At 68.1% G+C, this 54,773-nt stretch carries 57 protein-coding genes and 2 pseudogenes (2 of these 59 cut by a window edge); 28 read left to right on the forward strand and 31 right to left on the reverse strand.

All coding sequences use genetic code 11. From position 1 onward, the window contains the following. The 3 genes from ACFVJ3_RS07345 to ACFVJ3_RS07355 all read left to right on the forward strand — a co-directional run. Nucleotides 1-1,357 carry the 3' portion of a carboxylesterase/lipase family protein gene (locus tag ACFVJ3_RS07345; RefSeq protein ID WP_378451436.1) on the forward strand. It extends 173 nt beyond the left edge of the window, so only the last 1,357 of its 1,530 coding nucleotides appear in the window; its start codon lies beyond the left edge, outside the window; the stop codon is at nt 1,355-1,357. Next, nucleotides 1,354-2,823, forward strand: a complete 1,470-nt coding sequence (locus ACFVJ3_RS07350; protein ID WP_378451437.1) for a carboxylesterase/lipase family protein — start codon at nt 1,354-1,356, stop codon at nt 2,821-2,823. The genes ACFVJ3_RS07345 and ACFVJ3_RS07350 overlap by 4 nt, the downstream gene beginning before the upstream one ends. Before the next feature lie 98 nt (nt 2,824-2,921). Then, nucleotides 2,922-3,827 carry an SDR family oxidoreductase gene (locus ACFVJ3_RS07355; protein WP_378451438.1) on the forward strand — a complete coding sequence of 302 codons (906 nt, stop codon included), beginning with the start codon at nt 2,922-2,924 and terminating at the stop codon, nt 3,825-3,827. A 6-nt stretch (nt 3,828-3,833) separates the two neighbouring features. On the opposite strand, the gene ACFVJ3_RS07360 is transcribed toward ACFVJ3_RS07355, so the two are convergent. Then, nucleotides 3,834-4,211: a VOC family protein gene (locus ACFVJ3_RS07360; protein WP_378451439.1), complete on the reverse strand. Its 378-nt coding sequence runs from the start codon at nt 4,209-4,211 to the stop codon at nt 3,834-3,836. 145 nt (nt 4,212-4,356) lie between these two features. Between ACFVJ3_RS07360 and ACFVJ3_RS07365 the strand changes: the two genes are divergently transcribed. Beyond that, entirely contained in the window at nt 4,357-5,454 is a 1,098-nt protein-coding gene (locus ACFVJ3_RS07365; RefSeq protein ID WP_378451440.1) for a CaiB/BaiF CoA transferase family protein, read from the forward strand. A gap of 51 nt (nt 5,455-5,505) precedes the next feature. On the opposite strand, the gene ACFVJ3_RS07370 is transcribed toward ACFVJ3_RS07365, so the two are convergent. After that, on the reverse strand, nt 5,506-6,990 hold the full coding sequence (locus ACFVJ3_RS07370; RefSeq protein ID WP_378451441.1) for a PLP-dependent aminotransferase family protein: 1,485 nt from the start codon (nt 6,988-6,990) through the stop codon (nt 5,506-5,508). A 62-nt stretch (nt 6,991-7,052) separates the two neighbouring features. Here ACFVJ3_RS07370 and ACFVJ3_RS07375 point away from each other — a divergent pair, with 62 nt between their 5' ends. Beyond that, the gene (locus ACFVJ3_RS07375) at nt 7,053-7,265 is read left to right on the forward strand and encodes a hypothetical protein (protein WP_378451442.1); all 213 of its coding nucleotides are present in this window, start codon (nt 7,053-7,055) and stop codon (nt 7,263-7,265) included. On the opposite strand, the gene ACFVJ3_RS07380 is transcribed toward ACFVJ3_RS07375, so the two are convergent. Then, the gene (locus tag ACFVJ3_RS07380; RefSeq protein WP_378451443.1) at nt 7,238-8,776 is read right to left on the reverse strand and encodes an alkaline phosphatase D family protein; all 1,539 of its coding nucleotides are present in this window, start codon (nt 8,774-8,776) and stop codon (nt 7,238-7,240) included. The genes ACFVJ3_RS07375 and ACFVJ3_RS07380 overlap by 28 nt on opposite strands. Before the next feature lie 31 nt (nt 8,777-8,807). On the opposite strand from ACFVJ3_RS07380, the gene ACFVJ3_RS07385 reads away from it, so the two are divergent. Then, on the forward strand, nt 8,808-9,401 hold the full coding sequence (locus tag ACFVJ3_RS07385; protein WP_378451444.1) for a methylated-DNA--[protein]-cysteine S-methyltransferase: 594 nt from the start codon (nt 8,808-8,810) through the stop codon (nt 9,399-9,401). Here the strand turns inward: ACFVJ3_RS07385 and ACFVJ3_RS07390 are convergent. Both ACFVJ3_RS07390 and ACFVJ3_RS07395 read right to left on the reverse strand, forming a co-directional pair. Beyond that, nucleotides 9,337-9,765 carry a racemase gene (locus ACFVJ3_RS07390; protein WP_378451445.1) on the reverse strand — a complete coding sequence of 143 codons (429 nt, stop codon included), beginning with the start codon at nt 9,763-9,765 and terminating at the stop codon, nt 9,337-9,339. The two genes, ACFVJ3_RS07385 and ACFVJ3_RS07390, sit on opposite strands and share 65 nt — an antisense overlap. Nucleotides 9,766-9,850: 85 nt before the next feature. After that, complete coding sequence (locus ACFVJ3_RS07395) at nt 9,851-11,140, reverse strand: adenylosuccinate synthase (protein ID WP_005260012.1); 1,290 nt, start codon at nt 11,138-11,140, stop codon at nt 9,851-9,853. A 218-nt stretch (nt 11,141-11,358) separates the two neighbouring features. Between ACFVJ3_RS07395 and ACFVJ3_RS07400 the strand changes: the two genes are divergently transcribed. Both ACFVJ3_RS07400 and ACFVJ3_RS07405 read left to right on the forward strand, forming a co-directional pair. Then, a complete protein-coding gene (locus ACFVJ3_RS07400) occupies nt 11,359-12,012 on the forward strand; it encodes a hypothetical protein (RefSeq protein ID WP_378451529.1) in 654 nt (217 codons plus the stop codon). Next, nucleotides 12,009-12,782 carry a site-2 protease family protein gene (locus ACFVJ3_RS07405; RefSeq protein WP_378451446.1) on the forward strand — a complete coding sequence of 258 codons (774 nt, stop codon included), beginning with the start codon at nt 12,009-12,011 and terminating at the stop codon, nt 12,780-12,782. Before ACFVJ3_RS07400 ends, ACFVJ3_RS07405 begins: the two co-directional genes overlap by 4 nt. A gap of 17 nt (nt 12,783-12,799) precedes the next feature. Here the strand turns inward: ACFVJ3_RS07405 and ACFVJ3_RS07410 are convergent, their stop codons facing one another. From ACFVJ3_RS07410 to ACFVJ3_RS07425, 4 genes are read right to left on the reverse strand one after another with little or no spacing between them, the layout of a single operon-like run. Then, nucleotides 12,800-13,303 carry a winged helix-turn-helix transcriptional regulator gene (locus ACFVJ3_RS07410; RefSeq protein ID WP_378451447.1) on the reverse strand — a complete coding sequence of 168 codons (504 nt, stop codon included), beginning with the start codon at nt 13,301-13,303 and terminating at the stop codon, nt 12,800-12,802. Nucleotides 13,304-13,344: 41 nt separating this feature from the next. Then, nucleotides 13,345-13,617 carry a DUF6510 family protein gene (locus ACFVJ3_RS07415; RefSeq protein WP_378451448.1) on the reverse strand — a complete coding sequence of 91 codons (273 nt, stop codon included), beginning with the start codon at nt 13,615-13,617 and terminating at the stop codon, nt 13,345-13,347. A 19-nt stretch (nt 13,618-13,636) separates the two neighbouring features. Next, nucleotides 13,637-14,404, reverse strand: coding sequence for a ferredoxin reductase (locus tag ACFVJ3_RS07420; RefSeq protein WP_378451449.1), 768 nt, complete (start codon nt 14,402-14,404; stop codon nt 13,637-13,639). Further along, nucleotides 14,394-14,993, reverse strand: a complete 600-nt coding sequence (locus tag ACFVJ3_RS07425) for a sulfite oxidase-like oxidoreductase (RefSeq protein ID WP_378451450.1) — start codon at nt 14,991-14,993, stop codon at nt 14,394-14,396. Before ACFVJ3_RS07425 ends, ACFVJ3_RS07420 begins: the two co-directional genes overlap by 11 nt. Before the next feature lie 107 nt (nt 14,994-15,100). Here ACFVJ3_RS07425 and ACFVJ3_RS07430 point away from each other — a divergent pair, with 107 nt between their 5' ends. After that, complete coding sequence (locus ACFVJ3_RS07430) at nt 15,101-16,507, forward strand: MFS transporter (RefSeq protein WP_378451451.1); 1,407 nt, start codon at nt 15,101-15,103, stop codon at nt 16,505-16,507. Nucleotides 16,508-16,537: 30 nt separating this feature from the next. Beyond that, complete coding sequence (locus tag ACFVJ3_RS07435) at nt 16,538-17,707, forward strand: thiolase family protein (protein ID WP_378451452.1); 1,170 nt, start codon at nt 16,538-16,540, stop codon at nt 17,705-17,707. A 17-nt stretch (nt 17,708-17,724) separates the two neighbouring features. Here ACFVJ3_RS07435 and ACFVJ3_RS07440 read toward each other — a convergent pair whose 3' ends face one another. Continuing rightward, entirely contained in the window at nt 17,725-18,681 is a 957-nt protein-coding gene (locus tag ACFVJ3_RS07440; protein WP_378451453.1) for a helix-turn-helix transcriptional regulator, read from the reverse strand. Between the two features lie 63 nt (nt 18,682-18,744). Here ACFVJ3_RS07440 and ACFVJ3_RS07445 point away from each other — a divergent pair, with 63 nt between their 5' ends. After that, on the forward strand, nt 18,745-19,206 hold the full coding sequence (locus tag ACFVJ3_RS07445; RefSeq protein WP_378451454.1) for a pyridoxamine 5'-phosphate oxidase family protein: 462 nt from the start codon (nt 18,745-18,747) through the stop codon (nt 19,204-19,206). A gap of 267 nt (nt 19,207-19,473) precedes the next feature. Here ACFVJ3_RS07445 and ACFVJ3_RS07450 read toward each other — a convergent pair whose 3' ends face one another. From ACFVJ3_RS07450 to ACFVJ3_RS07460, 3 genes are all read right to left on the reverse strand, one after another. Then, on the reverse strand, nt 19,474-20,400 hold the full coding sequence (locus ACFVJ3_RS07450) for a cation diffusion facilitator family transporter (RefSeq protein ID WP_378451455.1): 927 nt from the start codon (nt 20,398-20,400) through the stop codon (nt 19,474-19,476). Between the two features lie 72 nt (nt 20,401-20,472). After that, nucleotides 20,473-21,540, reverse strand: coding sequence for an aromatic acid exporter family protein (locus ACFVJ3_RS07455; protein ID WP_378451456.1), 1,068 nt, complete (start codon nt 21,538-21,540; stop codon nt 20,473-20,475). Between the two features lie 64 nt (nt 21,541-21,604). After that, the gene (locus ACFVJ3_RS07460) at nt 21,605-22,021 is read right to left on the reverse strand and encodes a DUF3151 domain-containing protein (RefSeq protein ID WP_378451457.1); all 417 of its coding nucleotides are present in this window, start codon (nt 22,019-22,021) and stop codon (nt 21,605-21,607) included. Nucleotides 22,022-22,159: 138 nt separating this feature from the next. On the opposite strand from ACFVJ3_RS07460, the gene ACFVJ3_RS07465 reads away from it, so the two are divergent. Further along, nucleotides 22,160-23,290 (forward strand): transcriptional regulator, encoded by a 1,131-nt coding sequence (locus tag ACFVJ3_RS07465; protein ID WP_378451458.1) that lies wholly within the window; start codon nt 22,160-22,162, stop codon nt 23,288-23,290. 59 nt (nt 23,291-23,349) lie between these two features. Here ACFVJ3_RS07465 and fbaA read toward each other — a convergent pair whose 3' ends face one another. Next, nucleotides 23,350-24,384, reverse strand: a complete 1,035-nt coding sequence (gene fbaA / locus ACFVJ3_RS07470) for a class II fructose-bisphosphate aldolase (protein ID WP_378451459.1) — start codon at nt 24,382-24,384, stop codon at nt 23,350-23,352. 204 nt (nt 24,385-24,588) lie between these two features. Here fbaA and ACFVJ3_RS07475 point away from each other — a divergent pair, with 204 nt between their 5' ends. Together ACFVJ3_RS07475 and ACFVJ3_RS07480 are read left to right on the forward strand one after the other, a co-directional pair. Then, the gene (locus ACFVJ3_RS07475) at nt 24,589-25,320 is read left to right on the forward strand and encodes a VTT domain-containing protein (RefSeq protein ID WP_378451460.1); all 732 of its coding nucleotides are present in this window, start codon (nt 24,589-24,591) and stop codon (nt 25,318-25,320) included. Between the two features lie 25 nt (nt 25,321-25,345). After that, on the forward strand, nt 25,346-26,011 hold the full coding sequence (locus ACFVJ3_RS07480) for a DedA family protein (protein WP_378451461.1): 666 nt from the start codon (nt 25,346-25,348) through the stop codon (nt 26,009-26,011). 1 nt (nt 26,012) lies between these two features. On the opposite strand, the pseudogene ACFVJ3_RS07485 reads toward ACFVJ3_RS07480, so the two are convergent. The 5 genes and pseudogenes from ACFVJ3_RS07485 to ACFVJ3_RS07505 form a co-directional block, all read right to left on the reverse strand. Continuing rightward, nucleotides 26,013-26,147: pseudogene (locus ACFVJ3_RS07485) on the reverse strand (GTP-binding protein); the annotation flags it as partial. 64 nt (nt 26,148-26,211) lie between these two features. Then, nucleotides 26,212-27,567, reverse strand: coding sequence for an LLM class flavin-dependent oxidoreductase (locus tag ACFVJ3_RS07490; protein WP_378451462.1), 1,356 nt, complete (start codon nt 27,565-27,567; stop codon nt 26,212-26,214). A 69-nt stretch (nt 27,568-27,636) separates the two neighbouring features. Continuing rightward, nucleotides 27,637-28,755, reverse strand: coding sequence for a glycoside hydrolase family 76 protein (locus ACFVJ3_RS07495; protein ID WP_378451463.1), 1,119 nt, complete (start codon nt 28,753-28,755; stop codon nt 27,637-27,639). A 34-nt stretch (nt 28,756-28,789) separates the two neighbouring features. Continuing rightward, nucleotides 28,790-29,476 carry a TrmH family RNA methyltransferase gene (locus ACFVJ3_RS07500; RefSeq protein ID WP_378451464.1) on the reverse strand — a complete coding sequence of 229 codons (687 nt, stop codon included), beginning with the start codon at nt 29,474-29,476 and terminating at the stop codon, nt 28,790-28,792. Nucleotides 29,477-29,480: 4 nt separating this feature from the next. Continuing rightward, entirely contained in the window at nt 29,481-30,080 is a 600-nt protein-coding gene (locus ACFVJ3_RS07505) for a hypothetical protein (protein ID WP_378451465.1), read from the reverse strand. A gap of 114 nt (nt 30,081-30,194) precedes the next feature. Here ACFVJ3_RS07505 and ACFVJ3_RS07510 point away from each other — a divergent pair, with 114 nt between their 5' ends. Continuing rightward, nucleotides 30,195-30,641 (forward strand): hypothetical protein, encoded by a 447-nt coding sequence (locus tag ACFVJ3_RS07510; protein WP_378451466.1) that lies wholly within the window; start codon nt 30,195-30,197, stop codon nt 30,639-30,641. Here ACFVJ3_RS07510 and ACFVJ3_RS07515 read toward each other — a convergent pair. Then, nucleotides 30,625-31,353, reverse strand: a complete 729-nt coding sequence (locus tag ACFVJ3_RS07515; protein ID WP_378451467.1) for a lysoplasmalogenase family protein — start codon at nt 31,351-31,353, stop codon at nt 30,625-30,627. The genes ACFVJ3_RS07510 and ACFVJ3_RS07515 overlap by 17 nt on opposite strands. A gap of 102 nt (nt 31,354-31,455) precedes the next feature. Between ACFVJ3_RS07515 and ACFVJ3_RS07520 the strand changes: the two genes are divergently transcribed. Beyond that, nucleotides 31,456-32,097 carry a ScbR family autoregulator-binding transcription factor gene (locus ACFVJ3_RS07520; RefSeq protein ID WP_378451468.1) on the forward strand — a complete coding sequence of 214 codons (642 nt, stop codon included), beginning with the start codon at nt 31,456-31,458 and terminating at the stop codon, nt 32,095-32,097. Nucleotides 32,098-32,102: 5 nt separating this feature from the next. Here the strand turns inward: ACFVJ3_RS07520 and ACFVJ3_RS07525 are convergent, their stop codons facing one another. Continuing rightward, nucleotides 32,103-32,396: a hypothetical protein gene (locus tag ACFVJ3_RS07525; protein WP_378451469.1), complete on the reverse strand. Its 294-nt coding sequence runs from the start codon at nt 32,394-32,396 to the stop codon at nt 32,103-32,105. Nucleotides 32,397-32,630: 234 nt separating this feature from the next. Here ACFVJ3_RS07525 and ACFVJ3_RS07530 point away from each other — a divergent pair, with 234 nt between their 5' ends. Continuing rightward, a complete protein-coding gene (locus ACFVJ3_RS07530; protein WP_378451470.1) occupies nt 32,631-33,899 on the forward strand; it encodes a benzoate/H(+) symporter BenE family transporter in 1,269 nt (422 codons plus the stop codon). 4 nt (nt 33,900-33,903) lie between these two features. Here ACFVJ3_RS07530 and ACFVJ3_RS07535 read toward each other — a convergent pair whose 3' ends face one another. Beyond that, a complete protein-coding gene (locus tag ACFVJ3_RS07535) occupies nt 33,904-34,401 on the reverse strand; it encodes a DUF1992 domain-containing protein (protein WP_378451471.1) in 498 nt (165 codons plus the stop codon). Nucleotides 34,402-34,554: 153 nt separating this feature from the next. Here ACFVJ3_RS07535 and ACFVJ3_RS07540 point away from each other — a divergent pair. From ACFVJ3_RS07540 to ACFVJ3_RS07555, 4 genes and pseudogenes are all read left to right on the forward strand, one after another. Beyond that, nucleotides 34,555-34,773: pseudogene (locus ACFVJ3_RS07540) on the forward strand (NAD(P)-binding protein); the annotation flags it as partial. 148 nt (nt 34,774-34,921) lie between these two features. Next, nucleotides 34,922-35,377, forward strand: coding sequence for an SRPBCC family protein (locus ACFVJ3_RS07545; protein ID WP_378451472.1), 456 nt, complete (start codon nt 34,922-34,924; stop codon nt 35,375-35,377). An 84-nt stretch (nt 35,378-35,461) separates the two neighbouring features. Then, nucleotides 35,462-35,902, forward strand: a complete 441-nt coding sequence (locus ACFVJ3_RS07550) for a MarR family winged helix-turn-helix transcriptional regulator (RefSeq protein ID WP_378451473.1) — start codon at nt 35,462-35,464, stop codon at nt 35,900-35,902. Nucleotides 35,903-35,936: 34 nt separating this feature from the next. Beyond that, complete coding sequence (locus tag ACFVJ3_RS07555; protein ID WP_378451474.1) at nt 35,937-37,205, forward strand: MFS transporter; 1,269 nt, start codon at nt 35,937-35,939, stop codon at nt 37,203-37,205. 59 nt (nt 37,206-37,264) lie between these two features. On the opposite strand, the gene pyrE is transcribed toward ACFVJ3_RS07555, so the two are convergent. The 6 genes from pyrE to ACFVJ3_RS07585 all read right to left on the reverse strand — a co-directional run bounded on the left by pyrE (nt 37,265) and on the right by ACFVJ3_RS07585 (nt 44,247). Further along, the gene (gene pyrE, locus ACFVJ3_RS07560; protein ID WP_378451475.1) at nt 37,265-37,795 is read right to left on the reverse strand and encodes an orotate phosphoribosyltransferase; all 531 of its coding nucleotides are present in this window, start codon (nt 37,793-37,795) and stop codon (nt 37,265-37,267) included. A gap of 20 nt (nt 37,796-37,815) precedes the next feature. Beyond that, complete coding sequence (locus tag ACFVJ3_RS07565) at nt 37,816-38,610, reverse strand: SDR family NAD(P)-dependent oxidoreductase (RefSeq protein ID WP_378451476.1); 795 nt, start codon at nt 38,608-38,610, stop codon at nt 37,816-37,818. A gap of 67 nt (nt 38,611-38,677) precedes the next feature. Continuing rightward, nucleotides 38,678-39,346, reverse strand: coding sequence for a hypothetical protein (locus ACFVJ3_RS07570; RefSeq protein ID WP_378451530.1), 669 nt, complete (start codon nt 39,344-39,346; stop codon nt 38,678-38,680). Nucleotides 39,347-39,440: 94 nt separating this feature from the next. Then, on the reverse strand, nt 39,441-40,349 hold the full coding sequence (locus ACFVJ3_RS07575) for a DUF5666 domain-containing protein (protein WP_378451477.1): 909 nt from the start codon (nt 40,347-40,349) through the stop codon (nt 39,441-39,443). A 143-nt stretch (nt 40,350-40,492) separates the two neighbouring features. After that, nucleotides 40,493-43,045, reverse strand: coding sequence for an ATP-dependent chaperone ClpB (gene clpB, locus ACFVJ3_RS07580; protein ID WP_378451478.1), 2,553 nt, complete (start codon nt 43,043-43,045; stop codon nt 40,493-40,495). Between the two features lie 167 nt (nt 43,046-43,212). Further along, nucleotides 43,213-44,247, reverse strand: coding sequence for an alpha/beta hydrolase (locus ACFVJ3_RS07585; protein ID WP_378451479.1), 1,035 nt, complete (start codon nt 44,245-44,247; stop codon nt 43,213-43,215). A gap of 190 nt (nt 44,248-44,437) precedes the next feature. Here ACFVJ3_RS07585 and ACFVJ3_RS07590 point away from each other — a divergent pair, with 190 nt between their 5' ends. Both ACFVJ3_RS07590 and ACFVJ3_RS07595 read left to right on the forward strand, forming a co-directional pair. After that, nucleotides 44,438-45,658: a globin domain-containing protein gene (locus ACFVJ3_RS07590; protein WP_378451531.1), complete on the forward strand. Its 1,221-nt coding sequence runs from the start codon at nt 44,438-44,440 to the stop codon at nt 45,656-45,658. 60 nt (nt 45,659-45,718) lie between these two features. Beyond that, on the forward strand, nt 45,719-46,471 hold the full coding sequence (locus ACFVJ3_RS07595) for an FAD-binding oxidoreductase (protein ID WP_378451480.1): 753 nt from the start codon (nt 45,719-45,721) through the stop codon (nt 46,469-46,471). A gap of 10 nt (nt 46,472-46,481) precedes the next feature. Here ACFVJ3_RS07595 and ACFVJ3_RS07600 read toward each other — a convergent pair whose 3' ends face one another. Next, entirely contained in the window at nt 46,482-47,648 is a 1,167-nt protein-coding gene (locus ACFVJ3_RS07600) for an FAD-binding oxidoreductase (RefSeq protein ID WP_378451481.1), read from the reverse strand. Nucleotides 47,649-47,759: 111 nt separating this feature from the next. Beyond that, nucleotides 47,760-49,337 (reverse strand): AMP-binding protein, encoded by a 1,578-nt coding sequence (locus ACFVJ3_RS07605; RefSeq protein ID WP_378451482.1) that lies wholly within the window; start codon nt 49,335-49,337, stop codon nt 47,760-47,762. A 175-nt stretch (nt 49,338-49,512) separates the two neighbouring features. Here ACFVJ3_RS07605 and ACFVJ3_RS07610 point away from each other — a divergent pair, with 175 nt between their 5' ends. From ACFVJ3_RS07610 to ACFVJ3_RS07630, 5 genes are all read left to right on the forward strand, one after another. Further along, nucleotides 49,513-50,007 (forward strand): CinA family protein, encoded by a 495-nt coding sequence (locus tag ACFVJ3_RS07610; protein WP_378451483.1) that lies wholly within the window; start codon nt 49,513-49,515, stop codon nt 50,005-50,007. A gap of 58 nt (nt 50,008-50,065) precedes the next feature. Then, nucleotides 50,066-50,473, forward strand: coding sequence for a ChaB family protein (locus tag ACFVJ3_RS07615; protein ID WP_164062077.1), 408 nt, complete (start codon nt 50,066-50,068; stop codon nt 50,471-50,473). Then, the gene (locus ACFVJ3_RS07620) at nt 50,470-51,651 is read left to right on the forward strand and encodes a zinc-dependent alcohol dehydrogenase (RefSeq protein ID WP_378451484.1); all 1,182 of its coding nucleotides are present in this window, start codon (nt 50,470-50,472) and stop codon (nt 51,649-51,651) included. Before ACFVJ3_RS07615 ends, ACFVJ3_RS07620 begins: the two co-directional genes overlap by 4 nt. After that, nucleotides 51,651-53,129, forward strand: coding sequence for an FAD-dependent oxidoreductase (locus ACFVJ3_RS07625; RefSeq protein WP_378451485.1), 1,479 nt, complete (start codon nt 51,651-51,653; stop codon nt 53,127-53,129). The genes ACFVJ3_RS07620 and ACFVJ3_RS07625 overlap by 1 nt, the downstream gene beginning before the upstream one ends. A gap of 65 nt (nt 53,130-53,194) precedes the next feature. Further along, nucleotides 53,195-53,758 (forward strand): type 1 glutamine amidotransferase domain-containing protein, encoded by a 564-nt coding sequence (locus ACFVJ3_RS07630; RefSeq protein WP_378451486.1) that lies wholly within the window; start codon nt 53,195-53,197, stop codon nt 53,756-53,758. 15 nt (nt 53,759-53,773) lie between these two features. Here the strand turns inward: ACFVJ3_RS07630 and ACFVJ3_RS07635 are convergent, their stop codons facing one another. Further along, nucleotides 53,774-54,773, reverse strand: partial view of a sensor histidine kinase gene (locus tag ACFVJ3_RS07635; protein WP_378451487.1) — the 3' portion only. Its footprint extends 185 nt past the window's final position; only the last 1,000 of its 1,185 coding nucleotides appear in the window; the start codon falls outside the window, past its right edge; it ends in the stop codon at nt 53,774-53,776.

The raw sequence follows: 54,773 nt of genomic DNA on the forward strand, positions 1-54,773 counted from the left end.
CGATGCCACCGAATTCGGCGACGCCGCCGTGCAGCACAAGAAGTTCACCGCACTCCGGCCGGGCAGGTATCAGCCGAATAGCGAGAACTGCCTGACGCTCAACGTGCTGGCCACGCCCGGCACGTCCGGGGCGCGCCCGGTGATGGTGTTCATCCACGGCGGCGCGTACACGCTGGGCATGTCGGCCACCGCGCTCTACGGCGGCCAGTCGCTGGTCCGCCGCGGCGACATCGTGTACGTGTCGATCAACTACCGCCTCGGATCGCTCGGATACCTCGACTTCACCCAATTCTCCACCCCCGAAAGACCTTTCGACTCCAACCTCGGACTCCGCGACCAGGTGGCCGCACTCGAATGGGTGCAACGCAACATCGCCGAATTCGGCGGCGACCCCGACAACGTCACCGTCTTCGGCGAATCCGCAGGCGCCAACGCCGTCACCACACTCATGACCACCCCCGCCGCGAAAGGACTTTTCACACGGGCGATCTCGGAGAGTTCGGCCCCCGGTCTCGTCACCACCGCCGACCGGGCCGCCCAATGGGCATCCGACTACGTGACGCTGCTCGGGGCCGAACCGGACACTGCCGCAGAGGCGCTCGCCTCGTCACCTGTCGGCGCACTGGGCCGGGCCGGAAATCGTCTCGGCGCGAAGGTGCTGTCGGAGACGCCGGGACTGCACCCGTTCGGACCCGTGATCGACGGCGACTTCCTGCCGAAGCCGCCGCTCGACGCGTTCGCCGACGGCTCGGCACACCGGGTTCCGCTGATCATCGGCACCAACGCCCGCGAGGGCACCCTGTTCCCGAAACTCCTGGACGCGCTGCCGACCGACCCCGACCGGATCGGGCGGATGTTCGCGCTCACCGACCCCGGCGCCGAGGCCCGCGTCACCGCCGCGTATCCCGGCTACCCGGCGCCGGACGCGGCCGTCGACCTGGGCGGCGATCTGACGTTCTGGAAGCCGTCGATCGAACTGGCCGAGGCCCACTCCGCGTTCGCCCCCACCTTCAGCTACCGTTTCGACTTCGCTCCGCGCGCCATGAAATGGCTCGGACTGGACGCCACGCACGGGTTCGAGCTGTTCGCGGTGTTCGACATCGCAGACACCCTGATCGGCCGTGGCCTCACCCTGCCGGGCGGTCGTCGCGGGCTCAAGGATGTGACGGACACCGTGCAGCGGCACTGGCTGCACTTCGCTTCGCAGGGAACACCGTTGGCGTCGTGGCCGAAGTACGACACCGACAGGAGGGCAACACTCGTGTTCGACACCGTCACCACCGTCCAGGACGATCCGCGCGGGGAGCGCAGGCTGGCCTGGGAGGGGTACCGGGGCTATCACGGGCAGGGCCTGTGAGCGCTCTCGAGGTCCACACCGATGCCGGCGCCGTCGGAGGGCGCCGGATCGACGACGACCTGGCTGCCTGGCGGGGTATCCCCTACGCCGCTCCCCCGGTCGGGCCGCTGCGGTTGCGGGCCCCACAACCGGTCGAACCGTGGTCGGGGGTCCGGCGGGCCTTCCACTTCGGGTCCCCCGCACCGCAGGGTGATGGGACCGACGAGGACTGTCTCACCCTGAACGTGCTCGCACCCGGGGTCACATTCGGAGCGCCGCGACCCGTGATGGTGTTCATCCACGGCGGCGCCTACTCCGGCGGGTCCTCGTCCTCGTCGCTCTACAGCGGTGAGTCGCTGGTCCGCCGCGGCGACATCGTGTACGTGTCGATCAACTACCGCCTCGGATCACTCGGATACCTCGACTTCACCCAATTCTCCACCCCCAAACGGCCTTTCGACTCCAACCTCGGACTCCGCGACCAGGTGGCCGCACTCGACTGGGTGCAACGCAACATCGCCGAATTCGGCGGCGACCCCGACAACGTCACCGTCTTCGGCGAATCCGCAGGCGCCAACGCCGTCACCACACTGATGACGACCCCCGCCGCGAAAGGCCTGTTCGCGCGAGCCATCGCGGAGAGCCCTCCGGTCGCATCCGCGTACCACCCCGAGCGGGCGGCGCGGTGGTCGCGCGAATTCCTCGAGATCGCGGGGGTTCCGCTCTCCGAGGCCGCGACGTGGCTCGAGACCGCCGACCCGGCCGAGTTCGTCGACGCGGGGACGACACTGGCGCACCGGGGCGCCGACGAGGAACCGGGAACCCGCGCGTTCGCGCCCGTCGTCGACGGCTTCTTCCTTCCCACGCATCCGCTCGACTGTTTCGCTTCCGGCTCTGGCCACCCTGTTCCGCTGATCATCGGCACGAACCGCCACGAGGGCAGGGTCTTTCCCCGGTTCCTGAACATCCTGCCCACCGATCCCACCCGGATCGACAAGATGTTCTCGCACGTGGACGCGTCGGTGAAGGAACGGGCCATCGCCGCCTACCCCGGTTATCCCCGTCGGCGTGCGGCCGCGGACCTCGGCGGCGACGTGACGTTCTGGGAACCGTCCGTCCTGTGCGCGCAGGGCCACACGACCGTCGCACCGACCTACAGCTACCGGTACGACTTCGCACCCCGGCTACTCCACGTCCTCGGGTTGGGCGCCACCCACGCGACGGAAATGTACGCGGTGTTCGGTTTGACCGGGCCGTGGGCGCGGCTGCTCACCGCGCTCGGTGGCCGCCGCGGGTTGCGGGCCGTCACCGACACCGTCCAGTCGCACTGGCTGCATTTCGCCCGGCACGGGACCCCCGCACCCGGATGGCCCCGGTACTCGCCGGAGCGCCGGGAGACCCTCATCATCGACGATACGAGCCGGGTGGAGAACGATCCGCTCGGTGAGCGTCGACGCGCCTGGCTGGGGTACGAGCACCGGCGCTAGGCGGCGGCAGTCGCGAGCGGATTCGCGGTGCTTTCGTTCCCCGGTGCGACCCTCCCGGTTGCCCTACTCTCGTAGAGACCTGCATTCGGGAGGCGAGAATGACCGAGTCGAACGATCTCGCAGGCCGCACCATGGTGGTCACCGGTGCCACCTCGGGGCTCGGCCTGGAGACCTGCCGCCAACTCGCACGCCGCGGGGCCACCGTCGTTCTGGTCGGCCGAGACCAGGACAAGATCGACGCGGTGATCGCCGAACTGTCCGAGAGCACCGACCGCGACCGGCTGAACTCGGCGCTCGCCGACCTGTCCTCGCTCGACCGGGTCCGCAAGCTGTCCGAGGAACTGCTGCACCGGTTCCCGCGGATCGATGTGCTGGTGAACGACGCAGGCATCGACGTGGGGCATCGCCAGCTGACGGTCGACGGCATCGAAGAGATGTTCGCCGTGAACTACCTCGCGCCGTTCGTGCTGGCGACGACGCTGGCTCCGGCGATGGCGGAGGCGTCGACCGCCGACGCCGCCGGTTACCGGCACCCGGCTCGCATCGTCGACATCAGCTCGTCGGGACATCGCGGCGGGCACCTCGACTTCGACGACCTCGACGGCACGAAGGACACGTTCCACGGTCAGCGCGCATACAACAACTCCAAACTCGCCCTGACCCTGTTCTCCCGCGAATTGGCGCGGCGGTCCGATCCCGCGAGGCTGGTCGTCAATTGCGCAGACCCCGGTTTCGTCCGCGGCACCTCCCTCGGGCGGGTCCGGCCGTTCGGCTACCAGGTGGTGGGGACACTTCTGGCCCCGTTCACGGCCGAGGTCGCGAAGGCTGCAGAAACGGTGGTCTGGACCGCCACCGCGACGGAGAGCGGCAAGTTCACCGGCAAATACGTGAAGGGCGGCAAGGTCGTTCACCCGAGCAAGGACGCACGCGACGCCGAACTCGCCGCGCGGTTGTGGGACGCTACCGAGGCACTGCTCGCCGGCCGCGATGCGTCCCGCCCCTGAGGTCGGTCAGTTCGGATCCTCGAAGAGCGACAGCACGTTGCCGTGCGGATCCCGGAACCACGCGACGCGGATGCCGTCCGGGGCGCGCCAGGCCGCGTGCTCGTCCTGATCCATGCCCGGGTACTCGGTGAACCCGATGCCCTTGCTGCGCAGTGATTCGACGACCTTGTTCAGGTCGGGGACCTTCCACCCCAGCACCGTGTACCCGGTGTCGGCCTTCGCCTGCACCAGCGTGACTCGGAGCAGAGCCCCGTTGCAGTCGAGGGCCAACGCGAACTCGTCCCGTGAGACGCGCGTCAGCCCCAGGGTCTCCACGTAGAACATCTCCGAGACGTCCAGATCGGTGCTGGCCACGAAACTCACGAGCTCACCCTGAAGACTCATGGATCAACTGTGCCCCGCGCACCCGTGGGCAGGCAAGGGCGCGGGGTCACCCGCGGCGGTATCTCGTGACCCGGGGCACACGGCCGGGCGCCCGCAAGTTAACGTCGATTCGACAGGTTGTCTCGCACCGGAATGAGGAACTCGCGTGTCTGCTCCAGTTACAGAGAAGAAGGGCCCCCTCGCGGGCATTCGCGTCGTCGAATTCGCAGGCCTCGGACCGGGCCCGCACGCCGCCGCCCTCCTGGCCGATCTCGGCGCCGACGTGGTGTGCGTCCAGCGTCCCGGAGTGATTCCGCCGGACGGCCCGTACGACCAGATCCAGCGTGGTCGTCGCGTCGTCGAGGCCAACCTGAAGGACCCCGAGCAGGTCGAGAAGGTCCTCGGTCTGATCGAGCGCGCGGACGTCGTGATCGAGGGCTTCCGCCCCGGCGTCACCGAGCGCATGGGCCTGGGCCCCGATGTCTGCCTCGAGCGCAACGAGCGACTCGTGTACGGACGGATGACGGGCTGGGGCCAGGAGGGTCCACTGGCCAGCGCGGCCGGGCACGACATCAACTACATTTCGCTGACCGGCGTCCTGCACGCCATCGGCCGCAAGGGTGAGCGTCCCGTGCCGCCGCTGAACATGGTCGGCGACTTCGGCGGCGGTTCGATGTTCCTGATCTTCGGGATCCTGTCGGCACTGGTGGAACGCCAGACGTCCGGCAAGGGCCAGGTCGTGGATGCGGCGATGGTGGACGGCGCACTGGCCCTGTCGCACATGATGTGGGCGTTCCGCGGCCGCGGCGTCTGGTCCGACGAGCGCGGCGTCAACCTGCTCGACACCGGCGCGCCGTTCTACGACACCTACGAGACGTCCGACGGCAAGTACATGGCCGTCGGCTCGATCGAGCCGCAGTTCTACGCCCTGTTGTTGCAGGGCCTCGAACTCGACCCCGCCGAACTGCCGCAGCAGATGGACATCTCGTCGTGGCCGCAGATGAAGAAGGTCTTCGCCGAGAAGTTTCTGTCGAAGACCCGCGACGAGTGGGCGGCCATCTTCCTCGGCACCGACGCCTGCGTGTCGCCCGTGCTGACGTTCGCGGAGGCGCCGTCCAACGAGCACATCGCAGCCCGCGGGTCGCTGATCGACCTCGACGGCGTCACCCAGCACGCCCCGGCGCCGCGGTTCTCCCGCACCCCGGCCGGCGCACCCACCCCGCCCGCCCGCGAGGGCGTCGACATAGACACCGTCTGGACCTGACCCCCACGTGAGTGGCGACGCGTGTTCCGGCACGCGTCGCCACTCACGTGCTCAGACGACGAGGGACGGTTCCGCGAGCTCACGGTCGACGGCCAGCGTCGCGTACGCCGCCGCGATGCAGTCGACACCGCGACGCAGCTCGTCTGACGTCCGCGCGTACGGGAGCCGGACGAACCGCTCGAATGCGCCCTCCACCCCGAACCGCGGTCCCGCCGCCAGCAGCACCCCGAAGTTGGGGGCCGTCGCCGCCAGCGCCGTCGAGACCGGCGCGGGCATGCGCAGCCACAGCGACATCCCTCCCGAACCGATGGTCGGGATCCAGTCCGGCAGACGGTCGGCGAGAGCGTCGAGCATCGCGCTCCGCTGTTCCCGCAATTCCGCCCGGCGACGGGCGAGGACGAGTTCGTCGTCGGAGAGCAGATGCGCCGCCGCGAGCTGGTCCATCACCGGCGTGCCCAGATCGACCGCGGCCCGCGCCCCGGCGAGCCGGGTGATCAGTGCCGGATCGGCGCGAATCCAGCCGACGCGCAGCCCGCCCCAGAACGACTTTGCCGCCGACCCGATCGTCACGACCTCCGACTTCGCGGCTCCCCTGCCGTGCGCCGCGACCGGCCCCGGTGACGGCTCGTCCAGCCACAGGTCGACCATCGTCTCGTCCACCACCAGCGTCATGCGGGTATCGCGCGCGATCCGCGCCAGTTCGGCCCGCCCGGACGCGTCGAGGCACAGTCCGGTGGGGTTGTGGAAGTCCGGAATCAGGTACGCCATCCGGGCCGCGGTCTGCCGGGCGGCGCTGCGGATTCCGTCGAGATCCCAGGCACCGGACGCCCCGCCCTCCGGACGGACGGGAACCGGGACCGGACGCGCACCGACCCTGCGGATCGCCTCCAGCGCGTTCGGGTACGTGGGGTGATCGACCAGCACCCGCTCCCCCGGCGCCGTGAGCACGTTGAGGAGCAGCCGCAGCGCGTGCTGAGCACCGGAGGTGACCATGATCTGCTCGGGCGAGGTCTCCAGTCCCCGCGCCCGGTAGCGTTCGGCGATCACGTCCCGCAACGCGCCGATCCCCACCGGCTCCATGCCGTGCGTCGGCAGGAACTGCGGAAGCGATTGCAACGCATAAGCGTAGGCCTGTTCGACCGCCTCCGCGGGCGCGGCCATCGCGGCATAGCTGAGGTCGACCACCGAGTTGTCGGACCCGGGCTGGTGCGCCCGGAACATCAGTCCGTTCTGCCGTGCCCCGAGCGGCAGCGCGACGGTGCTGCGCGACCCCTGACGGCTGATGAGGTACCCCTCGTCCCGGAGCACCGAATACGACGACGTGATCGTGGTCCGGCTCAACTCCAGCATCGACGCCAGTTCGCGCTCGCTCGGCAACGCGACACCCAGCGGGATGCGGCCGTCGTGCACGAGTAGGCGGATCCCGTCGGCCAGCGCCCGGTAGGCGGGCCGCGCCGCCGACCGGCGGCCGCTGTCGTCCTGCCAGTTGCCGAGGTCCCTGGCGAGGGAGCGTGCACCGAGTACGCGAGTCATCATGCAGTCCAGTATCAACCTCTTGGCTATTCAACTCAAAGCCAGTTGTGGCGAACCTTGAATCCATGACGACACTGATCACCCTCGCGTGCATGGTTCTCCTGGCCGCAGCGGTCGCGCACTACGGCCCCAAAGAGGGAGGTAAGGGCGTGTTTCGCCTGGAGCAGTTCCGGATCGGCGCCCCGCTCGGCGGGATCTTTCCCGACCAGCCGAGCAGTCCAGAAGATCCAGACTGGCCCGCTCCGGGCGATCAGCGAGCCGGCGACGGCAGCAGCTGACTGAACAGCACCGTCCCGGCCGCGTCGAGGAGGTCCACCCGCAACTCCGACGTCTGCCCGTCGATGAACACCTCACCGAAGTGCTGGTATCCGTCGAGCGGCGACGAGTTGGGTGCGGGCGGCGCGTGCACGAACACGGCCTCGGGGCCGAACGTGGCGTCGAGGTCGTTGGGACCGAAGCCGCCCGCGTTGAGTGGACCGGAGACGAACTCCCAGAACTCGTCGAAATCCTTGTACGTGGCGAGGTCGGGCGAGTACCGGTGCGCGGCGGTGTAGTGCACGTCCGCGGTGAGCCACACCGTCCCGGTGATCCGCCCCGCCTTGATCGCCGACAGCACCTGGGCGATCTCGGATTCCCGGCCCGACGGCTGACCGGGTTCCCCGTTCGCGACGCCCTCGAACGCGGTATCCCCGTCCGGGACCACCACCCCGAGCGGGAGGTCGTTGGCGATGATCGTCCATGTCGCCGTGGACGCACCGAGTTCCCGGATCAGCCAGTCCTTCTGGGCCGCACCGAGAATCTGCCCGGCCGCACCGGTGTTGACCCCGTTCGCGTCCTTGTAGGTGCGCATGTCGAGGACGAAGATGTCGAGCAGTGGACCGTACCCGATCTTGCGGTACACGCGACCGTCGACCGCGTCGGCCGGCTCGAGCGGCAGCCACTCGTGGTATGCCTGGAATGCCCTCTGCGCCAGCACGTCCACGTTCTTCTCCGTGTATGCGTCGAGGTCGAGGACCTCGCCGGGGTACCAGTTGTTGACGGTCTCGTGGTCGTCCCACTGAACGATCTGCGCCACAGAAGAATTGAACCTGCGGTAGTTGTGATCGGTGAGGTTGTACGCGTACTGGCCGCGGTACTGGTCCAACGTCTGCGCGACCGCGCTCTTCGGCTCGCTGACCGTGTTCCGCCACACGCGTCCGTCCGGCAGCGCGACGGACTCCTTCAGCGGGCCGTCGGCGTACACGACGTCGCCCGAGTGCAGGAACAGGTGCGGGTCGCGCGCGGCCATCGTGTCGAAGATCCGCATCCCGCCGACGTCCGGATTGATTCCGTATCCCTGACCCGCCGTGTCGCCGGACCACTGCAACCGGATGTCGCCTACGGCGCTCGGAGCGGTGCGGAAGACACCCGTCACCGCCTCCGAGATGGCGCCGTCGTCACCTTCGAGAGTCACCCGGTAGTGCACCTGCTGCCCTGCGGGTAGTCCGGTCAGCCGCAGCCGTCCGGTGCCGTCCGTGTCCGGGATGAGCAGTCCCCCCTCGAATCGCGCCGGGTCGGTGAACGACTCGGTGGCCGAGGTCTCCACGATCATCGTGGCCGGACGGTCGGACCTCGCCCAGACGAGCGCACCGTCGGCTCGCACGTCCCCGGCCGCGACACCGTGCGTCAGGGTGGGTCGTTCACGGACCAGCGCCGGACCCGCGCTGCCGGAATCGGAGCACGCGGCGGCGGGGACGGCCAGCAACCCGAGTGCGGTGGAGCGGAGCAGGGTACGGCGGGACAGATACACGGAACATCTCCTCGGTCGTCGAGCCTCGAGGATGTCCAACCGCGGTCAACGGAAGGTGAACGTCAGATGTGGCAGGCATACTGGATTGGTGACCACAGGAATCGCCCTGTTCGACACGGCCCTCGGCACCTGCGCCATCGCGTGGCGGGCCGCCGGGATCGTCGGCGTGCAATTGCCCGAAGGTTCACCCGAATCCACCCGGCAGCGTCTCGAACACTGCTTCCCGGATGCGGTGGAGCACCAGCCGCCGGCGCCGGTCCAGCGGGCCGTCGACGGAATACGCGAACACCTGGGCGGCGCACTCGACGATCTGCGGTGGATCGACCTCGACTTCGAGGGAGTCCCCGAATTCGACTGCAACGTCTACGACCTCACCCGCGCCATCGACCCGGGCACCACGCTCACCTACGGCGACATCGCGGCGGAACTCGGCAAGCCCGGGGCCGCGCAGGCCGTCGGTCAGGCCCTCGGCCGCAACCCACTGCCGATCGTGATCCCGTGCCATCGCGTCCTCGCCGCCGGCGGGCAGGTCGGCGGCTTCTCCGCCGGCGGCGGCACCCTCACCAAGCGCGAACTGCTGGCCCTCGAGCACACTCCGGGTTTCGACGACCCGGTGCTGTTCTGATCAGCGCCTGCGGGTCGCCGAGTTCGCGCGCCATCGCCGCGGCCGCCGCCATCCTGTCGCCGTCGGGAACCCGGAGGGTCCGGACCACCCGTTGATCCGCCCCGGTCACCCTGGCGCATCCCAGCACGAACGCCTGCCCACCGGCGACGATCGCCCGCTCCACGGAGTGAACGAACGCGTCGACCGTCGACCTCGGGTCACCTTCGAACACCCAGACTCCGAGATCCGTCGACACCACCGCCACGCACCTGCCGGCGTCCGACGTGTCGCGCCCGAATGCCTCCAGGACGGCGGCCGCTGCGTGGAAGCTGTCGTACCACCGGCCGGCCGGTGTCCGGGTACTCGCTTCGACAGTCCTGATCATCGACTCGAATGTATCTCGGATCGCCGAATGTCGCATCGGTTCAATTCAACTGAACCGAGGTCACATTCGGCGACAATCGAGCGGACTACCGCACCACGTCGCGGCGGACGATGGTCTCGTCGCGGCCGGGGCCGACGCCGATGCAGGAGATGTACGCACCCGACAGTTCCTCGAGGCGCAGGACGTAGTTCTGCGCGTTCTTCGGGAGCTCCTCGAACGTCCGGGCGTGGGAGATGTCTTCCCACCAGCCGGGCATTTCCTCGTAGATCGGCTTCGCGTGATGAACGTCGGTCTGCGACATGGGCATCTCGTCGTACCGCACGCCGTCGACGTCGTAGCCGACGCAGATCGGGATGGTGTCGAGGCTGCTGAGCACGTCGAGCTTGGTGAGGAAGTAGTCGGTGATGCCGTTGACTCGCGTTGCGTAGCGGGCGATCACGGCGTCGAACCAACCGGTGCGACGGGCACGGCCGGTGGTGACACCCACCTCGCCGCCGGTCTTGGCGAGGTATTCGCCGTTCTGGTCGAAGAGTTCGGTCGGGAACGGGCCCGAGCCGACGCGGGTGGTGTACGCCTTGAGGATGCCCAGCACCGTCGTGATCTTGGTGGGTCCGATGCCCGAACCGACCGCTGCGCCACCGGACGTCGGGTTGGACGACGTCACGTACGGGTAGGTGCCGTGGTCGACGTCGAGGAGCGTCCCCTGCGAACCCTCCAGCAGCACCGTCTCGCCGCGCTCGAGTGCCTCGTTGAGCTGCAGGCGTGTGTCCGCGATTCGGTGCTTGAAACCGTCGGCCTGCTCGAGCACCTCGTCGACGACCTGCTGCGGGTCGAGGGCCTTGCGGTTGTAGATCTTGACGAGCACCTGGTTCTTGAACTCGAGTGCCGCCTCGACCTTCTGGGTGAGGATCTTCTCGTCCAGCACGTCCTGCACGCGGACGCCGACACGCGCGAGTTTGTCCTGGTAGCAGGGCCCGATACCGCGGCCGGTGGTGCCGATCTTCTTGGCCCCGAGGAAGCGTTCGGTGACCTTGTCGATGGCAACGTGGTACGGCATGATCAGGTGCGCATCGGCCGAGAGCAGCAGGCGGCTGGTGTCCACGCCCCGCTCGTCGAGTCCGGCGAGTTCGGTGAGCAGCACTCCCGGGTCCACCACGACACCGTTGCCGATGACGTTCGTGACGCCCGGAGTGAGGATTCCGGACGGGATCAGATGCAGAGCGAACTTGTCGCCGTTCGGAAGGACCACTGTGTGTCCGGCGTTGTTACCGCCCTGGTAGCGCACCACCCACTGCAGGCGTCCGCCCAGTAGATCGGTAGCTTTGCCCTTGCCCTCGTCGCCCCACTGGGCGCCGATCAGGACGATTGCCGGCATGACGTTGTCTCCTACGGTCGACGTACAGTCGTATCCGACTGCGTGGTCCTGCCGTTCGTAGGCAGTGGCCGGGGGAACAGTCTAGCCGAGGGCACGGAGAACAGACCCCACAGTACGGCTGGGGAGGCCATCTCGGGCGTGCCACTAGGATGATCCGAAAGGGAAGCTGCGGAAATCGCGGCGGGACATCCGGGCGAGGAGTGGCGTTGACCCCCGTAGTGCTCATTTGCGGCGACGCGCCGCTTCCCCTACCTCTGGGCTCCATTTCGACCTCGAGCGCACCTGCCGTCCCGGACAAGGACGACTTCGACGAGGTCTTCTCCAAACTTCAGGTCGTCGTGGATCCGCGTCTGATCGTGGTGGGCAGCGACGCCGCCTTCGCGGCCACCCTGACCCGGTTGATGCGCACCGAACGCCTGCACATCGAGCTCGCGTACGTCGCGGAGCATCGTTCCGACGCGACGGAGGCTTACCACTTGTCCTCCGGCGCACGCGGCGCCCGCACCGCGCTGAAGGGGACAGCCAAGCCGGTCCCCCTCATCCGCGACGACGCGGGGATCGCGCTCGTCGGGTGCGCCACCGTCACGGGTCCGGACGGGGGCCCGCTCGTCGGTGAGGCCTACGTCGACGACACCCGGTTGTTCTCGGGGACGACGGCGAGCCTGAACGTCACTCCGACCCCACGGACGCCCGGTCTGCGGGCGTCGGTCGAACCTCGCAGGCGCTGGCTGCCCCGCCGCTGGGCCGAGGGACGCGCCGTGCAGCTCGGGTCGCCCGCCGCGGCCCTCACCCGCGACGGCGTGCCCAATCCGCGCGACGTCAAGCGTTCGACGTTCTACCGCCACGATCAAGAGTGGTTGCTGGTCAGATGAACCTGCCCAGGGCGCGGACCACGGCGGTCCGTCCCAGTCCGGTATTCCTTCTGGTCGTCGCTGTCGCGGTCGCCGGCGGTGTTCTCGCGTGGCGCGCCGAACTGGAGTCGGTCCTCGGGCACGTCGGGGTGTTCCTGCTGGTGGTCGCGGGATGGGTGGTGACGCTCTGCCTGCACGAGTTCGCGCACGCGTACACGGCGTGGCGGCACGGCGACACCGACGTCGAGGTTCGCGGCTACCTCACGCTCAACCCGTTGAAGTACAGCCACCCGATGCTGTCGATCGGTCTGCCGGTGCTGTTCATCGCGCTCGGCGGGATCGGGTTGCCCGGCGGCGCCGTGTACCTGCGCACCGGACTGTTCCCGCCGAAGGTGCAGGCGCGGGTGTCGCTCGCCGGACCCGCCGTGAATCTGGTGTCCGCGATCGTGCTCCTCGCGGTGATCCGCTGGTTCGGGCTGGGCGGCGACCACCGGGTGTTCTGGACGGGACTGAGTTTTCTCGCGTTCCTGCAGGTGATGGCCACCGTGCTCAATCTCCTGCCGGTCCCCGGCCTCGACGGGTATGGCGCGCTCGAGCCGTTCCTGTCGCCCCGCACCCGCAGGTCCGTCGACCAGTTCAAGCCGTACGGACTGCTGATCCTCGTGGCGCTGCTGTTCGTGCCGTCGATCAACGTGGTGTTCTTCGACGTCATCTACCGGCTGTTCGAACTGTCCGGTGTGCCGGAGATCTACGCGCAGTACGGCAACCGTCTGATGCGCTTCTGGCTCTGACCCGTGAGTACTTGTACTCACGGGCGGGACCGGCGCGCGTCCTCTTCGGTGAAGTTGGGGGTCAGCCGCAGTTCCGCCAACGGCACCTCCCGGTCGGGACTGCGGACCTCGACGCGGACGGATTCGCCGGTCGCGTCGTCCCGCAATCCGATCGGCGGTCCGTGCTTGCCCTGGAGGTACTTGTCGCCCCACTGCATCAGCGCGAGCACGGCGGGCAGGAGGTCGCGCCCCTTCTCGGTGAGCACGTATTCGTAGCGAGTGCGCTGGCCGGGCTCCTTGTAGGGTTGCCGCTCGAACAGGCCCTCGGCCGTCAGTTCACGCAGTCGGGACGCCGCCACGGCCTCGGTGATGCCGACCCGCTTCGCGAAGTCGTCGAATCGCGTGGTGCCGTAGTAGGCCTCGCGCAGGATCAGGACGGCCGAACGCGTGCCGATCACGTCCATCGCCTTGCCGATGGAGCAGTGCGTCGCCCGCCAGGTGTCGCGATCCGCGAGAAAACCGTCCAACCGTGCCGCGTCCATACACCTCAGCATAGCTGACTTGCAGATTCCATAGTCAGCAGTTAGAGCTTCCAGGACAGGTGCGACAGGCCGCTGGCGTCGAGTTCGAGCCCACGCGGAGTCGACACCAGCCGCAGCAGCACCTCCTGACACCCCGGGCACCGCACGACGACACCGGGCGCACGCGTATAGACGTGCACGGCCGCCATCGGTCCGTCGAGACCGCAGAACCGGCACCGTCCGGTCGCCGCGGTGAGGTCGTGAACGAAGATCTCCGCGAACGGCCCGCCGAGAACGTTCCCGTCCTCGAAGTCGTTTCCCTGCAACGTACTCATCGACAATTCCTTCCTCCGGTCACGGCCCCGAAGGACCGAACCGCTCGGTCTTGATGTCGTCCGGCGAGTGCCCGAGCGAGAGCAGCAGGCGAGCCGCCTCCTCGACGAATCCGGTGGGCCCGCACACGAAGCAGCGCGGCGCGAAGTCCGCCGGCCATCCCCACGCCGCGAGATCGGCGGTAGTGATCCGACCCGCCGGGCGCCGCGGCGAGTCCTCGCGGGTGTGGAGGACGAACGTCTCGACTCCCCCGTCGCCGCTCCCGGGCCGGTTCAGTTCGTCCGCGAACAATTCGTCGGCCTGCGTCCGGAGGGAGTACACGAGCCGGAACGGCGTGCGGTCGTGGCGGAACCGGCGCTCGCGAATCATCGACATCAGCGGGACGATGCCCGACCCACCGGCGACGAGAAGCACCGGCGCGCCGCCACCCTCGCGCGGCGACCACACGAACCAGCCACCGATCGGTCCGCGCACCTCGATCAGATTGCCGGCGTCGAACACGTCGGTCAGATAGGGAGACACCTCGCCGTCCGCCACCCGCTGGACGACCAACTGCAGTCGCCACCCGTCCGGTGAACGCTCGGCCGGCGACGCCAGCGAGTAGCTCCGCTCGGTGGTATACCCGTCGGGACCGGTCAGGCGGAGATCGACGTGCTGCCCGGCGCGATGCCCAGGCCAGTCCGGGACCTCGAGGACCAGGGCCCGCGCACTCGCCGTCTCGGGCCACGACTCGACGAGTTCCGCCACTCGCCAGCTGAGCACGGCGCGGCCCACGAGTTCACTGGTCACCCTGGTACCTCTGCTCCCGCCACGGGTCTCCGCGATCGTGGTACCCGAGTTGTTCCCAGAATCCCGGGACGTCCTGGGTGACGAGCTGGATCGACCGAACCCACTTCGCGGACTTCCACAGGTAGAGATGGGGCACGAGCAGACGGGCCGGACCCCCGTGCACCGGCGAGAGAGGCGCGCCCTCGTAGGTGTGCGCGATCCACGCCTTGCCCCCGAGGACGTCGGAGACGGGAAGATTCGTGGTGTAGCCGCCGTCGCATCCGACGAGGACGAATCCCGCGGACGTCTCGACGTCCGCGAACAGGGTGTCGAGGGAGACGCCCTTCCACGAGGTTCCGAACTTCGACCATCGCGTGACGCAGTGGAGGTCGACCGTCGGCCGCTCCTGCGGGAGCTTCATGAATTCGGCCCACGACCACTCGTGGCGCCGGCCGGTCTCGTCGGTCACGGTCAGCGTCCACGTGTCGGTCGGGACGCGGGGCGTCGGTCCTGCCGAGAGGACCGGGAAATCCCCTACCTCGTACTGCCCGGGCGGAAGAGAGTGCTCGCTGCGAGGTCTGCCGTGGAATCCGGGGGTCAGAACAGCCATGCCTCACGTTAGGACCGCCGCGGGGGTCTTCGCAGCGCAAACCGTCGATCCGAGGCGTCCGTCACACCTGACTTGCCTTCGCCATAGTCAGGTGTAAATTGCTGACTATGGCCCTCAATAGTCAGGTGCGTCAGGAAGTGCGGCTCGGCCCGCTCCTCACCGTCCTCTCCGGCGCGTCGTTCGTCGCCAGCCTCGATCTGTTCGTCGTCAACGTCGCGTTCGACGACATCGCGGCGAGCTACCCCGGCTACGGCCTCGGCGACCTCAGCTGGGTGCTGGGCGGCTACGCGATCGTGTTCGCCGCACTCCTGGTTCCGCTCGGACGCTGGGCCGACCGCGTGGGCCGCCGACGCGGATTCCTTCTCGGGCTGGCGCTGTTCACCGCCGCCAGCGCGGCATGCGCGCTGAGCCCCTCGCTGTGGCTGCTCGTCGCCTTCCGGCTGCTCCAGGCCGTCGGTGCGGCGGCCCTGACCCCCGCCAGCCTGGGACTGCTGATCAGCATGGTCCCCGAGGCCACACGTGCGGGTGCGGTCCGGATCTGGGCCGCGTCGGGCGCCGCGGCCGCGGCCTTCGGGCCCGTGGTGGGTGGCCTGCTCGTCGAGGCGTCGTGGCGCTGGGCCTTCCTGATCAACGTCCCCATCGGTATCGCTTTCCTGATCGCCACCGTCCGGTTGGTCCCCGACTTCCGCCCGACCGCCCGCGACACAGACCTCGACCTGTTCGGAGCTGCCCTGCTGACCGTCGGCATCGGTGCCCTCGCACTCGGACTGGTCCAGGGACCCGACTGGGGATGGGACGACCCCCGAATCGCGCTCGCGTTCACCGTCGCTGCCGCGTCCGCCGCACTGTTCTGGTGGAGCAACAGCCGGCAGCGCGAGCCGCTCATCGAACCCGCCATGCTGAAGGTGCGCACGTTCGCCTGGTCGAACGTGACCGCGCTCGCGTTCAGTGCCGCCTTCGCGGCCGGTCTGCTCGCGAACATCCTGTGGCTGCAGCAGGTGTGGGGCTACTCCGCGCTGCTGACGGGTCTCGCGATCGCGCCGGGCCCGTTGATGGTGCCGGTGTTCGCCGTGGTCGGCCAGTTCCTGTCCCGCAGCTTCTCCGCTGGAGCGCTCACCGCGGCGGGCAGCGCCCTGTGGGCGGCGGGCGCCGTGCTCGTTCTCTCGTCCGTCGGGATGGAACCGCACTACGCGTGGGAACTGCTGCCCGGCTGGATGATCGCCGGTGTCGGGGTCGGCCTGGCGTTGCCGACGATCCTGTCGTCCGCCACCGCCGGACTACCGCAGTCGCGCTCGGCCACCGGTAGCGCCGTCGTCACCATGAGCCGTCAGGTCGGAACCGTGCTGGGTGTGAGCATGCTGGTCGCCATCCTCGGTACGACCGCCGGTTACGAAGACACCCACTCCGCGTTCCAACTCGCTTGGTCGGCGGTGGCCGCGGTGGCCGTCGTCGCCGCACTCACCGCCGCAGGTATGAACCCACCCCGTGAGTACTTGTCAACCGCCCGCGGTTGACAAGTACTCACAGCACCGAAAGGAATCGCCATGAGAGACGCCGTCATCGTCGAGGCCGTCCGCACGCCGATCGGTAAGGGCAAGCCCTCGGGCACCTTACACGGAGTGCACCCCGTCGACCTTCTCGCCCACAGCCTGTCGACCCTCGTCGAGCGCACGGGAATCGATCCCGCACTGATCGACGACGTCATCGGCGGCACCGTCACCCAGGTCGGGGACCAGAGCCAGAACATCACCCGCAGTGCGCTTCTGGCGGCAGGATTCCCCGAATCCGTACCCGGCACGACCGTCGACCGGCAGTGCGGCAGCAGCCAGCAGGCCGTCCACTTCGCCGCGCAGGGCGTGATGTCGGGCGCGTACGACATCGTCGTCGCCGCCGGTGTCGAATCGATGGGCCGAGTTCCGATGGGGTCCAGCAGCATCGGACGCGAATCGATGGGTGTGGGCTTCGAGCGCCGCTACCCCGACGGCCTCGTCCCGCAGGGCATCAGCGCCGAACTCATCGCCGCCCGGTGGGGACTTTCCCGCACCCAGCTGGACGAGTTCGCCCTGCGCAGTCACCAGAAGGCCGCGGCGGCAACGAGTGCCGGGAACTTCGCGAAGGAACTCGCCGTCCTGCCGGAGCTGAGTGTGGACGAGGCCATCCGGCCGGACACGACACTGGACGCTCTCGGCGGCCTGCGACCGGCCTTCCGCAGCGACTTCTACGGGGAGCGGTTCCCGCAGATCGACTGGTCGATCACCGCAGGCAACAGCAGTCCCCTGTCGGACGGAAGTGCGGCGCTCATGATCACCACGAGTGAGATCGCGGGACGCCTGGGCCTGCGGCCGCTGGCCCGGCTCCACAGCTTCTCCGTTGTCGGCGACGACCCGCTGATGATGCTCACCGCGGTCATTCCCGCGACACGCAAGGTGCTGCAGCGCAGCGGCCTCGACATCTCCGACATCGACCTGTTCGAGGTGAACGAGGCGTTCGCGTCGGTGGTCCTGGCCTGGGCGGCAGACACCGGAGCCGACCTGGACCGCGTCAACGTGCACGGCGGCGCGATCGCGCTCGGACATCCGCTGGGGGCCAGCGGTGCCCGGCTCATGACCACGCTGGTGAACGCAATGGAGCAGCGCGGGGCCCGGTTCGGGCTGCAGACCATGTGCGAGGCCGGCGGACTCGCCAATGCCACGGTGCTCGAACGCCTGGTGTGACGCGGCAGTAGTCCACCTCAGCCGTTCCGGCGGGCGATCGCTTCTCCCACCGCACGCAGCGATTCGCGCAGCGAGTGCGGTCGGAGCACTTCGACTCCCCCGCCGAGAACGGTCAACTGGTCGAGCGCCACGTCCTCGGCCTCGAGTAACAGGTCGACGGTCACCCAGCCGTCGTCGTCCGGCGGTCCGGGTTCGACGCGTGCGGCCTCGACACCGACCACCCGGGGCAAGCGGCGCCACGACGCGGGCGAGAGCCGCACCCGGCACCGGAAACGCAGGAGTGCACGATCGAATTCGGCCACCGACGCCGTCCACCACGCACCCAGATCGAAGTTGTCGGGGCGCACCGCCGGCTGCTTCAGCACGGTCGCGTCACTGATCCGCGACACCCGATACGACAGCGTCCGTCCGCGATGCTGCGCAACGAGATACCAGACACCGGCCTTCGCCACCAGCCCCAGAGGATCGAGAGTTCGTGCCGCCGAACGGCTCCCCTTACGGTAACGGATGCCGAGGCGCCGACCTTCGAGCACCGCGGACGCCACCACCGGAAGATCACCGTTGTCGCGTGGCCCGTCGAACCAGCCGGGAGCGTCGACGTAGAGCCGATCCCGCCACAGCTGAGCCCCGGCGCGCAGCGGGACCGGCAACGCCCCCAACAACTTCGACTGCGCAGCCGCCGTGACGTCGCGAAGACCGAGATCGTCGGCGATCGACGGGACGCCGAGCAACATCAACGCGGACGTCTCCTCGCCCGTCATGCCGCCGAGCTTCGACTGCCAGCCGTCGAGCAACCGGATTCCGCCCCCGGGTCCACTCTCCGTCCACAACGGCACACCGGCCGCCGACAACGCCGTGACGTCGCGATACACGGTGCGGACCGAGACCCCGAGTTCGTCCGCGAGTTGCTGCGCGGTGGCCCCGCGACTGCCCTCCAGACGGAGCATCACCTCGACGAGCCGACTCGAACGCATTCTCCGATTCTAGTGAAAATCCCTGACAGTAGATGTCAGGGATAGGAGAGCACACTGGTCGGCATGACCAACTGGACGCAGTTCGAGACAGAAGCCCCCGACCTCGCCAAGGCTGTCGCCGCACGCTTCGAGGCGCACAAGCACCACGTGCTGGCGACGCTCCGCAAGGACGGTTCTCCGAGGGTGAGCGGCACCGAGGTCGAGTTCTACGAAGGCGCGTTACTGCTCGGCTCGATGGTCGGCGCACGCAAAGTGCAAGACCTCCAACGCGATCCGCGATTCTCTCTCCACAGCAACCCCGGTCACCACACGATGGAGGGCGGCGACGCCAAGATCAGCGGCCGCGCGGAGGAGATCCTCGGGGAGCGGAAACAGCAGATCGTCGACCACTATCCCGACGAGATCCCCGAGGCGGACGTCTTCGAACTCGGCCTCGACGAGGTGGTGCTCACCACCGTCGACGGCGACCACCTGTATGTCGATCTGTGGCGACCGGGTGCGGATGTCACCCGGTTCACCAAGTGACGGTCGCTGGGTGACGGCAAATCCGAAGCCGAGAGTGCAGGCTGCCAGCGCCCTTCGGCCCGTCGGGGTCGTAGGTTCCGCCGGGAATCAGGTGTCCGGTGAAGCCGGGCAGTTCTCGTTCGACACCGTCACCGTTCGTCAAAGGCCCGGATGTGCCGATCGTCGGCGCCTGACCGATGTTGAGATAGATCACCTGCGCGGCGATCGTCGCACCCCGGGGAGCGTTGAAATCCCACTCGACCAGACCGGACGAAACAGACAGGGTTCCTACCAGGTGACGTTCTCGGCGCAGTGGCGTCCGTTGGCAGTGGATTCCACCTGCACTGTCGCGTGCGAGAGCCGGTGGCTCTCGAGAACGGTCCGCGCCGATTCGAGGACGACGGACGAGTCGGCGTCCGTGGTGAGGTGGACGGTGGCCACGTCCATTCCCGTCGTGAGCGTCCACACGTGAAGGTCGTGGACTCCGGTGACCCCGGGCAGCGCTTCGAGGTCGGCCTGCACCGATTCGACATCGACGTCCTCGGGAGACGCCTGCGTGAGGATGCGCAGTGACGCGGCGGCAAGTTTCATCGCCCGCGGCACCACCCACAGCGAGATGAGGACACCGACGATGATGTCGGCGTAGGTCCAGTCGAACGCCAGCACCACGCCTCCGGCGATGAGCACGCCGACGCTGCCGACGGCGTCCGCGAGCACTTCGAGGTACGCGCCGCGGACGGCCAGGCTGTCCTTGGAATCGGCGCGCAGCATCAGCATCACCACGAGGTTCGCGGCCAGACCGACGGATGCGGTGAGGATCAGCGCCATGCCGGGAAGGTCGGGGGCGTCGCCGATGCGGGAGATCGCCTCGTAGAACACCCAGACCGCGACGGCGAGCAGCATCGCGGCGTTGGCCATGGCCGTGAGCACTTCGGCGCGGTGCCAGCCGAAGGTCCGGGCCGCGGTGGTACTGCCCTTGCGTGCCAGGAGAAGTGCGACGAGCCCCATCGACATTCCGACGACGTCGGTCAGCATGTGCCCGGCGTCGGCGAGCAGCGACAGCGAGTTGACGGTCAGGCCGACGACGACCTCGAGAACCAAGAACGCGAGGAGGATGACGAGAGCAATCACCATGCGGCGGATCCGCCCCCGTGACGGGCCTACCTCACCGCTGCCTTGCGTGTGGCCGTGCGAATGGCCGTGACCGACTCCCATAGGTGAGTCTCCTCCCGAGTTGTGCCGATCATATGCGTACATGCGCATATGTTCAACAGCGTGCTCGAGCGGTCAGAGCTCGGGACGATACGCGGGCTTCTCCACGGTCGGCGGAAGGGTGGCAATGGCCGAGATGCGTTTCAGCCCTGCGACCTGCAGAAGGTCGACGGTCAGAGAACGGATCTGCGCGAAGACGACTGTGGCCGACAAGCCCGCGTTCTCCACCAGTTCCGGTTTCAATCCGGACGCCACCGAACGCAACACCCGCGCCGCCTCGGCCTGGTCGGGTTGCTGACCGGGGTCCGCGAGCGCCATCTGCCGGAGGGTTTCCAAGGCGTGGGCGAGTTTCTCCACCTGGTCGACGAGCCGTGGATTGAGAATCTCGTCGTCGCGCACCAGCGTCAGCGAACGCCGCGCGAGAACCCGGATGTTGCGCAACGCATTGTCGAGTGGGTCCGCGGCCGCGGTGAGTCGTTCGAGCCGGCCGCGGGTGTTCCAGTACAGCGGCGAGATTCGGCTGATCTCGCGGCCGCCCGCGAGGTGGGTCCGCAGCGTGTCGATGGACGCCTGCGTTGCCCGCGCCTTCTGCAGCGCCTCCTCGATGGGCTTGTCGTCGTTGGCCACCAAACCGTCGGCCACCAGCTGCATCACCTCGGACGCCGTCCCGAGAACGTTCGCGGCGTACTTCCGCGCACGCCCCACGGGATGCGTGGGAATCAGCGCGACGACGGCGATCCCCACCAGACCACCGGTCAAGGCATCTACCATGCGGTCGATACCCGCGGTGCCGCCGGGCGGCAGCAACGTCGCCACGAGCACCGCGGAGTTACCCGCCTGCATCGAGAAGATCGGTCCACTGTTCAGCAGTACCGCCGCGGACATCGCCAGCACCACGACGAGAGTGATCTGCCAGGTACCGCTCCCGATGACGGAGACGATGAGGTCACCGACCCCGATCCCGATCGTGACACCGGCCACCAACTCGACGGAACGGCGCAGGCGGGCGCCGAGAGAGAGCCCCAGCGACACCACCGCGGCGATCGGCGCGAAGAACGGCGTCGGGTGACCGATCACCACCGTCGCCACCCACCAGGCGGCGCCGGCCGCGATCGCGCACTGCAGGATCGGCAGTGCCGACACCCGCAGCCGCTGGACCGAAGTCCTCAGCCCGTCCCGGCCACGGATTTTCGCCGAGCTGAGGGCGTTAACCGACGCCAAGCGCTTCGGCAGCTCGGGGATCGCAGTCCTCGAGCAGATCGAGGCACCGCGCGTACTCGTCCGTTTCGCCGATCGCCTTCGCCGCCTTCGCCAGCACGGCGACGCACCGGAGGAAACCCCGGTTGGGTTCGTGGCTGTACGGAACCGGGCCGAAACCCTTCCAGCCGTTGCGACGCAACTGGTCCAGTCCACGGTGGTACCCGGTGCGCGCGTAGGCGTACGCCGCGATGGTCTCGCCGGCCTGGAGGGCCGCCTCGGCCAGGTAGGCCCATGCGATGGATGCGGTGGGATGGGCGGCTGCGACGGAAGCCGGATCCTCGTGGTTCAACAGGGCCGACTCGGCCTCGTCGTCCCCGGGGAGCAGCGTGGGCTGTGGTCCGAGAAGGTCACCGAAAGACGTCATGCGCCTATTGTGCCCCCGCCGCGGCGCCGTCACTGCGTCGGCCCGCGTCCGCGACGCGCCCTGTCGCGGTCTCCGATGACGCACGATGTCGTTAGGCTGCCCCCAACGTTCATTTCTCTGCAGACCGAGGGGCAGCGCGTGCAGGACCCGAAGAAAGACGAATCGACTCAGAAGCCGGCCGCGGACACACCGTCCGGCCCGGCAGCGGCCGGCACCACCGCCGGCACGGGCACCGGCGGCGCCGACGCGACCGCAAAGCCTGCGAAGACCGCGCAGCCCGCGGCGGATGCAGAGCCCGCCGCACCGAAGTCGCCCGAGCCGAAGCCCCCGCAGAAGAAGGCCCCCGAGCGGGCGGCAGAGAAGAAGGCCGACGAGCCACAGCCCGAACTGCCCAAGCCTCCGGCACCACGCCCACGAGCCGAGACACCTCGAGCCGGCGCGGACTCTGCCACGAAACCCGCGGACAAGGCATCCGAAGCGGCCACCACGGCGATCCCGATGCAGACGAGCGTGCCGGCCTCGGGCGACCCCGCGACGGTGAAGATGCACCGCGCACCCACCACGCAGAACCCGAAGGTGCAGGGGCAGGCGAACCCGCCGTCGGACGAGACGGTCGCAATCCCGGTGACGAGGCCCGCGGTCCCGGCGACGCCGCCACCGCCCCGACCTGCTGCTGCCCGGGCGAACCAGCCTCAGAACGCGCGGCCCGTGCCCCCGCCGCCCGCTCCCCCGCGGCCGGCGCCCACACCTCCGAAGGCCGCACCGCAGCGGGTTCTGCCGCCCCAGCAGAGCGCGCCGCAGCGCGTCGCCGCGGCGCAGCAGCCCGCGAAGAAGCACGGCAAGGCGTGGCTGTTCGCCGCGATCGCTGCCGGTGTCATCGTCGTCGCCGCGATCGCGGTCGCCGGCGTGGTGGTCTACAACAACAACCAGGCCGAGAACTCACCCGAGACCCAGGTGCAGGGAACGATCGACACGTTCGTGGCGGCACTCACCCAGGGCGATCTGGCGACGCTGCGCACCAGCACCTGCGGAAGCCTCGCCGAGTACTACCAGGGCATCTCGGATCAGGATTTCGCCGAGGTCCACCAGGTCGCCGTGACGCAGCAGAACATTCCGGTGGTCGGCGGCGTCGACGCCGTGCAGATCACCGGCGACACCGCCATCGCCCAGGTCAAGGCCCACACGGCCGCCAACCCCGGCGAGCAGTCGTGGCGCACGTTCAACCTCGAGAAGGTCGACGGCACCTGGAAGATCTGCGACCCCCGATAAACGACTGTGCGCCTTTCCGGTAGCGGCAGCTACCGGAAAGGCGCACGAGCGCGAAGCGCCTATCCGGAGACGGAACGTCCCGCGGACTTGAGATCGTTGCAGGCTTCGATGACGCGGGCCGTCATGCCGGCCTCCGCCTTCTTGAGGTAGCCGCGCGGGTCGTAGAACTTCTTGTTGCCGACCTCGCCGTCGACCTTCAGGACGCCGTCGTAGTTCGCGAACATGTGACCCACGATCGGGCGGGTGAACGCGTACTGGGTGTCGGTGTCGACGTTCATCTTGACGACGCCGTAGTTCAGCGCAGCCTCGATCTCCGACTTCAGCGAGCCCGATCCGCCGTGGAAGACGAAGTCGAACGGCTGCGAGCTCTCGGACAGCCCCAGCTTGGCGGCGGCGACCTTCTGGCCGGTCTCGAGCACCTCGGGACGCAGCTTCACGTTGCCCGGCTTGTAGACGCCGTGCACGTTGCCGAACGTGGCGGCCAGCAGGTACTTGCCGTTCTCGCCGGTGCCGAGCGCGTCGACGGTCTTCTCGAAGTCCTCGGGCGAGGTGTAGAGCTTGTCGTTGATCTCCGCTTCCACGCCGTCCTCTTCACCACCGACGACGCCGATCTCGACCTCGAGGATGATGTTGGCGGCCTTCGCCTTCGCGAGGAGCTCCCGGGCGATCTCCAGGTTCTCGTCGATCGGGACAGCCGAACCGTCCCACATGTGGGACTGGAACAGCGGGTTGCGGCCGGCCTCGACGCGCTGCCGCGAGATCTCGAGCAGCGGGCGGACGAACGTGTCGAGCTTGTCCTTGGGGCAGTGGTCGGTGTGCAGGGCGATCGTGACGTCGTACTTCGCGGCGATCACGTGCGCGAACTCGGCGAGTGCGACCGCGCCTGTCACCATGTCCTTGACGCCCAGGCCCGAACCGAACTCGGCGCCACCGGTCGAGAACTGGATGATGCCGTCACTGCCGGCGTCCGCGAAGCCCTTGATGGCGGCGTTGATGGTTTCGGAAGAAGTGCAGTTGATGGCGGGGAAGGCAAAGGAGTGCTCCTTGGCCCGACCAAGCATCTCGGCGTAGACCTCGGGAGTCGCGATTGGCACGGCGGCAGTCCTCCATAAAGAGTCGATTTCGGCGCGCGCGATCAGCGCAGCGCGCGATGTGGTCCTAGCAGTATGGCAATACCGGTAGCGTACGTCTCCCGGTGGCTGTCGCGGCACCCCGTTTCGGCGGGTCCGCGACCCGGCCGAAACTCCATGACCTGCACTATTCCGACAGTCGGGGAATACGCCGGTACGCTGAGGGCCGTGATTGTGCAGGCAGCATCGGATTCCGTGACCAACCTCGCGTTGTTGCCGGGATTCCTAGACCCGGTGAACCTCCTCAACTCCTTCGGCACCTGGGTGCTCGTCGGACTCCTCGCGGTCGTCTTCATCGAGTCGGGATTGCTGTTCCCCCTGCTCCCCGGCGACTCGCTCCTCTTCACCGCGGGCCTGATCGCGGCGTCGAAGTCGACGGAGATCGAACCGTTCGCCCCCATCGGGGTGCTGCTGATTCTGATCCCGATCGCCGCCATCCTCGGCGACCAGGTGGGCTTCTTCATCGGCAGCAAGGGCGGAACCGCCCTGTTCAAGTCCGACGACGCACGATTCTTCAAGAAGAAATACATCGACGAGTCGCACGCGTTCTTCGAGAAGCACGGCCCGATCACGATCATCCTGGCCCGGTTCGTTCCGATCGTGCGCACGTTTGCGCCGGTCGTCGCGGGTGCGTCGCGGATGAAGTACTCGCTGTTCCTCACGTACAACATCGTGGGCGGCGTCCTGTGGGGCGCCGGCGTCACGCTGCTCGGCTACCTGCTCGGTCAGATCGAGTTCATCCGCGACAACGTCGACGTCATCTTCCTGCTGATCGTCTTCGTGTCCGTCCTGCCGATCGTCATCGAGGTGGGCAAGCGCATCCTGAAGTCCCGTCAGAACGATGACGCGACGGCCGAGGACGCGCAACCTGTCACCACCCCCACCGATCCGACTTCCTGAAATCGATCGGGGTAACGCACTGACGATGGTCATCACGGCATCAGGCAGCTTCGGGCCTCTCGTCTCGGCCGGTCCAGCGCTGGTCTGGGTCGTCGTCCTCGCGTTCGTGTTCATCGAGTGCGCCGTGATCCTGGGCCTGTTCCTGCCCGGCGACTCGATGCTGATCACCGCCGGAATCGTGCTGGCCAACCATGCGTCCGGCGCGGGCCATGTGTGGGCGCTGTCGGTCGGGGCGATGATCGCCGCCATCTGCGGAAACCAGGTGGGGTACGTCATCGGTCACCGCACCGGCAACCGCATCCACGCCCGCAAGGGCGGGAAGTATCTCAACTACGCCAACCTCCACAAGGTGAATGTCCTGCTGGAGAAGCACGGCTTCTGGGCAGTTCTCGTCGCCCGCTGGATTCCGTGGATCCGCACCCTGTGCCCGCTGGTCGCCGGTGCGGCCAAGATGAACCACACCAAATACACGATCGCCAGCACCATCGGCGCCATCTTCTGGGCGCCCGTACTGCTGCTCATCGGCTTCTACTTCGGCTCGTTCCTCGACCGGGTGTCGTGGCTGATGCCGGCGGTGCTCGCCGGGATGGTCACACTGCTGGTGATCGGCACGGCCCTCGGGGTGTGGCACTACCGGCAGGAGATGGCGCGGCCACCCGAAGATGTGGCCGTCGAAGAAGTACTGGACTAGGGCGATGCACCGCCTCCCACACATGCAGCGGGTCGTCGGACCGAACCCACGCCTCCGGTCCTGACGCCAGCTCGTCGTCGGTGAGCAGCGCCGGGTCCAGGACGCGCCGCGGCCCGCGATCCAGCGGGCTCCCGATGTCACATCCGTCCACTCGAACGGAACGGATGCGACATCGGGCGCGCGGAAGCCGGCGCGCGCGACTACAGCGCGACGGCGCCAGACGTGTCCGCGTACTGGCTCTCGGGGCGGGGCAACCCGAAGTGGTCGCGCAGTGTGGTGCCCGAGTACTCGGTGCGGAACAGTCCACGCTCCTGCAGGATCGGGACCACCTTCTCCGCGAACACCTCGAGACCGCCCGGGTAGTACGGCGGCATGACGTTGAAACCGTCCGCCGCGCCCTGCGTGAACCATTCCTCGATGGTGTCGGCCACCTGCACCGGCGTCCCGACGACCACCCGGTGCCCGCGCGCACCGGCGAGACGGTGCAGCAATCCGCGCAGGGTCGGGCTCTCCCGCTCGACGATCCCGGCGATCACCTGCAGGCGACTCTGCTGGTTGTCCGTGACGTCGCCGGCGTCGCCGAACAGTCCGGCAGGCACGGGGGCGTCGAGTTCGAGGTGTCGCACGCTCGAGCCCGTGAGGCTCTCGAGCTGGGCGAGCCCGTACTCGGGCGACGTGAGTTCGTTGAATTCGCGTTCCAGTTCGCGGGCCTCGGCCTCGGTGTCGCCGAGGAACGGGCTGATGCCGGGAAGGATCTTCACGTGCTCCGGGTTGCGACCGTACTGCGTCACGCGCTGCTTGACGTCCGCGTAGAACGCCTGCCCGTCCGACAGCCGCTGGTGCGCGGTGAAGATGGCCTCGGCGTACTGGCCCGCGAATGCGCGACCCTCGTTGGACGCACCCGCCTGCACCAGCACCGGGTGTCCCTGCGGGGAGCGTGGCGCGTTGAACGGTCCCCGCACCCGCAGGTGGCGCCCCACGTAGTTGATCTCGTGGATCTTCGACGGGTCCGCGTAGATGCCTGCGGCCTTGTCGATCAGGATGGCGTCGTCTTCCCAGCTGTCCCACAGCTTGACCGTCGCGTCGACGAACTCCCGCGCCCGCGCATAGCGGTCGGCGTGGTCGGGGTGGCTGGCCAGTCCGAAGTTGGCGGCCGCCAGGTCGGTTCCGGTGGTCACGATGTTCCAGCCGGCCCGGCCGTGGGAGATGTGGTCGAGGGAGGCGAACAGCCGCGCGAGGTTATAGGGCTCGAAGTACGTCGTGGACGCGGTCGCGATGAGACCGATCCTTTCGGTGGCGGTCGCGATGGCGGTCAGCAGCGTGATGGGTTCGAGCGCTCCGGCGGCGCCGTGCTCGACGTCGCTGCGCAGGGCCGGGCCGTCGGCGAAGAAGATCGCGTCCAGCTTCGCCGCTTCCGCGGTCCGCGCGATGTCCTGGAAGTAGGAGACGTCGTACAACCGTTCGGGGGTCGTGAGCGGGTGGCGCCACGCCGACTCGTGGTGCCCGGCCGGGTAGATGAACGCGTTGAGACTCAGCTGCCGCTGTTGATCTGACATAACGACCTGTCTAACAGCGCCGAATCCGGGGCGACACAGTTAAGTTTCGCGTGATTCGAACCGTCGCCTCTAGCGTCGCGGATACCCTGCTGCGGAAACCATGTGCGCGGCCTCCATCAGCATCCAGCCGCCGACCTGGACGGACATGTCGCGTTCCGGGATCCCGGACGACCGCACGGTGCCCCCGGTGAACGTGGCGATTCCCCCACCCAGCCCCGGCAGCTGCGCCTGCTTGGTCCAATCGTGGCCGAACAGTGGCTGCCCCTCGATCTGCAGCCGGTTCTCCCAGGCCGATTCCGCGGAGGTCAGCACGAGCTGGGCGGCGATCTCCCGTGCTCTGATGTCGGCGGGCGATTCCCACGGCAGCATCACCGCGGTCAGCGCCAGATACCGCGCGAGGATCCCGTTGAACAGGCCACCGTCTCCCCCACCACCGCCGTCGATGACGCCGTGCGGTGCGAGGTGCTCGTCGATGGCGTCGACCAGCCGGTGGGTCCGGTTGCGGTGCCGCGGCGAACCGAGGCGCACGGCGAGTTCAGTTTCGAGGCCGAGCACGACGCCCTGACAATACGAGTAGACGTTCCTTTCGATTTCACCGCCCGGGTGGATGCCGTCGACGATCAGGTTGGTGCGCACGTCCCGCAGCGTGTCGTCGATCCAGTCGGCCGTGGCCTGGGCGCGCCACAGCTTTCCGGTGCGGGCCAGCATGATCCCGGCGGGTCCGTTGGCCGGTGCGTTGTAGAAATTCGAGCCCTTCCGCCACGGGATGCCGCCGCCGGCCTCGGGCGCCCAGGCGTCGAACAACTGGGATTCGAGCGCCTGCACCGCACTTCTGTTGTCTATGAAGTGCATTCGCTGGGCACGCTCGAGGGCGATTCCCAGCCAGGCCATGTCGTCGTAATAGTTGTTGGTCCAGCCCGACATGTTCCGCAGACGGTGGCTGCGCGCCAGTTTCACGATGCGACGACGCCGCCGCGGCGTGGGGTCCCGTTCGAGTGCGTCCACGGCGCAGTCGAGCAGGTGGGCCTGCCACCAGTAGTGCCAGCTGAGGAACAGCCGCTCGCGCCGCACCGCCGGCCACGCGACGACGCCCAGGGTGGTGCCCGGGAGCGCCCACAGCCGGCGAAGATGCCTGCTCACCACCGCTTCTTCAGCGGCGTCCGCGCGCGCCGACCACGAGTCCTGCATAAGAGTTGATCTTGCCTATCCGTCGGGGGTTCCGCTACCAGGCACGGTCGAGGTCGGCGTGCTGACGAACCCACGCATGCATGGCAATTCCTGCGGCGACGCCCGCGTTGATGCTGCGGGTGGAACCGAACTGGGCGATCGATACCGTCATCGCCGCAATCTCTTTCGCCTGGTCCGTGACTCCCGGCCCCTCCTGGCCGAACAGAAGCAGGCAGTCTCGGGGCAGACTCGCCGTTTCGAGCGGGACGGACCCGGGCGTGTTGTCGACGGCCACGATGGTGAGACCGCGCTCACGTGCGAACTCGACGAGGCCTTCGACGTCCGAGTGGTGGAGGACGTGCTGGTACCGATCGGTGACCATGGCGCCGCGCCGGTTCCAGCGTCGACGTCCCACGATGTGGACCGCGGCGGCGGCGAACGCGTTGGCGGTGCGCACCACCGTCCCGATGTTGGCGTCGTGGCCGAAGTTCTCGATGGCCACGTGCAGCGGATGGCGACGGCTGTCGATGTCCGCGACGATCGCTTCCCGCGTCCAGTACCGGTAGGCGTCGACCACGTTGCGGCGATCGCCGCCGGCCAGCAGTTCGGGGTCGTAGCGCGGGTCGGCAGGGACCGGGGTGTCGTGTTCCTCGGTCCACGGGCCGACGCCGTTCGGGTTGTCCCCCCATTCGGTGGGACCCGCCTCGGCGACTTCGACCTGGCCGGTCTCGACTCCGCTCACGATGTCAGAACGTCTTGTTCGAATCGGGAGCGACGGTGAACCCGTGCGACGTCTCGTCGTTGGTGCACGTGACGGCCGTGGCCGTGGTGCTGCACGTGTAGCCGAGCTTGGTCAGTTTCGCCCCGGCGGGCAGGGCCGCGTCCGGTTCGTCGCCGCCCGACGTGTAGACGAGTCCGCCCGCGCACATGAAGGACGCCTCGCCGTCGTTTTCGACGCGGATACCGTGCCCCCAGTCGACCATGCAGTCGGCCGGGCGCGGCGGCACCGGGCTCGTCGACCCCTGGCATCCGGCCTCGGTGCGGTTCGGCAGCTTGATGATGCCGCACTGGAACCCGCCGTCGGGGGACGTGAAGAAATACGACTCGTTGTGCTCGTAGGGGACGTCGACGAGCGTCGTGGTCGGCGCTTCCGTCGTCGTGGTCGGCGGCGCAACGGTCGTGGTGGTGGTCGTCGGCGGAACCGTCGTTGTGGTGGTGGTCACAGGAGCCGCGGCAGTCGTCGTGGACGGCGGCGGAGCCACCGCGTCCGAGGACCCACCACACCCTGCGAGCATCATGGCCGAGCCAATGCTCAGACACACCAACGACACCCGACGCCACGCCATACGGCCACCTCCACACACTCTCATCTGCTGCCGACACTGCACTCTAACGGCAGTGCGGCGGTGGGGCCGCCTCGGCGAGGCCGGGACGGGCTAATCTGGAGGTGGAGGCATTCGATGAATCATCAGCGCATCGTGCGGACGGTCTGCTTTGTCACGGTCGGCTACGTCGTCGTCCTCGCCGTCTGGCTGGGATGGTTGATCGAACACACCCCTCCGGCCACCATCCCCTACCAGATCATGGGATTGGTCGCCGCCTTCGGTTCGGCGCTGGGATTCGGGATGATGGCGGCCGAACGGCCCAGCCGCGCCGACCGCCAACTCGAACGACACGGACTCGAAGGCTGGGCTCGCATCGAGCACGTCACCCCGCTTCGCCACACCCCCGACAACGGCGAACTCACCGAACTGGACCTGCGGCTGACCGTGCCCGGATCGGAGAGCTACGCCGGACGGGTCGTGTACGAGGTGCGGCGGGAGAACGCGACACGCTTCGTGCCCGGCGAGACGATCACCATCCTCGTGGACCCGAAGGACCGGGACCACATCATGCTCTGCCCGTGATCCGGCGACGCCCGAGCGCGAGCATCCCCTCGACGAGCAGCAATTGGGCCGCTGCGTAGCTGGCGAGGATCACACCTTCCGCCACAGCCCTCCCCCGCTCGCCCCGGATGAACAAGCGCCGCAACACGATCAGACCGTCGGAGGCGGTGAACAGCATCCCGCCCGCGCCGAGCCAGCTGCGTCGGTCGGTTCCTGGCACGGCCACATTCGCGACGACGGCCGCGCCGGGTGCGAGGGTCGGATCGGCCGACAGGGTCGACGTGGTGCCGAGCAGCGACCCGTACGCGGTCAACGGCACGGCGACCTCCTTCGCCCGCCCGCGGAGCAGTGCCGCCGCGCCTGCCCAGCCGGCGAGCCGGGGAAGCAATGCGGGCGCGGTGGCCCGGGCGCCCCGGCGCAGCAACAGCGTGGAATAGCCGATCTGCATGACGGCGAACGAGGACGCGCCACGCACGAGGCGGGCGTCGTCGTCGGGATCGATCATGAAGACGTCACCCACGGTCGCGGCAGTGAGACCGGCGAGGAGGAGCGCGACGTCGGCGGGGTCCGTGTCCGCACGCCGTCGCAGGACACGGGCGGCGAGCGCGGGTGCGATCAGTGGTTTCGCGACCTGCTGCAACCGTTCACGCCCGGTGACGGCCCCGACGACGGTGGCCAGCGTCGCACCGGCGAACACCGCGTGCTCGACACCCCAGTTGTTCTTCGACTTCACGTCTTCCTCCCACACTCGCGGACGTGCCGAGGTTACCGGCCCGAAGAGTGGTTGACTTGAGAGTGGACGCGACGGACAATCCGCAATTGTGAGGCACAGGTGATGGCAAAACAGGCGCGTGCGGCAGCCACCCGCCATCAGGTACTCGAGGGTGCGGCACTGAGCTTCGAGAAGCTCGGGTACGGCGGCGCGAGCCTGAGCGGGATCCTCTCCTATGCCGACGTGACGAAGGGCGCCTTGTACTTTCATTTCGAGTCCAAGGAAGCGCTCGCCTGGGCGGTGATCAAGGAACAGCACGCCATGGCGATGCTGGCGGCGCAGCGAGTGCTCGCGACGGCGCAGTCACCGATGGAGGCGATCCTGTTGTGCGCCAAGGAGATGGCGCGCCAGCTGCTGACCGAGCCCATCGTGCGAGCGGGTGTACGACTCACCCTGGAACTCGGCACGTCTCGCGGCCCGGCCACCGATCCCTACATCGACTGGACCGACACCCTCGTCGCACTCGCGGGCAAGGCGCGGGAAGCGGGTGAATTGCGCCTGACCGTCGATCCCGCGGCACTCGCCCGGTTCCTGGTCAGTTCGTTCACGGGTATGCAGTTGGTGTCCGAAGCACTTACCGGACGTTCCGACCTGTACGAGCGGCTGGCCGACATGTGGGCACTGCTCCTGCCCTCCATTGCGTCGCCGGACATGTTGCCCCGGCTGCTCGAACTCGCGGCACTGCGCGACGACGTCGCATCCTGACCGGCTCAGACCCCGCCGGGAGTGGGCTCGGGAGTGTCCGGCGCAGGATGCGGCAGATCGAGCGGGTGCGACTGCGTCGGCGGAGTCTGGACGACGGCGATCCGTGCGCCGTCCGGGATGGCATCGACCGAGCAGATCGTTCCGAAGATGCCGAGCCCACCGAACAACGCGAGCAGGCCGTAGGCCAGGAATGTCGACGTCCGTTCGACCGCGGATCGCGGTTCGCGCTCCGGTGCCACCGTGGTGCGCCGCGCGTACACGGCGCGTCGCTCTCGGGGAATTCGGGTGAGTTCAGCCATGTGGCCCTTCTTCGCATGGTTCGTCGGTGCGGATGGTGTCGGGTCGACGCTTTCGAGTCTGTCGCAATGCCGCCCGAGTGTCCTTCACCCCAGGGATGGAAAGCGCCCCACCCAGGGTTCGACGGCCCGACGTGGAGCCCCGGAACGCGAGTGGTTATGATCCACACCACACCCAGTATGTACGCAATGCGGAAAGTATGCCCGCCCTGCGTACAGCACGAGCAGGAAGGCCTCATGACGACCACCGCGGAACCGGCTCGCAGCGAAGGCGTGCAGACTCGCCCCCCTCGCTTCGAACGACCGCCGTGGCCGCCCGCAGGCCCTCGCCGCCTGATCGGCGACCTCGGCGGGACCTACGCCGCAAACGGTCTGATCGGGCTGATCTTCTCCGCAACGGGTCCCGTGGCCGTGATCCTGGCCGCCGGCTCCGCGGGCGGACTGTCGCCCCAGCAGATGGCGTCGTGGATCTTCGGCGTCTTCTTCCTCAACGGCATCCTGACCGCGCTCGCCAGCTGGCTGTACCGCCAGCCGCTCGCGTTCTTCTGGACGATCCCCGGCACCATCATCGTCGGCGGCTCGCTCACCCACCTGTCGTGGCCGGAGGTGCTCGGCGCGTTTCTGGTGACCGGGCTCCTGGTCCTCGCCCTCGGTCTGACCGGGCGGGTGCGTCAGGTCATGGCGATGCTCCCGATGCCGATCGTCATGGCCATGGTGGCCGGCGTCTTCCTCAAGTTCGGCACCGACCTGGTCCACGCCGTGGGAACCGATGCGGCCGTAGCCGTTCCGATGGTCGTCGTCTTCGTCGTCCTGGCATCGCGCGCCGCGTTCGGCCGGTGGATGCCACCGATCCTCGGCGCACTGCTCGTCGGGGCGGCAGCGGTCGCGGTCACGGGCCGCTTCCACCCCACCGGTTCGAGTACGCCGTGGATCGCGGCACCGATGTTCCAGGCTCCGCAGTTCACCTGGCAGGCGATCACCGAACTGGTCGTGCCGCTCGCGATCACGGTCATCGTCGTGCAGAACGGTCAGGGCGCGGCCGTGCTGACGTCCGCCGACCACAAGCCGCCGATGAACGTCGGCACCGTCCTGTGCGGGGTCTGGTCCCTCGCTACCTCCGCCGTCGGCGCCGTGTCGACGTGCCTGACGGGCCCGACCAACGCTCTGCTGGTGGCGTCGGGGCAGCGAACCAGGCAGTACACGGCGGCCGTCGTGTGCGGCCTGCTAGCCATGGTCGTCGGCCTGTTCGCCCCGCTGTTCGTTCAGCTGATGCTGGCCACCCCGGCCGCGTTCGTCGCGACACTCGGCGGACTCGCGATGCTCCGGGCGCTGCAGGGTTCGTTCGTCGCGGCGTTCAGCTCCCGGCACACGCTCGGCGCGCTCGTGACCTTTCTCGTGACCGTGTCGAACGTGCAGTTCCTCAACATCGGGGCCGCATTCTGGGGGCTGATCGCCGGACTGCTCGTGTCCCGGGTGATGGAATCGGGCGATTTCCGGAAGCGGTGATCCGTCACCGTTTCCGCCACCACCAGCGCCTGCCGGCCGGGGGCGGATCCGATTCGGGCTCCGGGGACCTCGTCACCGGCGGCTTCCGCGACGGCTGGTTCTGCTGCCGCCAGGTCGCGACGACCTCGTCCGCGTCGACCGGGCTCACCGGGATCCGTGGACCGGAGGGCGCCCGCAACCAGGCGACGATCTGCAGGTTGAGCTGGGCCACCACGTCGCGCACCGCCCGCTCGGACGGCAGCCCACGGATCGTGTCGGGCAACCGCTCGATCTCCTTCCGCAGCTGCAGCGGCGTGGGGAGCAGCGAGTCGGTGGGCAGATTCTCGCGTCGGAGGTAGTTCTTCACCCACCACAGTTCGTCGTCGACATCGCCCGCCGGAATCGGTTTGCCCGCGCCGGGGAGATCGTCGAAGTCGCCGCGCTCCTGAGCCAGCCGGATCTGCTTGTCGATCCAGCTCTCGAAGCTCACCCCGGGAGGTTTGCGCTCGGTCACGGGCCCCATTCTTCCAGGACCCGGTTCAGCCCGCCTCGGTCTCCGCTCCAGTGGAACGCCTGCGATCACTTGCCAATGCGCATTCTTCCTTTTACTGTGACACGGCGTCTCAGTTAACTGGACCAGCGACCACGGTTCCGCATCCGCCGCAGGAAAGAAGCCATGACAGCGACAGCCACTCAGCACGCCGCCGCACCCGACGGCAGCGGAGACGAGCGGCACCTGCGCGTCGTCGTGGTCGGCGCCGGACTGTCCGGGATCGCCGCCGCAGTCAAGCTCGAACGTGCGGGCATCACGGACTTCCTCGCGCTGGAGAAGTCCGATCGCGTCGGGGGCGTGTGGCGCGAGAACACCTACCCCGGGTGCGGTGTCGACATCCCCGCACCCGTGTACTCGTTCTCCTTCCAGCGTGGCCCTGGTCCACCGGGTCTCTGCGCCGTCGCCTCGCCCGGTTCGACGTCGACAACTACGCCATCCGGCCGTACCGGACAGAGCAGTCCCCCGCCCTCCACCCGTCAGGAAAGTCACGATGATCGAGATCCATCACACTGCCCTCGCCGGCGCACCGGCGGCGGCCGCGTTCGACTACGTGGACGACTATCACCACGTCCCGTCCTGGATGTTCGGGATCACGAAGTTCGATCCGATCGGCGACCAGGACCGGGGCCTCGGCGCGGTCTACGACGCCGCGATGAAGATCGGCCCCAGGACGCTCGGCTCCGTGGTAAAGGTCACCGGATGGGAACGCGATTCGGTGATCGAACTCGAATCGATCGACGGCCTGTACACCCATTCGCGGTGGCAGTTCGAGGCGGTCGGCGAAACCGAGACCCGCCTGACGGTCGACTTCCGGTACGACCTGCCCGGCGGACTCGCAGGTAAGGCGCTCGGCAAGATCATCGAGCCCTTCGTCGCGCAGGCGATCCGCCACACCGACGCCACCCTGCGGCGCCAGGTCGAGCAGAGGACGCAACGCTCCTCCTGATTTCCGCGTCCCACATGATGCCGGTCGCCCGGCTCCGCTCTTCGGCGATTTACATAGTTAGTTAGCCTATGTAATATGTTTTGCATGGACGACGACACGCGCCTCCAGAGCCTGCTCGTCGACCTGGTCACGAATTCTCACCGATTCACCAGGCTCGCGAGCTCCTTCGGATCCGAGGACCACCCCCGGCCGTGGACGCGTGCCCTCGCCCTGCTCGACGACCAGGGCGAGATTCGCATCAGCGAGTTCGCCCGCATCGACCGCTGCTCGCAACCGTCCGCGACCGCCCTCCTCCAGAAGCTGGCCGAGCGCGGATACGTGGCCCGTCGACCCGATCCGGAGGACGCCCGGGCAGTCCGGGTGTCCATCACGGATCTGGGCCGCGAATGGCTGACCGTGGCCCGCAACGAGATCGCGGGTGCACTCGCACCGCACTTCGCGGACCTCGAGCCCGAGCAACTCGAACGACTGACGCAGGGCCTGTCGGAACTGCGTTCGATCGTCAGGTCGTCGGCCCGCTCCTGACAACCCATCCACACCCCGACGTACAACGAAGGAGGTGGCCGTGAGCACCACGACCGCAACCGTCACGAACAGCACATCCAGCGAGGGACCACCGAGCCTCCTCCACCAGCCGAAGTCGGTGTGGGCCGTCGCCTTCGCCAGCGTCATCGCGTTCATGGGCATCGGGCTCGTCGACCCCATCCTCAAACCGATCGGCGAACAACTGGACGCGACCCCGTCCCAGGTGTCGCTGCTGTTCACCAGCTACATGCTGGTCACCGGTGTCGCGATGCTCATCACCGGCGTGGTGTCGAGCCGGATCGGCGCCAAGAAGACCCTCCTCACCGGTCTCGCCGTCATCGTCGTGTTCGCCGCGCTGGCAGGCAGCTCCGGCAGCATCGGCGAGATCGTCGGCTTCCGCGCCGGCTGGGGACTGGGCAACGCCCTGTTCATCGCCACCGCGCTCGCCGCCATCGTCGGCGCGGCCAGCGGCGGCGTCGCGCGGGCCATCATCCTCTACGAGGCCGCGCTGGGCATCGGCATCGCCGTCGGCCCGCTGGTCGGCGGTGTTCTCGGCAACATCAGCTGGCGCGCACCGTTCTTCGGCGTCGCAGCCCTGATGGCCGTCGCATTCATCCTCATCGTCGTGATGCTGCCGTCCGCGCCCAAGCCGGAGCACCGCACGTCGATCGCCGCGCCGTTCCTCGCCCTGCGCCACCGCGGCCTGCTCACCGTCGCGATCACCGCGCTGCTCTACAACTACGGCTTCTTCACACTGCTCGCGTACACGCCGTTCCCGCTCGACATGGGCACGTACTCGATCGGATTCATCTTCTTCGGGTGGGGTCTCGCCCTGGCCGTCGCGTCGGTGTTCCTCGCCCCGCGGCTGCAGCGGCGCTTCGGCACGCTGCCGATGATGATGGCGGCCCTCGCGCTGTTCGCCCTCGACCTCGCCATGATGGCCGCGTTCACCGACAACAAGACCGTGCTCGTCGTCGGTGTCGTGCTCGCCGGACTCTTCCTCGGCGTCAACAACACGCTCATCACCGAGACCGTGATGATCTCCGCCCCCGTCGAGCGGTCGACGGCGTCCGCGGCATACAGCTTCGTCCGCTTCGTCGGCGGCGCCGCCGCACCGTGGGTAGCGGGCAAGCTCGGTGAGAGCAACATCCACATGCCGTTCTGGGTCGGCGCCGTGTGCACCGCCGCCGCGATCATCGTGCTCGCGACCGGACGCAAGGTCCTCGCCCACGTCGACGAGCACGATCCCGAACCGCACAGCGTCGAGGAAGCACTGGCCATCACGGCCGCCGACGCCGACTGACAACCCACAGGTGAGTGGCGAAGTGTGCCCGAGACACACTTCGCCACTCACCTGTGCGGTCAGAGGTTCAGGTCGGGGAGACCGAGGAGCGAACGGTACTCGAGACCCTCGGCCGCGATCACCTCGTCGGCACCGGTCGCGCGGTCGACGACGGTCGCGACACCCACGACGATCGCCCCGACGTCGCGCAACGCCTTCACCGCGGTGAGCGGCGAGTTGCCCGTGGTGGTCGTGTCCTCGACGACGAGGACACGCTTGCCGACGACGTCCGGTCCCTCGATCTGCCGCTGCATGCCGTGCGCCTTCGCGGCCTTGCGCACCACGAACGAATCGATCGGCCTGCCCGCGGCGTGCATCACGGCCATCGCCACCGGATCGGCGCCCATCGTCAGTCCGCCGACGGCGTCGAAATCCCAGTCCGCCACCAGTTCACGCAGCAACTTCCCGATCAGCGGGCCCGCCTCGTGATGCAGCGTGGCGCGGCGGAGGTCCACGTAGTAGTCGGCTTCCTTGCCCGAAGACAACGTCACCTTGCCGTGCACAACAGCCAGCTCACGCACCAACGCGGCCAGATCCTCACGATCACTCATGCCCGAAACCCTACCCACCTCTAGGTGCGGGCACGCCCCCGGCCGAACACGTTGGTCAGCCGCCGGACCAGACTCTTCGGGACGAGGCGACCGGCAGTGGTCAGCACCTTGTACTGGAGGCCGGGAATGCTCACGACCTTGCCGTCCTCGAGATCGGCCAGCGACGCGGCAACCACCTGGTCGACGCTCAGCCACATCGGCTTCGGGATCGAACTCATCTCGATGCCCGCCCGCTCGTGGAACTCGGTACGGATGAATCCCGGGCACAGCGCCTGGATCCGCACTCCCGTGCCGCCCAGCCCGTTCGCCAATCCCTCGGAGAACGAGATCACGTACGCCTTGCTCGCCGAATAGGTCGACCCGCGCCCGGACAGCAGGCCGGCGACGCTCGCCACATTGATGACGGTGCCGTTCGCCGACGCGATCATCGCGGGCAACGCGGCGCGGGTCAGCTGCATGACGGCGGTGACGTTCACGTCCAGCTGGGACTGCAACAGCTCCGGCGTCGCGGTCCAGAATTCGCCCGACGTGCCGAATCCGGCGTTGTTGACCAACACCTCGACACCCTTCCCGAGGCGCTGCGCCACTTCCTCGCGCCCGGACGCCGTTGCCAGATCGGCCTGCAGGATCTCGGATTCGGTGTCGAACAACGCCTTCATCTCGTCGGCGAGGGCCTGCAAGCGGGTCTCGTCGCGCGCGACGAGCACGAGGTCGTAACCGAGAGACGCGAACTTCCTCGCGAAACCGGCACCGAGCCCCGACGTCGGGCCGGTGACGAGGGCAACGGGTCGGGCGGAACTGGAGGGCGTCGACATACCGGTGACGGTAGCAAGGCGCTGCGCGCCCGTGCGCGGTTAGCGAGTCCCAGGACTCGTCACACACTCACGGGCGCGGAGCGCCTGGGGCCGGCCGGCTCGGGTCGTGGTGGCCGCGGTCGAGTCCACGCGGTTCGGTGACCGGGGGCAGGACGTGCAGAATGCCGGACAGCCGGGCGACGGCCTCGATGGCCGAATCCCATTCACGGCCGCTGCTGCCGATGGGCAGCGAACCGAGGGTCCACTCGCCCTCGCTCCACAGCATGTTCACGTGCGGCGGCACCGACTCGGTGAACGCCACCATGCGCTGATCGCAGACCCTGCGGGCAATCTCGAGGTCGGTGGCGAACACCACTCGCGGTCCGATGGCGCCGAGGAGCTCGAGGTCCGAGTCCTTCGGCGGCGGGGTCGACTTCAGGCGCAGGTCGATGTCGACGTCCGAACCCACCCGGCGGCGCACCGCGACGATGGTCGCGGTCTCCTCGAGGTCGAACAGAATGAACGTCTCGCCCCGGCGTTCGCCCTTCACCACATCGATGGCGCTGAGGTACTCCTGCTTGGCCAGCGCGGCCCGATGGAACTGGCCGGGCAGCTTCTCTTCGACGTTGTCGTACGTGTAGCCCTGGGCCTTGGCCCAGATCTGCCGCACGCGACCCGTCTGATCACGACGCGAGCGATCGAAATAGAGCAGCGCGCACGCGCCTGCGAGTGCGATCAACGCCAGTACGAACCACATTCCCGTCATCGGTGATCAGCCTAGCGAGTCGACGCCGTTACGAGGCGAAGCGGTACCCGGACACCCCGTGTCGGTTTTGCCCGGACCCATCGTCTCAGTTACCGCCGAGCTTCGGCAGCTCGGTGCTGATGATCGTCTCGGCCATCATCGTGCCGTTCTCGACCTTCGTTCCCTGCACCATCACGGTGAATCCGGGCTTCAGATCGGCGACCGTGGTGCCGTCGAGTGCGATCACGTTGGTCTGCGCGTTGGTCTGGACCGTCAACTGGGAACCGCCGAGGGCGTCGAGGGTGAGTGTGGACCCGTCGTTGGCGCTGATCGTTCCGAACGCGGCCCCGGCAGCGCCGATGGCCTCGCCGATTCCGCCGGGGAGTTGATCGAGCGGCGACTCCGACGTCGTCGACGGCGGCGGTGTCGTCGTCTTCGGCGGCGCGGTGGTGGCGGGCGGCCGGGACGTGGTCGGGCCCGCCGCCGTCGTGCTCGAGGAGTTGTTCGGCGCGGACGTGAAGAGGGCGACACCGAAGCCGATGACGGCGATCAGCAGCAACGCTGCCGCCGTGGCGGCGATCCACGTGCCGATCCGTCGGGGCTTCTTCTCCTCGGGACCCTCGGCGGGCGGCGCCTGGTATTGCGAGCCGGGGTACTGGGCGTTGGGGTACTGCCCCGTCGGATACCCGCCTTGGTACTGCTGGGCGGCGTAGGTCGGATACGCCTGCGTGGCGTTCGGCGGCGGAGCCTGCGGGTCGTACCGCGGATCGTAGGTCGGGTAGGCCTGCGTCGGATTGGGCTGGTTCTGCCCGTACGCCGCGGTCGGGTCGGACGTGTAGAACTGCTCGGTCGGCCCGGCTGCGGGATCCATGTGCTCGGTGCGCTGGTCGGGTGAGTCGAGGTGCTCGGTCGGCTGGTCCTGCCGCGACCAGGACTCTGTGCCGTCGGGTGTCCACGACTCCGTGCCGTCGTACGCGCGTTCCTGCGGGGTGCGCGGGTCGTCGGGGTTCGTCATGATCGGCCCCTCCCTCGGTTCGTCTGGCCGGTGTCCTGCGGTTACGGACGGTCCAGGGTAACGGCGAAACTTAAGACCTCGCTGTGAAAACACAGGTGAGTGGCACGGCGTGCGGGAGCACACCGTGCCACTCACGTGAGGGGTCAGCCGAGGACGAGCGCGTCCCCGGTCTCGGACACCTTCACGGGGACGGTGTCGCCGTCCTTGACGTCACCGGCGAGCAGCAGCTTCGCGAGCTGGTCGCCGATGGCCTGCTGGATCAGCCGGCGCAACGGCCTGGCCCCGTACATGGGGTCGTAGCCGCGGACGGCCAGCCAGAAGCGGGCCGAGTCGGACACGTCCAGCGTCAGCCGCCGCGCCGCGAGCCGGCGGGACAACTGGTCGAGCTGGATGTCGACGATGGACTCGAGCTGCTCTTCCGTGAGCGACTCGAAGATCACGACGTCGTCGAGCCGGTTGATGAACTCGGGCTTGAACGCGCGCCGCACCGCATCCATCACCTGCTCCCGTGATCCACCCGCACCGAGGTTGGACGTGAGGATCAGGATGGTGTTGCGGAAGTCGACCGTGCGGCCCTGACCGTCCGTCAACCGGCCTTCGTCGAGGACGGCGAGCAGGATGTCGAACACGTCGGGGTGCGCCTTCTCCACCTCGTCGAACAGCACCACCGTGTACGGACGCCGCCGCACAGCCTCGGTGAGCTGGCCGCCCGCCTCGTACCCGACGTATCCGGGCGGGGCGCCGACGAGCCGGGCCACCGAATGCTTCTCGCTGTATTCGGACATGTCGATGCGGACCATGGCGCGCTCGTCGTCGAACAGGAAGTCCGCGAGGGACTTCGCGAGCTCCGTCTTACCGACGCCGGTGGGTCCGAGGAACAGGAACGACCCGGTGGGCCGGTTGGGGTCCGCGACTCCGGCGCGGGCGCGGCGAACCGCATCCGACACGGCGACGACGGCCTCTTCCTGGCCGACGACCCGCTTGCCGAGTTCGGACTCCATCCGCAGCAGCTTGGCGGTCTCGCCCTCCATCATGCGGCCGGCGGGGATGCCGGTCCATGCCGCGACCACGTCTGCGACGTCGTCGGGACCCACTTCCTCCTTGAGCATGACGTCGCCGTCGGCGGCGGCACCCGACTCGCGGGCCGCCTGCTCGAGTTCCTTCTCGAGCTGCGGGATGCGGCCGTACCGCAGCTCCGCGGCCCGGCCGAGATCGCCGTCGCGTTCGGCGCGTTCCTCCTCGCCGCGCAGCGTCTCGAGCTGCTCCTTGACCCCGCGCACGGAGTCGATGGCCTGCTTCTCGTTCTGCCAGCGGGTGGTCAGCTGGTTGAGCTTCTCCCGTTCGTCGGCCAGTTCCTGCCGCAGCTTCTCGAGCCGGTCCTTCGACGCCGCGTCGGATTCCTTCTGCAGCGCCATCTCCTCGATCTCGAGGCGGCGGACGATGCGTTCGACGGTGTCGATCTCCTCGGGTCGCGAGTCGATCTCCATCCGCAGCCGGGACGCGGCCTCGTCGACGAGGTCGATCGCCTTGTCCGGCAGGAACCGGGACGTGATGTAGCGGTCGCTGAGCGTGGCGGCGGCGACGAGCGCGGAGTCGGTGATGCGCACACCGTGGTGCACCTCGTACCGCTCCTTGAGCCCGCGCAGGATGCCGACGGTGTCCTCGACGGACGGTTCGCCCACCAGCACCTGCTGGAAGCGACGCTCGAGGGCCGCGTCCTTCTCGATGTACTTGCGGTACTCGTCGAGCGTGGTCGCGCCGACGAGCCGCAGCTCGCCGCGGGCGAGCATCGGCTTGATCATGTTGCCTGCGTCCATCGCGGACTCACCGGTGGCACCCGCACCGACGATTGTGTGGAGCTCGTCGATGAACGTGATGACCTGACCGGCCGAGTTCTTGATGTCGTCGAGGACGGCCTTGAGCCGCTCCTCGAACTCGCCGCGGTACTTCGCGCCCGCGACCATCGATCCGAGGTCGAGGGAGATCACGGACTTGCCGCGCAGCGATTCGGGAACGTCGCCTGCGACGATGCGCTGGGCGAGTCCCTCGACGATGGCGGTCTTGCCGACACCGGGCTCGCCGATCAGCACCGGGTTGTTCTTGGTCCGGCGGCTGAGTACCTGCACGACGCGGCGGATCTCGTTGTCGCGGCCGATCACCGGGTCGAGCTTGCCGTTCCGGGCCAGGGCGGTGAGGTCGGTGGAGTACTTCTCGAGCGCCTGGTACGTCCCTTCCGGATCCGGGCTGGTGACGCGCGCACTGCCACGGACGGTGGTGAACGCGTCACGCAGCGCCTCAGGGGTGGCGCCGTGCCGCTTGAGCAGCCCGGCCACGTCCGACTCACCCGAGGCGAGTCCGACCATCAGGTGTTCCGTCGACACGTACTCGTCGTCGAGTTCGGTGGCGAGGTGCTGTGCTGCGGTGAGTGCGGCGAGGGCCTCACGGCCGAGCTGCGGTGTGGTGGTGGCACCCGTCGTCTTGGGCAGCCGGTCGACGAGATTCAGCGCTTCACGATGGACCACGGTGGGATCGACGCCGACCGCCTTGAGCAGCGGGGCGGCGATGCCGTCGGTCTGGTCGAGCAGGGCCACGAGCAGATGTGCGGGCCTGATGTCGGGGTTACCGGCCGACGACGCCGACTGGAGCGCAGCGGTCATCGCGGCCTGGGTCTTGGTGGTCGGATTGAACGAGTCCACTGTTCACCTCTTCTGGCGTTGTAGAGCGGTCCGCCGCCCGGGGCCGAGTGGCACGGGCGACGCTGTCATCTTCTTAACGCGCGAAGGGTTGAGTCTGTTCCGCTCAACTTTGAAAAGTTTTCCGCTACCCCATCATCTCGCCCCGCGACGCTTCGCGGGGCGAGATATCAGGCTTCGATCGCGGCCGCCATCATCGGCCAGGACGCGGAGAGGTCGTCGCGCCAGTACCCCCACGAATGCGTGCCGACCGGCCGGAGGTCGACCGTGGCGGGAATGTCGAGGGCGCGGAGCTTCTCCGCCAGCCGCATCGTGCAGTCGTTGGTGACGGCCTCGATGACACCGCCCACCACGACCTGCGACGCGAGGGCGCGGCGGTCGCCGCCGACGGTCCGGGCGTCGAGGGTGTCGTACGGCCCCGGCAACCCGCTGCCGTTGGAGATGTAGAGAGTGGTCCCGCGGAGCCTCTCGGCGTTGACGTACGGATCGTTCGCGGCCCACAGCGGATCGTCGGCCGCACCCCACATGTTCTCGGGGTTTCCGCCGAAGTCCGACACCGTGATCTCGACGAACCGGCGCGCCACCGGGTCGCTCGTCATCGCGCACCCGCTGTACGCCCCGACGCTCTGATACAGCCCGGGCTTGGAGATCGCGAGGTTGAGCACACTGGTGGCCGACATGGACAGCCCGGCGATGGCGTTCTTCCCGGTCGTCGCGAGCGCCGAGTCGACGATGGGCGGCAGTTCCTTCGTCAGGAACGTCTGCCACTTGTTCCGGCCGAGCTCGGGGTCGTCCTGCTTCCAGTCCGCGTAGTAACTGGACTGGCCACCGAACGGGATGACCACGTTGACATCCTTGTCGGAGAAGAACTTCTCGACGTCCGCCTTCTGCTCCCAGCCGAACTGCTCGGAGTTCCCCTCGACGCCGCCGAGCATGTAGACGGTAGGACGCTTCTCCGACGCGGCCCGGATGACCCGGACGGTGATGTCCTTGTCCATGGCCGTCGAGTGGATGGTGAAGTTCATCTGCGATTCGCCGACCGGGGTGACCTCGATCAACCGCGAACCGTCGGGCGCCTCGTCGACCGAGATCGACTCGATCGTCGTCCGGGGTTCCGCCGAGACGACGCTTCCGCCGCTGATCACCGTCAGCGTCACGGCCGCCACGACAGCGGCAGTCCGGCGAACCCGGACCGAACTGGACATCCCCGGACGAAACCGACCACGATCCCGCGCACAGCCAACTCTCATGGGCCCCCCTCGGTAACGCTGCCTGTTTACTGGATGCATCGTGCCTTGCCGGTGGTCACGGCGCGAGAGCGACCCACCGAAGAGCCGGGGTTTCACCCGAATCGGCCACTGCTGTGATCCAAAGGTCGCGCGAGTGACGGCTAGAATGCGGGTGTTCGAATCAACAGGCACGGAGGCAGGGGACGGCTTGACACGAGATTGCCTCGATCCGCTCGTGATTTCGCGTCTGCGCGCCAGCTTTTCGTCGATCGTGTCCACCGAACACGGACGCAACCGGCTCACCACCACGTTCTACGCCACCCTGTTCGCCGAACACCCCGAACTTCGCGCGCTCTTCCCGGCTGCGCTGGATCAGCAGGGTCACCGCCTGTTCCAGGCGCTGCAGTTCGTCATCGACAACCTCGACGACGAGGGCCGGATCCTCGGTTTCCTCAGCCAGCTCGGCCGCGACCACCGCAAGTACGGAGTCGAGGGCAGGCACTACTTCGCGTCGGGCAATGCGTTGCTCGTCGCGGTGCGGAGTTCCTTCACCCAAGCCATCTGGACGCCCTCGCTGACCGCGGCCTGGACGGAACTGCTCGACCTCCTCCTCCACACGATGGCCGACGCCGCGGACAACGACGACCTGCCCGCCGCGTGGGGCGCCACCGTGGTCGATCACGAACGCCGCCTCGACGACCTCGCGATCGTCCGCCTCGAGACCGACTCCCCCATCCCCTACGGTGCGGGACAGTACCTCAGCGTCCAGATCCCGCAGCGGCCCCGGATGTGGCGGTACCTGTCGCCGGCCATCCCCGCCAACCCGTACGGACAGCTCGAGTTCCACGTGCGCCGCGTGTCGGGCGGCTGGGTGAGTCCCGCCATCGTGAACGAGACGCAGGTGGGCGACCGCTGGCTGCTCAGCTCCCCGCTCGGCGGCCTCGAGGTCGACCGCGACAGCGGGCAGGACGTCCTGATGATCGGTTCGGGGACGGGCATCGCACCGCTGCGCGCCCAGGTGATGGAGATGGCGATGCGGTCGAACAATCCGCGGGTCCACATGTTCGTGGGCGGCAAGTACCCGTGCGATCTGTACGACATCGAGACCCTGTGGCACCTGTCGCTGAGCAATCCGTGGCTGACCGTGGTTCCCGTGTCCGAGGAGGACGAGGACCCGTGGTGGCACAGGAATCCCGCCCCGGAGGCGCCGCCGGGGTTGCATCAACGACTCCAGGGGCAGCTCGGCCGCGTCGTCGCCCGGTTCGGGTCGTGGGCGGACCGGCAGATCCAGATCTCCGGTTCGCCCGCGATGATCAAGACCACCGTGTACGCCTTGCAGGGCGGCGGTACTCCGCCCGAACTGATCCGGCACGACCCCCTGATCTAGTCGCGCCGCCCGTCCCCGCCCATCCGTTGTCCGGTTCGACCGTCGGGAGAGCATCACGCCATGCAAGCCACGCAGACCACCTGGACCAGCACCGTCGTCGAACATCACCGCCTGCGGCACGACCTCGCCGTGATCCGGCTCGTCGGTGACTACGTCCCGTTCGTGCCGGGGCAGTACGTGGACGTGAGCGTGCCCCAGAACCCGCGGCTGCTGCGCAGGCTCTCCCCCGCCCTGCCGCCGTCGCTGGACGGCAAGCTCGAATTCCACGTCCGGACGGTGCCCGGCGGCTGGGTCAGTGGCGACATCGTCACGGGGACCTCGCCCGGCGACCAGTGGCAGATCCTCGAACCCCGCGGCACGATGTCCGTCGACGGGGACGGGCCGGACGTCATCATGGTCGCTGGCGGCACCGGTCTGGCCCCCTTCCGGTCGATCCTGCTGGATCTGTCGCGCCGGCCGAATCCGCCGAGGGTGTTCCTGTTCACGGGCGATCGGACACCACGCGATCTCTATGCGTCCGACATGCTCTACCTGCTGCTGCAGGATCTGCCGTGGCTCACCGTCATTCCCGTGGTGGAGAACGTCGGAAATCCGGATTGGACCGACGAGTGGTACGAACGCACCAGAGTGGACGTGGGGTTCACCGAGGACGATCTCGTCGAGGGCTCACTGCCCGACGTCGTGACGTCCTACGGCGCGTTCACCGAGCACCAGGTGCTGGTGTGCGGTTCGGCGGCAATGGTCCGCGCCACCCTCGACCGTCTCCGGGACACCGGAACACCCACGGAGAACATTCAGTTCGACCCGTACTGAGGCATTCGGATCAGTAGGACGGGTCGTGCCGGATGTTCTCCGGCGGCGTGCCCGCCGCGTGCAGCCGGAACTTGGTGGTGTTGATCATCGCGTCGGAGCCGACGAGCTGGATGTCGCGCTCGGCCCACGTCCCGAAGTCGGCGACGACCTGCCCGACCTTGCCGGTCAGTCGTCGGTGCATACCGGGCAACGCGGCGCTGCTCGGGCCGGTGTACCACCACGGGTCCTCGTCCTCCTCGGTGACCGGGACGACGGTCAGCCAGGGATTCTGCTCCGCGAGCGCCCACAGGGTGCCCAGGTCGTAGAGGTCGCAGGGGTACCTGCCGGCGAAGAAGAGGTGGACGCGACGGTCCTGGCCGCGTTGCGACATCTGGAGGATCTGCGCGCGCAGCGGGGCGATGCCCGTCCCCGATCCGATCATGAGGATGTCGCGACCGTTGCCGTAGCGGACTCCGAGGTCGCCGAGCGGGGATCCGATCACCCACCGCTCGCCCACGAGGGTCTGGCTGACGATGGCGGGACTGACCCAGCCGCCCGACACCCGGCGGACGTGGAACTCGATGATGCCCTGGTCGTTGGCGGGGTTTGCCGGCGACAGGTACCGCCACATCCGGGGACGCGACGGCACCTGCACGCTCACGTACTGGCCGGCGGTGTAGGTCATCGGCTCGTCGAGTTGCAGGCGGACGATCGAGACGTCCTTGCGGACCTGGAGGTGCTCGATGACGGTCGCGCCCCACGCCGGCGGGCCGCTCTCGGCGTTGGCCGCATCCATCATGGTGGCGGCGACGACCGCGAGGACGTCGCGCCACGCCTGCTCGAGTTCGTCGGTCCACGGCTCGGTCGAGGGGAACTGCTCGACCGCGGCGATCAGGGAGTTGCCGACGGCGACGTAGTGCGCGTCCTCGATTCCGTACTTGCGATGGTCCCGGCCGAGCTGGGCGAGGTAGGCGAGGATCTGCCCGGACTCCTCCTCGAGTCGTTCGATCACGTACTGGACGGCGGAGATCAACCGGTCGCGTTGCTCGTCCATGGCCGCCGGGAAGAAGTCCCGGGAGTCGGGATACCGCGCGAACAGCAGGGCATAGAAGGACCGCGACAGAGTCTGGGGCCCGTCCGGCACCGCCGCGATAGCCTTGAAACTCGACCGGACCAGCGATATTGCCTGTGAATCCACCGCGCATCCTCGTCACCGACCGAACGCGGTCCTGCCGCGAAGTACTTGGGCAGACTATAGGCGCGGGCGCCACGCCGCAGACCAGGTCCCTTGTTTCCCGCCCCGCTCGTGCTATCCGACCGCTCGGTCTGCACTTTCCCAGTACCGGGAGCGCAGCGCCTTCTTGTCCAGTTTGCCGAGCGGGGTGAGCGGCAGTGTGTCGACGAAGTCGATCGACTTGGGGGCGTGCACCGATCCCTTCGCGGCCCGTACCCGTTCGACGAGTTCGGCGGCGTCGACCGTCTGCCCCGCCCGTAACACCACGCACGCCTTGACGGCCTCGCCCCACTTCTCGTCCGGGACCCCGACCACCGCGACCGAGCCGACGGCCGGGTGGGCCGAGATGACGTCCTCGATCTCCCGGGGGAACACGTTGAACCCGCCGGTGACGATCATGTCCTTCTTGCGGTCGACGATCGTCATGAATCCGTCCTTGTCCTTGCGGGCGACATCGCCCGTATGCAGCCAGCCGCCGCGGAACGCCTCGGCGGTTTCGTCGGGCTTCTTCCAATATCCCTTCATGACCAGCGGGCCGCGGACGCAGATCTCACCGAGCTCACCCTGCGGGACCTCGTTCAGGTCGTCGTCGAGCAGGGCGACGTTCAGCCAGGGCACGGGCCGCCCGCACGTCGCGAGCCGGCTGGGATCGTCCGCGAGGTGCTCTTCCTTCCGCAGCACCGCGATGGTCATTCCGCATTCGGTCTGGCCGTAGAACTGGAAGAAGATCTGGCCGAACTTCTCGATGCCCTCCTTCAACCGCGCCGGCGACATCGCCGAGGCGCCGTAGAACAGCGTCTGCAGGCTGGACACGTCCCGCTTCGGCAGGTCGGGGTGATCCATCAGCAGGTAGATCATGGTGGGGACGAGCATCGTGGCCGAGATCTTGTGCTTCTCGATCGCCTCGAGGACGGCACCGGGCTCGAACGCGGGCAGCACGATCAGCGCGCCACCACGCAGCAGGGTCGGGATGAAGAAAGCGGCTCCGGCGTGCGACAGCGGCGTGCAGATGAGGAAGCGCGGTTCGTCGGGCCACTGCCATTCGGCCATCTGGATCTGGTTGAGCGTCGCGCCGGACTGGTAGGAGCCGACGACGCCCTTCGGCTTGCCGGTCGTGCCGCCGGTGTAGACCATGCTGCTGTTGTCGTCGGCGGCCACGTCCGCCGCCCGTAGGCGTTGCGGGGTGAACGTCTCGGCGAGGGCGAGAATGTCGGTACCCACTTGGGACGGCCCCAACGACAACACGTTCTCGATCGACGGCGACTGCGCCACCAGTTCGGCGGCGCGCTCCTCGAAGGCGGTGGGATCGAAGATCAACGTCTGGATCTCGGCGTCGCCGACGATGTAGAGATGATCGTCGAGTGAGCCCATCGGGTTCAGCGCGCTGGCGCGGCATCCGGAGATCATGGTGGCGCCCATGCTGATGAGCACCTCGGGCCTGTTCTTGGACAGCATGGCGGTGCTCGTGCCCTTGCCGATTCCGAGCGAAGCCAGTGCCTGCGCAAAGCAACTGATCTGATCACGCATCTCACCGCCGGTGAGGACGACGTCGCCGAGGTAGAGCGCCGGCTTGTCGGAGTTGCGTTCCAGTGCAGTGATGAGGAGGTCTGCAGCGAAGGCGGGTCGATGCAGATCTGCGAACTCGTCGGTCATCTGTAATCCTTCTACTCCCGCGACGCCGAGGCGCGTGGTCCGGCGGCCTGGATTTCCTGTGTCCTGGGTCACCGACACCCTAACCGGAAACCTGCCAAACTGAAACCTGTTCCACTCGACAGACGGGTGCCGACGGCGACTCCGCGCCGGGGACACGTCCGATAACGTGAGGTCCATGAGTCCGCAGGACCGAACCGCAGAACGGATCTCGACCGCGGCGCGTAACGCGCACGTCTTCCTCGCGACGGCGGAATCCCTCACCGGCGGGCAGATCTCGTGCCTTCTCGGCGCGGCGCCCGCGTCCTCCGACTGGTACCGGGGCAGCGTGGTCGCGTATTCCAGCGAGGTGAAACACCGGGTGCTGAAGGTGCCGGACGGTCCCGTCGTCAGTGAGGCCAGTGCACGCGCGATGGCCGGAGCGGTCGCGGAACTGCTCGGAGCCGACATCGCCGTCGCGGTGACCGGTGCGGGCGGCCCCGACCCACAGGACGAGCAACCGCCGGGGACCGTCTGGTTCGGACTCTTCACCCACGGTCGCATCGACACCGAGATGCACCGATTCGACGGTGAACCGCAGGACGTCGTGGCCGCCACGACCGACCGCGCCCTGGAACTGCTCGAGCAGGCGCTGGCCTCCGTGCCCAGTCGTGTTTCTCCCCCGCTCGCGTAAATCTCCGAGAGTCGGGTAATCGTCCGAGCGGGCACCTCTACACCCGAGGAGGATTTCCGTGCCGAAGACCACCGACAGCGGCAAGCCGAAGAAGAGCGAGCTCCCCGAGACGCTGAAGAAGTCGTCCGAGAAGGCGCAGCGCACGTTCGCCAAGGTGTACGACTCCGCGATGGACCAGTACGGGGACGAGGAACGAGCGCATCGCGTCGCGTACGACGCCCTCAAGCACAGCTACGAGAAGGTCGGGGACCACTGGGAGGCCAAGGACGAGAAGGGCCCCTCCGACGAGCGCGCGAAGAGCGGCGGCCCGAACGCGTCCGGTGAGACGGCCGAGGGCGTCGATGCCAACGCGAGCAAGGACCACCTCATGCACATCGCGCAGAGGCTCGACATACACGGCCGGTCGACCATGACCAAGGACGAACTCGTCGACGCGATCGAGAAGGCGAACCGGAGAGCCCGATGAGAGCCGTGACGTGGCAGGGCAAACGGAAGGTCAGCGTCGACACCGTCCCCGACCCGGTGATCGAACAGAAGACCGACGCGATCGTCGAGATCACCACCACCAACATCTGCGGCTCCGACCTGCACCTGTACGAGGTGCTCGGCGCGTTCATGAACGAGGGCGACATCCTCGGTCACGAACCGATGGGCATCGTCCGGGAGGTGGGGTCCGAGGTGACCGACGTGAAGGTCGGCGACCGGGTGGTCATCCCCTTCCAGATATCCTGCGGCAGTTGCCACATGTGCGATCGGAAACTGTTCACCCAGTGTGAGGTCACCCAGATCCGGGACGAGGGCATGGGTGCGGCGCTGTTCGGGTATTCGAAACTGTACGGGAGCGTTCCCGGCGGCCAGGCCCAGTACCTTCGGGTGCCGCACGTGAAGAACACCCACATCACGGTTCCGGAGGGTCCACCGGATTCGCGTTTCGTGTACCTGTCCGACGTGCTGCCGACGGCATGGCAGGCCGTCGAGTACGCGGGGATACCCGACGGCGGTTCCGTCGTCGTTCTCGGGCTCGGGCCGATCGGCGACATGGCGGCACGCATCGCCGCGCACAAGGGTTTTCGTGTCATCGGCGTGGATCTCGTGCCCGAGCGCCTCGCCCGTGCGCAGGCGCGGCAGATCGAGACGGTCGATCTGAACGACGCCAAGGGCGAACTCGGCGACGTGATCCGGGAGATGACCGACGGCCGCGGCCCCGATTCCGTTATCGACGCCGTCGGCATGGAAGCGCACGGCTCCCCCGGCGCGAAATTTCTTCAGCAGGTCACGTCGTTCCTGCCCGATTCCATCGCGGGCCCGCTGATGTCGACAGCAGGCATCGACCGGCTCCACGCGCTGTACTCGGCCATCGACATCGTGCGGCGCGGCGGCACCCTCTCGCTCGTCGGGGTGTACGGCGGAATGGCCGACCCGATACCGATGCTCACCTTGTTCGACAAGCAGATTCAGCTGCGGATGGGGCAGGCCAACGTGAAGCGGTGGGTCCCGGACATCCTGCCGTTGCTCACCGACGCCGACCCCCTGGGGGTCGACACGTTCGCCACGCACGAACTGCCACTGGACCACGCGCCGCACGCGTACGAGATCTTCCAGAAGAAGGAAGACGGCGCTGTGAAGATTCTCCTGAAGCCGTAATGCCTTCTCTGTGGCTCGATCACGTCGCCGGGCACCGCGGTGCAGTCACCGGGCGGTCGTGGGACGAACGCGGACGGTACGACACCGTGGTGGTGGGAGCGGGGGTGACCGGCCTGACCCTCGGGTTGCTGCTCGCCCGCGCGGGACAGCACGTCGCCGTCGTGGAAGCCCGGACGATCGGGGCCGTCACGACAGGGAACACCACGGGCAAGGTCAGTGTGCTGCAAGGTACCCGGCTCGCCGAGATCGGCCGACGCCACGCGGTGCACATCCTGCGCTCGTACGTCGAGGGAAACCTGGAGGGCCAGCAGTGGCTGCTCCGGTACTGCCACGACCGCGAGATTCCCGTCGGCTCGGCACCGGATTTCACGTTCGCGCAGACCGAATCCGGCGTCGACGCGGTGCGCGCTCAGTACACGGCCGCCCGATCGGTGGGCCTGCCCGTGCGACTCGCGCGCGAACTCGAGATCCCGGTGCCCCACGTCGACGCCGTCACGCTCGACGACCAGGCGTTCCTGGATCCGATGCCCGTTCTCCACGCAGTGGCCCGCGACCTGATCACGCACGGCGGCGACGTGTTCGAGCACCGTCGCGTGACGTCGGTCCGGACGCTGGTGCGACTCCACGTCCTGTCGACGCCGGACGGCGACATCGAAGCTCGCCGCGTGGTTCTCGCGACGGGAACGCCGATCCTCGACCGCGGCGGATTCTTCGCCCGGCTGAAGGCGGAGCGATCGTACGCGGCGGCGTTCCGGGTACCGGGCGGTGCACCGGGGGGCATGTACCTGACCGCCGATCAGCCAACCCGGTCGTTGCGCCCGGCCGACGACGGTCGCGTTCTGGTCGTCGGCGGCAACGGCCACGACGTCGGCCGAAGCACGTCGCCGCAGGCCGCGGTCGACGATCTGCTGGCCTGGACCGGCCGTCATTTTCCCGGGGCGACGCCGACTCACCGCTGGTCGGCGCAGGACTACTCCTCGCTGAACGCGCTCCCCTACGTCGGCTCACTGGTTCCCGGCAGCGACGGCATTCTCGTCGCGACCGGCTACGGCAAGTGGGGACTCTCGAACGGCGTCGCCGCCGCTCTCGCGCTCGCCGGACGCATCCTGGGTGGCCACATGCGGTGGGCGGAGGCCTTCCAAAGCTATTCGCCGACGCAGCTTTTCGACCTCCCCGCGGCAGTGAAGGCGAACGGTGAGGTGGCGGTGGAGATGGCCGCGGGCTGGGGCGACGCACTCGTGGGGCGACAACGAGGGAAGGGCCGGGCCCGTATCGTGAGAGAGGGCCTGCTGCCCGTCGGCGAGTACACATCGAACGGTCACACCGACCGCGTATGCGCCGTCTGCCCGCACCTCGGTGGTGTGCTCCGCTGGAACGATGCGGAGGCGTCGTGGGACTGCCCGCTGCACGGGTCCCGATTCACTGCCGGCGGAACACTTCTCGAGGGCCCCGCAACCACCGATCTCCGACGACTCTGATTGCCGATTGACCCCGGGCCTCCCGGGTACCCGTCGCCTGTACTCACGAGAGGAAGGAATTGCCCATGACATCGGCACAGACACTTCGCGGCCGGAAGGTCGCGATCCTGGCCACCGACGGCGTCGAGGAAGTCGAACTCGTCGAACCCCGGAAGGCCGTGGAGGACGCCGGCGCGGAGGTTCGGCTGATCTCGTTGTCCCCCGGCAAGATCCAGGCCATGAATGCGGATGTGAACGCGGCAGGAACCTATGCCGTCGACGCAGTTGTCGGCGACGTGTCCGTCGCCGACTTCGACGCACTGATCCTGCCCGGGGGCACCACGAATCCCGACCACCTCCGGATGGACGAGTCGGCCGTCGCCTTCGTCCGGAACTTCGTCGATTCGGGCAAACCGGTGGGCGTGATCTGCCACGGACCGTGGACGTTGGTCGAGGCCGACGTCGTCCGCGGCCGCACTCTCACGTCGTATCCCAGTGTGCGCACCGATATCCGCAACGCCGGCGGAAACGTCGTCGACGAGGAAGTGGTGGTCGACAACGGATTGGTATCGAGCCGCAACCCCGACGACCTGCCCGCGTTCTGCGCGAAGATCGTCGAGGAATTCGCCGAGGGCCGCCACCCGCAGTGACATCGGCGGGCCCGGTCAGCCGGAATCCGGGACCGTCACCACCACGCGGGTGCCCGCCCCGGGTGAGGACGTGACGTCGAAGGTGCCGCCGAGGCTTTCGACCCGCACGATGTGCGACGCCAGTCCGATGTGCCCCTGCGCCACCCGTTCCGGGACGACGGCCGGATCGAATCCGGCGCCGTCGTCGGCGACCGTCAGCGTGGTCCGCCCGCCGGCGCGGGTGAGTGCGAGTTCGATCGTGGTGGCGCGGGCGTGTTTGGTCACGTTGGTGAGCAGTTCCCGCGCCACCCGGTAGAGCAGCTCCTGGCTGTCGGGGTGACCGACGTCGTCGAGGCTCACCGACATCTCGAACCCCCGCCGGGCGTAGAGATCCGCGAGTTCCCGCAGCGCCGCGGTGAGACCCAGCTGCGCGAGGACCTGCGGATGCAGTGTGGTGACGGTGGACCGCAATTGTGCCGCGGTCTCGCGGAGGGCGGACTCGGCGGCGACGAGCATGTCGTCCGGGTTCCGCTCCAGCGCCTCCTCCACGTCCAGCCGGGCGGCCAGCACATTCTGCAGGGGCCCGTCGTGCAGGTCCTCGGCCAGTTGCCGTCGCTCGCGTTCCTCGGCACCCATCGATTCGGCGATCAGCTGCCTGCGCACATCCATCAGCGAGATCACCGTCGCAGAGCGCCGGACCAGCACGTACGACAATGCGGTCGTCGCGGCCGCGAGCCACAACAGGAAACCGAAGTAGAGGTACACCTCGTCGGGGAAGCCGACTGCGTCGTCGCGCTTGGAGTAGACGATCCACACCACCTGGTACCCGACGGCGGTGCAGACGCCGACGATCGCCGTCAGCCGCGGCCGGTACTGGAACGCCACCGAGATCGGCAACAGGAAGAACACCGGGAGCAGCACCGACGTCGCGCCGCCGGAGACGACACACAACGCCACCACCGCGGTGACGTCCGCGGCCGTGGACACCCAGCCCGCCCATGGTCCGACGTCCCGCACCAGGACGAAGATCAGCCAG

Source organism: Rhodococcus sp. NPDC127593 (genome assembly GCF_042671975.1).
Taxonomy (GTDB): Bacteria; Actinomycetota; Actinomycetes; order Mycobacteriales; family Mycobacteriaceae; genus Rhodococcus_F.

What these genes read in the sequence shown, in the direction of transcription:
- ACFVJ3_RS07460 (WP_378451457.1), bottom strand. Translation starts at nt 22,021, where the DNA reads ATGACGTCTTTCGGTGACCTTCTCGGACCACAGCCCACGCTGCTCCCC.
- ACFVJ3_RS07625 (WP_378451485.1), top strand. Translation starts at nt 51,651, where the DNA reads ATGCCTTCTCTGTGGCTCGATCACGTCGCCGGGCACCGCGGTGCAGTC.
- ACFVJ3_RS07550 (WP_378451473.1), top strand. Translation starts at nt 35,462, where the DNA reads ATGGACGACGACACGCGCCTCCAGAGCCTGCTCGTCGACCTGGTCACG.
- ACFVJ3_RS07505 (WP_378451465.1), bottom strand. Translation starts at nt 30,080, where the DNA reads ATGGCGTGGCGTCGGGTGTCGTTGGTGTGTCTGAGCATTGGCTCGGCC.
- ACFVJ3_RS07490 (WP_378451462.1), bottom strand. Translation starts at nt 27,567, where the DNA reads ATGTCAGATCAACAGCGGCAGCTGAGTCTCAACGCGTTCATCTACCCG.
- ACFVJ3_RS07510 (WP_378451466.1), top strand. Translation starts at nt 30,195, where the DNA reads ATGAATCATCAGCGCATCGTGCGGACGGTCTGCTTTGTCACGGTCGGC.
- ACFVJ3_RS07425 (WP_378451450.1), bottom strand. Translation starts at nt 14,993, where the DNA reads ATGGCTGTTCTGACCCCCGGATTCCACGGCAGACCTCGCAGCGAGCAC.
- ACFVJ3_RS07405 (WP_378451446.1), top strand. Translation starts at nt 12,009, where the DNA reads ATGAACCTGCCCAGGGCGCGGACCACGGCGGTCCGTCCCAGTCCGGTA.
- ACFVJ3_RS07575 (WP_378451477.1), bottom strand. Translation starts at nt 40,349, where the DNA reads ATGACGAACCCCGACGACCCGCGCACCCCGCAGGAACGCGCGTACGAC.
- ACFVJ3_RS07435 (WP_378451452.1), top strand. Translation starts at nt 16,538, where the DNA reads ATGAGAGACGCCGTCATCGTCGAGGCCGTCCGCACGCCGATCGGTAAG.
- ACFVJ3_RS07525 (WP_378451469.1), bottom strand. Translation starts at nt 32,396, where the DNA reads ATGGCTGAACTCACCCGAATTCCCCGAGAGCGACGCGCCGTGTACGCG.
- ACFVJ3_RS07410 (WP_378451447.1), bottom strand. Translation starts at nt 13,303, where the DNA reads ATGGACGCGGCACGGTTGGACGGTTTTCTCGCGGATCGCGACACCTGG.
- ACFVJ3_RS07565 (WP_378451476.1), bottom strand. Translation starts at nt 38,610, where the DNA reads ATGTCGACGCCCTCCAGTTCCGCCCGACCCGTTGCCCTCGTCACCGGC.
- ACFVJ3_RS07570 (WP_378451530.1), bottom strand. Translation starts at nt 39,346, where the DNA reads ATGTGGTTCGTACTGGCGTTGATCGCACTCGCAGGCGCGTGCGCGCTG.
- ACFVJ3_RS07360 (WP_378451439.1), bottom strand. Translation starts at nt 4,211, where the DNA reads ATGAGTCTTCAGGGTGAGCTCGTGAGTTTCGTGGCCAGCACCGATCTG.
- ACFVJ3_RS07630 (WP_378451486.1), top strand. Translation starts at nt 53,195, where the DNA reads ATGACATCGGCACAGACACTTCGCGGCCGGAAGGTCGCGATCCTGGCC.
- ACFVJ3_RS07605 (WP_378451482.1), bottom strand. Translation starts at nt 49,337, where the DNA reads ATGACCGACGAGTTCGCAGATCTGCATCGACCCGCCTTCGCTGCAGAC.
- ACFVJ3_RS07375 (WP_378451442.1), top strand. Translation starts at nt 7,053, where the DNA reads ATGACGACACTGATCACCCTCGCGTGCATGGTTCTCCTGGCCGCAGCG.
- ACFVJ3_RS07530 (WP_378451470.1), top strand. Translation starts at nt 32,631, where the DNA reads ATGACGACCACCGCGGAACCGGCTCGCAGCGAAGGCGTGCAGACTCGC.
- ACFVJ3_RS07620 (WP_378451484.1), top strand. Translation starts at nt 50,470, where the DNA reads ATGAGAGCCGTGACGTGGCAGGGCAAACGGAAGGTCAGCGTCGACACC.
- ACFVJ3_RS07390 (WP_378451445.1), bottom strand. Translation starts at nt 9,765, where the DNA reads ATGATCAGGACTGTCGAAGCGAGTACCCGGACACCGGCCGGCCGGTGG.
- ACFVJ3_RS07415 (WP_378451448.1), bottom strand. Translation starts at nt 13,617, where the DNA reads ATGAGTACGTTGCAGGGAAACGACTTCGAGGACGGGAACGTTCTCGGC.
- ACFVJ3_RS07535 (WP_378451471.1), bottom strand. Translation starts at nt 34,401, where the DNA reads ATGGGGCCCGTGACCGAGCGCAAACCTCCCGGGGTGAGCTTCGAGAGC.
- ACFVJ3_RS07430 (WP_378451451.1), top strand. Translation starts at nt 15,101, where the DNA reads ATGGCCCTCAATAGTCAGGTGCGTCAGGAAGTGCGGCTCGGCCCGCTC.
- ACFVJ3_RS07545 (WP_378451472.1), top strand. Translation starts at nt 34,922, where the DNA reads ATGATCGAGATCCATCACACTGCCCTCGCCGGCGCACCGGCGGCGGCC.
- ACFVJ3_RS07385 (WP_378451444.1), top strand. Translation starts at nt 8,808, where the DNA reads ATGTCCAACCGCGGTCAACGGAAGGTGAACGTCAGATGTGGCAGGCAT.
- ACFVJ3_RS07395 (WP_005260012.1), bottom strand. Translation starts at nt 11,140, where the DNA reads ATGCCGGCAATCGTCCTGATCGGCGCCCAGTGGGGCGACGAGGGCAAG.
- ACFVJ3_RS07450 (WP_378451455.1), bottom strand. Translation starts at nt 20,400, where the DNA reads ATGGGAGTCGGTCACGGCCATTCGCACGGCCACACGCAAGGCAGCGGT.
- ACFVJ3_RS07595 (WP_378451480.1), top strand. Translation starts at nt 45,719, where the DNA reads ATGCAAGCCACGCAGACCACCTGGACCAGCACCGTCGTCGAACATCAC.
- ACFVJ3_RS07355 (WP_378451438.1), top strand. Translation starts at nt 2,922, where the DNA reads ATGACCGAGTCGAACGATCTCGCAGGCCGCACCATGGTGGTCACCGGT.
- ACFVJ3_RS07440 (WP_378451453.1), bottom strand. Translation starts at nt 18,681, where the DNA reads ATGCGTTCGAGTCGGCTCGTCGAGGTGATGCTCCGTCTGGAGGGCAGT.
- ACFVJ3_RS07585 (WP_378451479.1), bottom strand. Translation starts at nt 44,247, where the DNA reads ATGTCCAGTTCGGTCCGGGTTCGCCGGACTGCCGCTGTCGTGGCGGCC.
- ACFVJ3_RS07520 (WP_378451468.1), top strand. Translation starts at nt 31,456, where the DNA reads ATGGCAAAACAGGCGCGTGCGGCAGCCACCCGCCATCAGGTACTCGAG.
- ACFVJ3_RS07445 (WP_378451454.1), top strand. Translation starts at nt 18,745, where the DNA reads ATGACCAACTGGACGCAGTTCGAGACAGAAGCCCCCGACCTCGCCAAG.
- ACFVJ3_RS07590 (WP_378451531.1), top strand. Translation starts at nt 44,438, where the DNA reads ATGCGGGTGTTCGAATCAACAGGCACGGAGGCAGGGGACGGCTTGACA.
- ACFVJ3_RS07495 (WP_378451463.1), bottom strand. Translation starts at nt 28,755, where the DNA reads ATGCAGGACTCGTGGTCGGCGCGCGCGGACGCCGCTGAAGAAGCGGTG.
- ACFVJ3_RS07370 (WP_378451441.1), bottom strand. Translation starts at nt 6,990, where the DNA reads ATGATGACTCGCGTACTCGGTGCACGCTCCCTCGCCAGGGACCTCGGC.
- pyrE (WP_378451475.1), bottom strand. Translation starts at nt 37,795, where the DNA reads ATGAGTGATCGTGAGGATCTGGCCGCGTTGGTGCGTGAGCTGGCTGTT.
- ACFVJ3_RS07480 (WP_378451461.1), top strand. Translation starts at nt 25,346, where the DNA reads ATGGTCATCACGGCATCAGGCAGCTTCGGGCCTCTCGTCTCGGCCGGT.
- ACFVJ3_RS07610 (WP_378451483.1), top strand. Translation starts at nt 49,513, where the DNA reads ATGAGTCCGCAGGACCGAACCGCAGAACGGATCTCGACCGCGGCGCGT.